Annotated in this window: 47 protein-coding genes (1 of these 47 running past the window's edge); 22 read left to right on the forward strand and 25 right to left on the reverse strand. The window is 29.6% G+C overall.

Annotated features, from left to right (window positions below):
- Positions 1-219 precede the first annotated feature (219 nt).
- Together M2325_RS07025 and M2325_RS07030 are read left to right on the forward strand one after the other, a co-directional pair.
- The gene (locus M2325_RS07025) at positions 220-393 is read left to right on the forward strand and encodes a hypothetical protein (RefSeq protein WP_209631482.1); all 174 of its coding nucleotides are present in this window, start codon (positions 220-222) and stop codon (positions 391-393) included.
- Positions 394-423: 30 nt separating this feature from the next.
- Positions 424-705: a hypothetical protein gene (locus M2325_RS07030; protein ID WP_209631483.1), complete on the forward strand. Its 282-nt coding sequence runs from the start codon at positions 424-426 to the stop codon at positions 703-705.
- A 24-nt stretch (positions 706-729) separates the two neighbouring features.
- On the opposite strand, the gene M2325_RS07035 is transcribed toward M2325_RS07030, so the two are convergent.
- The gene (locus tag M2325_RS07035) at positions 730-1419 is read right to left on the reverse strand and encodes a TfuA-like protein (RefSeq protein ID WP_209590845.1); all 690 of its coding nucleotides are present in this window, start codon (positions 1417-1419) and stop codon (positions 730-732) included.
- Between the two features lie 250 nt (positions 1420-1669).
- Here M2325_RS07035 and purM point away from each other — a divergent pair, with 250 nt between their 5' ends.
- The 3 genes from purM to pscS all read left to right on the forward strand — a co-directional run bounded on the left by purM (position 1670) and on the right by pscS (position 5876).
- Positions 1670-2725: a phosphoribosylformylglycinamidine cyclo-ligase gene (gene purM / locus M2325_RS07040; RefSeq protein WP_209590786.1), complete on the forward strand. Its 1056-nt coding sequence runs from the start codon at positions 1670-1672 to the stop codon at positions 2723-2725.
- 106 nt (positions 2726-2831) lie between these two features.
- A complete protein-coding gene (gene pheT, locus M2325_RS07045) occupies positions 2832-4550 on the forward strand; it encodes a phenylalanine--tRNA ligase subunit beta (RefSeq protein WP_259052354.1) in 1719 nt (572 codons plus the stop codon).
- 126 nt (positions 4551-4676) lie between these two features.
- On the forward strand, positions 4677-5876 hold the full coding sequence (gene pscS / locus M2325_RS07050) for an O-phospho-L-seryl-tRNA:Cys-tRNA synthase (RefSeq protein WP_209590784.1): 1200 nt from the start codon (positions 4677-4679) through the stop codon (positions 5874-5876).
- Between the two features lie 98 nt (positions 5877-5974).
- Here the strand turns inward: pscS and M2325_RS07055 are convergent, their stop codons facing one another.
- The 5 genes from M2325_RS07055 to M2325_RS07075 all read right to left on the reverse strand — a co-directional run bounded on the left by M2325_RS07055 (position 5975) and on the right by M2325_RS07075 (position 11321).
- The gene (locus M2325_RS07055) at positions 5975-7156 is read right to left on the reverse strand and encodes a geranylgeranyl reductase family protein (protein ID WP_259052504.1); all 1182 of its coding nucleotides are present in this window, start codon (positions 7154-7156) and stop codon (positions 5975-5977) included.
- Between the two features lie 376 nt (positions 7157-7532).
- Complete coding sequence (locus M2325_RS07060; protein WP_209590843.1) at positions 7533-8753, reverse strand: SufB/SufD family protein; 1221 nt, start codon at positions 8751-8753, stop codon at positions 7533-7535.
- Positions 8754-8779: 26 nt separating this feature from the next.
- The gene (locus M2325_RS07065) at positions 8780-9532 is read right to left on the reverse strand and encodes an ABC transporter ATP-binding protein (protein WP_209590783.1); all 753 of its coding nucleotides are present in this window, start codon (positions 9530-9532) and stop codon (positions 8780-8782) included.
- Between the two features lie 390 nt (positions 9533-9922).
- Entirely contained in the window at positions 9923-10498 is a 576-nt protein-coding gene (afpA, locus tag M2325_RS07070; RefSeq protein WP_209590782.1) for an archaeoflavoprotein AfpA, read from the reverse strand.
- Between the two features lie 217 nt (positions 10499-10715).
- Positions 10716-11321, reverse strand: a complete 606-nt coding sequence (locus M2325_RS07075) for a flavodoxin family protein (protein WP_259052356.1) — start codon at positions 11319-11321, stop codon at positions 10716-10718.
- A 220-nt stretch (positions 11322-11541) separates the two neighbouring features.
- Between M2325_RS07075 and M2325_RS07080 the strand changes: the two genes are divergently transcribed.
- Complete coding sequence (locus M2325_RS07080; protein WP_209590780.1) at positions 11542-12012, forward strand: deoxyuridine 5'-triphosphate nucleotidohydrolase; 471 nt, start codon at positions 11542-11544, stop codon at positions 12010-12012.
- 150 nt (positions 12013-12162) lie between these two features.
- Positions 12163-12525, forward strand: coding sequence for a hypothetical protein (locus M2325_RS07085; protein ID WP_259052358.1), 363 nt, complete (start codon positions 12163-12165; stop codon positions 12523-12525).
- 21 nt (positions 12526-12546) lie between these two features.
- Here M2325_RS07085 and M2325_RS07090 read toward each other — a convergent pair whose 3' ends face one another.
- A complete protein-coding gene (locus M2325_RS07090; RefSeq protein WP_259052360.1) occupies positions 12547-13770 on the reverse strand; it encodes an ABC transporter ATP-binding protein in 1224 nt (407 codons plus the stop codon).
- Between the two features lie 299 nt (positions 13771-14069).
- Between M2325_RS07090 and M2325_RS07095 the strand changes: the two genes are divergently transcribed.
- The 5 genes from M2325_RS07095 to M2325_RS07115 all read left to right on the forward strand — a co-directional run bounded on the left by M2325_RS07095 (position 14070) and on the right by M2325_RS07115 (position 19548).
- Positions 14070-15215, forward strand: coding sequence for a hydrogenase large subunit (locus M2325_RS07095; protein WP_209590777.1), 1146 nt, complete (start codon positions 14070-14072; stop codon positions 15213-15215).
- Positions 15216-15490: 275 nt separating this feature from the next.
- Complete coding sequence (locus tag M2325_RS07100) at positions 15491-15757, forward strand: 50S ribosomal protein L34e (RefSeq protein ID WP_209590776.1); 267 nt, start codon at positions 15491-15493, stop codon at positions 15755-15757.
- A gap of 12 nt (positions 15758-15769) precedes the next feature.
- A complete protein-coding gene (cmk, locus tag M2325_RS07105; RefSeq protein ID WP_209590775.1) occupies positions 15770-16306 on the forward strand; it encodes a (d)CMP kinase in 537 nt (178 codons plus the stop codon).
- Positions 16307-16445: 139 nt separating this feature from the next.
- A complete protein-coding gene (locus M2325_RS07110; RefSeq protein WP_209590774.1) occupies positions 16446-16679 on the forward strand; it encodes a 50S ribosomal protein L14e in 234 nt (77 codons plus the stop codon).
- Between the two features lie 643 nt (positions 16680-17322).
- Entirely contained in the window at positions 17323-19548 is a 2226-nt protein-coding gene (locus M2325_RS07115) for a methyl-accepting chemotaxis protein (RefSeq protein WP_259052362.1), read from the forward strand.
- A 34-nt stretch (positions 19549-19582) separates the two neighbouring features.
- On the opposite strand, the gene M2325_RS07120 is transcribed toward M2325_RS07115, so the two are convergent.
- Positions 19583-20527: a metallophosphoesterase gene (locus M2325_RS07120; RefSeq protein ID WP_259052365.1), complete on the reverse strand. Its 945-nt coding sequence runs from the start codon at positions 20525-20527 to the stop codon at positions 19583-19585.
- Between the two features lie 113 nt (positions 20528-20640).
- The gene (gene trxR, locus M2325_RS07125; RefSeq protein ID WP_259052367.1) at positions 20641-21600 is read right to left on the reverse strand and encodes a F420-dependent thioredoxin reductase; all 960 of its coding nucleotides are present in this window, start codon (positions 21598-21600) and stop codon (positions 20641-20643) included.
- A gap of 357 nt (positions 21601-21957) precedes the next feature.
- Between trxR and M2325_RS07130 the strand changes: the two genes are divergently transcribed.
- From M2325_RS07130 to M2325_RS07140, 3 genes are all read left to right on the forward strand, one after another.
- Positions 21958-23205: a uracil-xanthine permease family protein gene (locus tag M2325_RS07130; protein WP_209590770.1), complete on the forward strand. Its 1248-nt coding sequence runs from the start codon at positions 21958-21960 to the stop codon at positions 23203-23205.
- 231 nt (positions 23206-23436) lie between these two features.
- A complete protein-coding gene (upp, locus tag M2325_RS07135; RefSeq protein ID WP_209590769.1) occupies positions 23437-24135 on the forward strand; it encodes a uracil phosphoribosyltransferase in 699 nt (232 codons plus the stop codon).
- A gap of 1086 nt (positions 24136-25221) precedes the next feature.
- Complete coding sequence (locus M2325_RS07140) at positions 25222-28017, forward strand: ATP-dependent helicase (RefSeq protein WP_259052369.1); 2796 nt, start codon at positions 25222-25224, stop codon at positions 28015-28017.
- Positions 28018-28189: 172 nt separating this feature from the next.
- On the opposite strand, the gene M2325_RS07145 is transcribed toward M2325_RS07140, so the two are convergent.
- Both M2325_RS07145 and M2325_RS07150 read right to left on the reverse strand, forming a co-directional pair.
- The gene (locus M2325_RS07145; RefSeq protein WP_209590768.1) at positions 28190-30391 is read right to left on the reverse strand and encodes a methyl-accepting chemotaxis protein; all 2202 of its coding nucleotides are present in this window, start codon (positions 30389-30391) and stop codon (positions 28190-28192) included.
- 471 nt (positions 30392-30862) lie between these two features.
- Entirely contained in the window at positions 30863-31279 is a 417-nt protein-coding gene (locus M2325_RS07150; RefSeq protein ID WP_245314000.1) for a 4Fe-4S dicluster domain-containing protein, read from the reverse strand.
- Between the two features lie 215 nt (positions 31280-31494).
- Between M2325_RS07150 and M2325_RS07155 the strand changes: the two genes are divergently transcribed.
- Both M2325_RS07155 and M2325_RS07160 read left to right on the forward strand, forming a co-directional pair.
- Positions 31495-32448, forward strand: coding sequence for a nucleoside recognition domain-containing protein (locus M2325_RS07155; protein WP_209590767.1), 954 nt, complete (start codon positions 31495-31497; stop codon positions 32446-32448).
- Positions 32449-32554: 106 nt separating this feature from the next.
- A complete protein-coding gene (locus tag M2325_RS07160) occupies positions 32555-33499 on the forward strand; it encodes a nucleoside recognition domain-containing protein (protein WP_259052370.1) in 945 nt (314 codons plus the stop codon).
- 82 nt (positions 33500-33581) lie between these two features.
- Here the strand turns inward: M2325_RS07160 and M2325_RS07165 are convergent, their stop codons facing one another.
- Entirely contained in the window at positions 33582-35825 is a 2244-nt protein-coding gene (locus M2325_RS07165) for a transglutaminase-like domain-containing protein (RefSeq protein ID WP_259052372.1), read from the reverse strand.
- 495 nt (positions 35826-36320) lie between these two features.
- Here M2325_RS07165 and M2325_RS07170 point away from each other — a divergent pair, with 495 nt between their 5' ends.
- The gene (locus M2325_RS07170) at positions 36321-37379 is read left to right on the forward strand and encodes a hypothetical protein (protein WP_209590764.1); all 1059 of its coding nucleotides are present in this window, start codon (positions 36321-36323) and stop codon (positions 37377-37379) included.
- 148 nt (positions 37380-37527) lie between these two features.
- Here M2325_RS07170 and M2325_RS07175 read toward each other — a convergent pair whose 3' ends face one another.
- The 4 genes from M2325_RS07175 to M2325_RS07190 all read right to left on the reverse strand — a co-directional run bounded on the left by M2325_RS07175 (position 37528) and on the right by M2325_RS07190 (position 43279).
- Positions 37528-37845 carry a YbjQ family protein gene (locus M2325_RS07175; RefSeq protein WP_209590763.1) on the reverse strand — a complete coding sequence of 106 codons (318 nt, stop codon included), beginning with the start codon at positions 37843-37845 and terminating at the stop codon, positions 37528-37530.
- A 58-nt stretch (positions 37846-37903) separates the two neighbouring features.
- Entirely contained in the window at positions 37904-38044 is a 141-nt protein-coding gene (locus M2325_RS07180; protein WP_209590762.1) for a hypothetical protein, read from the reverse strand.
- A 113-nt stretch (positions 38045-38157) separates the two neighbouring features.
- Positions 38158-39126, reverse strand: coding sequence for a radical SAM protein (locus M2325_RS07185; RefSeq protein ID WP_259052379.1), 969 nt, complete (start codon positions 39124-39126; stop codon positions 38158-38160).
- A gap of 31 nt (positions 39127-39157) precedes the next feature.
- A complete protein-coding gene (locus tag M2325_RS07190) occupies positions 39158-43279 on the reverse strand; it encodes a cobaltochelatase subunit CobN (protein ID WP_259052382.1) in 4122 nt (1373 codons plus the stop codon).
- A 365-nt stretch (positions 43280-43644) separates the two neighbouring features.
- Between M2325_RS07190 and M2325_RS07195 the strand changes: the two genes are divergently transcribed.
- The 3 genes from M2325_RS07195 to M2325_RS07205 all read left to right on the forward strand — a co-directional run bounded on the left by M2325_RS07195 (position 43645) and on the right by M2325_RS07205 (position 47516).
- A complete protein-coding gene (locus M2325_RS07195) occupies positions 43645-45267 on the forward strand; it encodes a nitrogenase component 1 (RefSeq protein WP_259052384.1) in 1623 nt (540 codons plus the stop codon).
- 107 nt (positions 45268-45374) lie between these two features.
- A complete protein-coding gene (locus M2325_RS07200; RefSeq protein ID WP_259052393.1) occupies positions 45375-46580 on the forward strand; it encodes a nitrogenase component 1 in 1206 nt (401 codons plus the stop codon).
- Between the two features lie 120 nt (positions 46581-46700).
- Entirely contained in the window at positions 46701-47516 is an 816-nt protein-coding gene (locus tag M2325_RS07205; protein WP_209631494.1) for an adenosylcobinamide amidohydrolase, read from the forward strand.
- An 85-nt stretch (positions 47517-47601) separates the two neighbouring features.
- Here the strand turns inward: M2325_RS07205 and M2325_RS07210 are convergent, their stop codons facing one another.
- Both M2325_RS07210 and M2325_RS07215 read right to left on the reverse strand, forming a co-directional pair.
- Positions 47602-48696 carry a FecCD family ABC transporter permease gene (locus M2325_RS07210; RefSeq protein ID WP_209590756.1) on the reverse strand — a complete coding sequence of 365 codons (1095 nt, stop codon included), beginning with the start codon at positions 48694-48696 and terminating at the stop codon, positions 47602-47604.
- 26 nt (positions 48697-48722) lie between these two features.
- A complete protein-coding gene (locus tag M2325_RS07215; protein ID WP_209590755.1) occupies positions 48723-49766 on the reverse strand; it encodes a FecCD family ABC transporter permease in 1044 nt (347 codons plus the stop codon).
- Between the two features lie 364 nt (positions 49767-50130).
- Here M2325_RS07215 and M2325_RS07220 point away from each other — a divergent pair, with 364 nt between their 5' ends.
- Positions 50131-51501, forward strand: coding sequence for an ABC transporter substrate-binding protein (locus M2325_RS07220; protein WP_310572598.1), 1371 nt, complete (start codon positions 50131-50133; stop codon positions 51499-51501).
- A 212-nt stretch (positions 51502-51713) separates the two neighbouring features.
- On the opposite strand, the gene M2325_RS07225 is transcribed toward M2325_RS07220, so the two are convergent.
- The 7 genes from M2325_RS07225 to M2325_RS07255 form a co-directional block, all read right to left on the reverse strand.
- On the reverse strand, positions 51714-52481 hold the full coding sequence (locus M2325_RS07225; protein WP_259052395.1) for a sugar phosphate isomerase/epimerase family protein: 768 nt from the start codon (positions 52479-52481) through the stop codon (positions 51714-51716).
- A gap of 70 nt (positions 52482-52551) precedes the next feature.
- Positions 52552-53517, reverse strand: coding sequence for a VWA domain-containing protein (locus M2325_RS07230; protein WP_310572599.1), 966 nt, complete (start codon positions 53515-53517; stop codon positions 52552-52554).
- A gap of 71 nt (positions 53518-53588) precedes the next feature.
- A complete protein-coding gene (locus M2325_RS07235) occupies positions 53589-54680 on the reverse strand; it encodes a magnesium chelatase ATPase subunit I (protein ID WP_209631496.1) in 1092 nt (363 codons plus the stop codon).
- A 281-nt stretch (positions 54681-54961) separates the two neighbouring features.
- On the reverse strand, positions 54962-55294 hold the full coding sequence (locus M2325_RS07240) for a NifB/NifX family molybdenum-iron cluster-binding protein (RefSeq protein WP_209590752.1): 333 nt from the start codon (positions 55292-55294) through the stop codon (positions 54962-54964).
- Between the two features lie 143 nt (positions 55295-55437).
- Positions 55438-55773, reverse strand: coding sequence for a hypothetical protein (locus tag M2325_RS07245; RefSeq protein WP_259052397.1), 336 nt, complete (start codon positions 55771-55773; stop codon positions 55438-55440).
- Positions 55774-56008: 235 nt separating this feature from the next.
- The gene (locus M2325_RS07250; RefSeq protein WP_259052400.1) at positions 56009-56902 is read right to left on the reverse strand and encodes an ATP-binding protein; all 894 of its coding nucleotides are present in this window, start codon (positions 56900-56902) and stop codon (positions 56009-56011) included.
- A protein-coding gene (locus tag M2325_RS07255; RefSeq protein ID WP_209590749.1) for a nucleotide-binding protein crosses the window boundary here: on the reverse strand, positions 56899-57671 show its 3' portion. The gene runs 121 nt beyond the window's last position; 773 of the gene's 894 nt are visible here — the last part of the coding sequence; the start codon falls outside the window, past its right edge; it ends in the stop codon at positions 56899-56901. The genes M2325_RS07250 and M2325_RS07255 overlap by 4 nt, the downstream gene beginning before the upstream one ends.

The raw sequence follows: 57671 nt of genomic DNA on the forward strand, positions 1-57671 counted from the left end.
AGATTAGGAACTGAAGCTGCTTTAAAATATTTTGAAACTCTTACTGAGTTACCTGACGAACCTATAACTGTAGAATGGGTTGACGGAGGATTTAAGGTAATTGAGTAAACTCAATTACTACTTTTTTATATTATTTTATATGTATTTTTATCAGATTTTGCAATAGCTATATAAATTAAGAATTCATATAGATAATTATAATTTATGATGTGAATAGTTATGTTAAAAAGGAAAAAATACTATGGAAATGACCCTATAAAAAAACTTATGAACGACCCTGAAAAAGCGGAAAAATACTATAAAATAGCATTTTTGCTAAACATTTGGATGTGGTTTTCAATCTTCTTAGGTTCATTGATATTTATATACTGGGCATATACATCACTATCCTAGGAATCCAAAATTATAAAAGAGTTGGTTTAAATGAATGAATATGTAATATACTTTACATTGTTTACTTTAGTTATAGGAGCATTCTCCTCTTTAAAGTTATGCTTTCATAAAAATACTTCAAACGTTTTAATTGGCGAAGGATTATTAGCTATTATCGTAGCTACATTTTTAATTGTTATCAATGAAATATATTACATAGGTTTTGCACAGTCTGTGGCATTGTTCTTGCTAATATGTGGGCCAGTTGGTACATTGGCATTCTCTAAAACTATGATAAAGGGTAATTCTAAAGTACCTATAAAAGAAAATTAATTTTTAAATATTATTTTTATTAGTTTATTTTTTAAAATTTGAAATATCATTAATCATGTGATTTAACATCTCAAATCCGTCAATCATTTTCATATCTTTTTGAGATTTTATATAATTCATCAAGTTTTCCGTTGTTTCCCAGGATATTTGCGATTTCTCAAATACGGTTTCATAGGTTCTAAGGGGATAATAGAGTTCCTTTGCACTTTTAATTAATATATCATGCTCTTCCCGGTTTATAACATCATCTGATAGTGCATTTGCCATAAATTCCCTAAAGCTAACCATTGAAAAAGTTACTTGTATAATTTCAAATCCATTTTGACTTTTTACATTATCAAATGTAACTGCAACTTCATCATCATCACATAGTGTTCCTGACTTGTAGAGGTTATAAACTTTTCCTACTCCGACCATTCCAAAACCGTCTAATTCGGAAGCTCTTAAAGCACCCATAGAGCCTGCACCATAGACTTTAATGCCTTTCCGTATAATATGTAATATTTCCCTGTGTCCTACCGCAGTATTCTGTAAAAAACAGCCATCTATTATGCCAATTATATCATAATTAAGCATTTCGGGCTTTTGTAAATCCCCTCTTTTTATAGGGTCGTATATATGTAAATCTACGTTTTTAAGCTTTTTATGACTTTCAAATAAATTTTTAATCTCATTTTCTTTTAGAGTTAGTTTAGAAAATATTGCTACTTTCAAATTTTCCATAAAATCACTATTATTTTGTTTTATTTTATTTTTTATACTTTTATATCATTATACAATATATATTTATTTATGTGCATATTGCAATTTCGTTTAAATTTAAATAAATTATAAATACTATGTTTAAATAGATAATAGATAAATCTATTAGTAAATAATATAAAAAGATTAAATAGACCAATATTATTATAAAATTAATATGTATATATATGTATATTTATATTTGAATACCTGAGGTGTAATTTTGGTTACTTACAAAGACGCAGGCGTAGATATTTACGGCGAAGACAAAATAATAAAAGCATTAGTTTCACAAATCAACTTTAAAAGAACGGACGCAATAAAACCAGCTGATTTAGATGGTCACTATGCGGGAGCTATCGAATTTGGCGATTATTACTTAGTACTCTGCACTGACGGAGTAGGTAGTAAAATGGTAGTCGCAGAGATGGCTAATAAGTTTGATACTGTTCCTATAGACATGATTGCCATGAATGTTAACGATGCTATTTGCATTGGTGCTGAACCGGTCGCATTAGTCGATTATATGGCAGTTGAAACAATCACCGAAGATATAGCAAAGCAAATCGGTAAAGGATTAAATGAAGGATTGGAACAATCCAATATAAACTTAATCGGTGGAGAAACTGCTTCATTACCAAGTATGATAAACGGTGTTGACCTTGCAGGAACCGTTTTAGCAGTTGTTAAAAAGGACGAGATAGTTACGGGTAAGGAAGCTAAAAAAGGCGATGTAATCGTTGGTTTAAGAAGTAGCGGAGTTCACAGTAACGGTTTATCACTTGCAAGAAAAGTATTCTTTGATATTGCAAATTTGGACGTTAACTCAAAATTAAAACACGGAAAAACAGTTGCTGAAGAATTGCTCACACCTACAAAAATATATGTAAAACCAGTTATGGATATGATTAAATCCGATATAAACGTTAAAGGTCTTGCACATATTACCGGTGGCGGATTTAGAAAGATTAAAAGGCTAAATAAGAATGTTACATACGTAATAAATGATTTACCGGAACCATTACCGGTATTTAAAGAAATACAAGAGCTCGGAAACGTTGATACGCATGAAATGTTTAAAACATTCAACATGGGGATAGGTTTCTGTGTAGTAGTTGCAAAAGAAGATGCTGAAAAAGTAATCGAAATGGCAAATCAATACTTGATACCTGCTCAAATTATCGGTAAAATAGACGATGAATATACCTTAGAGAATGGTGAAACTGTTAAGGATACAGTTATTGTCAAATACGGAAAAGACGAATTTATAATGGAATAAGTAAGATAAAAATAAAATAAAGAAATAAAAAATAAAAATAAATTAAGAATAAATTAAGAATAAATTAAGAATAAATTAAAGAAAACTAAAAATTTGGTGAATAAAAATGCCTACAATCAATGTTGATAAAAAGGATTTAGAATATTTGGCAAATTTATCACTTTCTGATAAATTAATCGAAGATAAATTCCCTATGATGGGTGTTGAAGTTGAAGAAATTTTCGAAGAAGATAAACGAGAGATGGTTCAATTTTCAATTAACCCGAATAGACCAGACTATTTAAGTATAGAAGGTCTTGCGAGAGGTTTTAGGGGCTTTATGGGTATTCAAACAGGTTTATCCAAATACGATATACATGATAGTGATATAGAAGTAATCGTTAAAAGCAACAAAGAAAGACCATACATAGCTTTTGCACTCGTTAAAAACGTAATTGTGGATGATTTAATATTAGAAAGTATCATCAACCTTCAAGAAAAGTTACACTGGGCAATCGGTAGAGATAGGAAAAAATTGGCTATTGGTGTTCATGATTATGATAAAATCGAAGCTCCATTTACTTATGATGAAGTAGAAGGCGATGCAGTTAAATTTGTACCTTTGGCAATGGCAGAAGCTGGCGAAATGACTCCTGTTGAAATAATCGAAAAACACGAAAAAGGTCAAAAATACGCACACCTTATAAAAAGCAAATACCCTTTAATCACTGATAAAAACGGTGATGTGTTGTCAATGCCTCCGATAATTAACGGAGAATTAACCAAAGTTACAACAAACACGAAAAATCTCTTAATTGATATTACAGGAACTGAAAAGGGAGCTGTTGAAAATACCTTGAATATTGTAGCAACTGCCCTTGCTGAAAGAAGGGGAACCATTTACAGCGTAAAAGTAATTTATGAGGAAGATGGAAAGGTTGTCGATACAAAAACATACCCTAATTTAGAACCAATACAAATGGAAATCGATTTAGAGTTCATTAATAAAAAATTAGGTTTAGAGTTAAATTTTGGTCAAGTTATTTCAGCTTTGAGAAAAGCAGGTTTAGACGCTGAATTAATAAACAAAGACGGTAATAACTTACTTAAAGTTTACATTCCAGCATACAGAAACGATATGTTGGGAAAAGTGGATATCGTCGAAGAAATAGCTATTAATTATGGTTATGAAAAATTTAACGGTGCTAAAATAAACGTACATACAATTGGACAAAAAAACGAATTGGAAGTTAAATCCACAGAAATCAAAAATACGATGATTGGATTAGGATTCCAAGAAGTTATGAACTTAACACTTACAAATAAAGGTATTTTATTCGATAAAATGAATTTAGAAGTAGGTACCGTTGAAGAAGGTTGTAAAGAGTATATTGAGGTTTTAAAACCGGCTTCAATAGAGCATAACGTTATTAGAACTTCAATTATTCCTCAATTATTGGAAACACTTAAAATAAACAAGCACAATGAATTACCTCAAAAAATCTTTGAAATTGGAGATTGTGTAATCATTGATGAAGAAGCAGACGAGACTGAAAAATGCTTCGATACTAAATGTAAAGACATTAGAAAAGTGGCTGGTGCAATAATTCAACCAAATGGTAACTTTAACGAAATTAGAAGTGCAATAGACGCACTTTTAAGAGAGCAGTTTGAAAATTATGCAATTGAAAATTATGTTCACCCATCATTTATTAAGGGTAGATGTGCCAAAATTTTAATAAATGGAGAATACAAGGGGTTATTTGGGGAAATTAATCCGCAAGTTATTGTTAATTTCGAATTAGAACATCCAATAACTGCTTTTGAAATTGAAATTGACAATTAATTACTATTTTAATTGTTAATCAAATACCTAATTTTATTATTTTTTAAGTAAAAAAACTACTTTTTATAATTTATAACTAGTTACCTTATGTGTATCATTTTAAAATCAAATTTAACGGGGTTTAAAATGGAAAATACTGAAAAAACTATGATTGGAACTGAAATAAATACTGATAAGTACAAAAACATTAAAAGACATCTCGAAAGGGAAATGATTAACTTAAATCCGATTCAAAGAGGCGGAATTCTACCAACCGAGTCTAAAAAGGTCATTTATGAATATTGGGATGGATATAGTGTTTGTGACTACTGTGCTGGTAGATTAGACCAGGTTGAAACGCCACCTATCCACGAATATTTAGACGATGCCTCAAAATTCTTCGGTGCCGACATTACTAGACCTACACACGGGGCAAGAGAAAGTAAGTACGTTATAATGAATTCAGTATGTAATCGGGGCGATTACGTAATTATGGACGGTAACGCACACTATACATCTTTTGTAGCTGCTGAACGTGCAAAATTAAACATTGATATTGCACCGGTGGAAGATTACCCCACTTACAGAGTAAATCCTGAAAAATACAAGGAAAGAATCGAAATATTGGAAGATGAGGGTAAACCTATTGGTTTACTATTACTTACGCACGTTGATGGTAATTATGGGAACGTAGCAGACGCTAAAAAGGTTGGGAAGATTGCAAAAGATAAAGGGTACCCATTCTTATTGAATTGTGCCTATTCTGCAGGTAGAATGCCAGTAAATGCAGAAGACTTAAACGCTGATTTCTTGGCCATTTCAGGGCATAAAAGTATGTCTGGCTCTGGACCTTGTGGTTTATTATCAATAAGCAATAAAAATGAAGAATACAGTAAACAAATCCTAAAAACGTCTAAAAAAAATATCGTAAAAGAGCTCGAAATGCTAGGTTGCACAAGCAGGGGTATTCCCATATTAACGCTTATGACGAGCTTTGCACACGTTATAGAGAGAGTTAACAACTGGGACAAAGAAGTTAAACGTGCAAGATGGATTATTGATGAATTAGAGACCTTTGGGTTTAAACAAATCGGTGAAAAACCTAAAAATCATGATTTAATTAAATTTGAAACTCCTATTCTTGATAAAATTGCTGAACACGACAAGAGGAAAGGTTATTTCTTCTACGAAGAACTTAAAAGAAGAGGTATCGGTGGTATAAGAAGAGGGGCTACTAAAGAGTTTAAAATGAGTACCTTTGGCTTAACTGACGAGCAAACAAAATATGTCGTTGATAGCTTCAAAGAAATTATCGAAAACGGAAAAAAAGAAAATAAATTAAATTAAAAATTATTTTATTTTTATATTTTATTTTATATTTTATTTTATATTTTATTTTATATTTTATTTTATATTTTATTTTATATTTTATTTTATATTTTATTTTATATTTTTTTACCAAATAAGGAAGCTTCTACGATTTTTTTTAATATTATCGATGGTTCATCCATTTTACCATTTGCATTTATGTAGTCCACTAAATTTTTATCATTTACATATTTTAAAATTCGACCAATATTTTTATTATTCAATTTATTCATTAAATAACTCATTTTTAGACCGTAATTTATTTCTTTTCCGATTTCTGATTTCCAAAGGTCATCATAAACTTTTAAATAGCCCAAATCGGCATTAGGGTTGGTATTATAATTATTAATGGTTTTTGCACATAATTTTGCACATTTTGCACCAAAGTAAAGACCGCCTCCACTAAGTGGTTTTACCTGATTAACTGCATCGCCAACTAGCATTACGTTTTTTAAAACGCTTTTACTACTGTATCCTATTGGTATGGCACCTATGCTATATTCTACAGGTGTGGCACCTTTTAATATCTCTTTTGCATTCTCATTCGTGTTTATAAAGTTATTTAGTTTATGTAACGCATTTGAAGTGTCGCACATACCTACACGTACTCGGTCTTTTCCAGTTGGTATTATCCAAGTGAAAAAGTTTTTACTATATCTTTTATCGTAAAAAACATTTACAAAGTCACTATCAATATTAGACACGTTTGTGTATTCTATTTGAGCACCAGTTACTATTTGACGTTTTTTGTGCATATTTAAGGATTTACCAATTCCTGATTTTACACCATCGGCTCCTACAATTATTTCTGGCGAAAATAGGTATTTTTCATCTTTTAAATTGTTTTTGATTTCGATATTGTACTTAGAATTGGCATCTAAATTGGCATTCAAAATTTTTCCATGCGATTTTAGCATTAAAGTTATATTATTATTTTTTAAAGCCCTTTTTGCAATGTCTTTGTCCATCTCTTTCCTTTCATAGACCATTGCCCTAGTTTGCCCATCATCGCCAACGGTTACCTTATGATTTTCACAAAAAATATTTGCACCATTAACTTTATTGATTACACCGTTAGGATTTCCAAGTTCTTTTGAACATTGTTTACTTAATAATCCCGCACATTGTAAGGGCACGCCAATTGATTGATGTTCTTCTATAACAAGCACATTTAAATCTTTTTTAATATTTTCTGCAGTTAAAAAACCAGCAGGTCCACCACCAACGATAATAACGTCATATTTTTGACTATTTTCCATGTTGTAGTTACTTATATCTTCATTCTTATCTTCGGCTGTATCTTCATTTTCGAATTTACTTTTTTCAGGGTTATAATCTAAATTTGACATTTTTTCAATCCTTATTGTATTTGTATTGTATTTCATATGTTAATTACGTTTACAATATTTATTTTAATAATTATTATTCTAAACTATAAATGATTTGCTAAACTTTTAAATTTTAAAATCTAATCATCTATCTTAAAATTCATCGATTATCCTGTGAATAAAAAATTAAAGCTAAAATCAATATCGACGTTAGTGTATTAAAATAATTATCAATACTTAATTAAAAAATTAAAATTAAAATTAAAAATTAAAAAAGTTATATATTTAGAAATTATTTAAATGTTATTTACATTGCATTTTCAAGTGTCATGTCCATCATATTCTTAACACTTTTGGCGAGTTCTTCTGGTAAGCCTGTAATGTCCACGCTAAGGAACCCTTTAATAATTAAAGAAGTCGCTTCATCCTCTGTAAGCCCTCTTGACATTAAATAAATAAGTTGGTCCTCTGCAATCTTACCTACTGCTGCTTCGTGAGATAAATCCAAATCGGTTTCAGTAGCCTCCAATTCAGGAACTGCTAATATTCTACCTTCTTTTGAAAGGATTAAACCCCTACATTCAAGGTGACCTTTAACTTCTTTTTCAGCACCTACAAGGTGACCTCTTGAAACAATTTCTGATTCATCAACTGCGATAACTCTTGAAATCATGTCCGCACTAGAACCTTTTCCGTTAAGAACTACTCTTGAGCCCATATCGTACTTAGATTTACCACTACCATATACGATTGTTTGGAAAGTTGCTTTACTGTTGTCTCCTTCACAATAAGCTGTTGGATAGCTTTGTATGGATTTAACAGGCATTGTAGTAACGTAATTGTTAATGAATACGGCGTCTTCTTCTAGTTTTACACCAGTTCTAGGTCTAACGTGTACGTTTTCGCCCCAATTGTGTATCATAGTATAAGTTAATTTACCGCCTTTTTTAATGTAAAATTCTGAAACACCTAAGTGGAGACCAGATTTTACGTGAGGAGATGTTGTACATCCTGTTATCACGTTTAATTCAGCTCCTTCCTCTACAATAATGATATTGTGGACATTTTGCGAAACATCTTCCTTACCAATTAAAAGGCAAGTTTGTAAAGGTATAGTTTCTTTTACGCCTTTTGGTGCGTAGATGAAATAACCTTCTGATAATTCATTCTCTACTCTTGCAGCGTATTTATCCTTAATATCTACTACATTCCAATAGTATTCGCTTAATTCATGCTTTTTAAATGCTTCAGTAATAGGCATTATTTCGATATTTTTGTACATTTTTGAGTATATCGGTTCGTTGTTAACTTGAACGTATGAACCAGATGTACTTTTTTCATTTATATCGATTCCTACTTTTGAAAGTGCTATCTTTTCATCTTCATCGATTTCTTTCAATGATTCAACTTCCCTATTTGTAGGAGCAGGTGTTGGATAATCATTGAAATCTATATCTTCCCCAAATGGTGCGGGAACGTCTTTAAACTTCTCTGCTTTGACTTTAGCTTCTTTTATTTTTTGATTCATTTTTTCGCTAAATTCTGGACTTGGATTCATTTTCCCACCACGCATTTTTTATTTCTTGAGCAAGCTACGCATCTTTCGTAACCATTTTTAATAATTTCAGGAAGTATCTCATTAGGTGAGCCAGAGCAAGCAATTACTCCGTCATATAAAACGTGTGCTTTGTCCACATCCATAAAGTTTAAGATGTAACCCAAGTGTGTAATAATTAATCCTGATTTTTTACGTTCACTTGGTTTTTTATCTTTATCGAGTAAGTGGTTTATAATTCCGCCCAATAATTCAACGTTTTCAACGTCTACACCACTATCTGGTTCATCAAACATGATTAATTCAGGGTTTTGGGCATATATTTGTAATAATTCAGACCTTTTAACCTCACCGCCAGAAAAACCAACGTTTACATCCCTATCATAGAAATGTTTAATATTTAGCTTTTCTGCCATTTCGTTTATTTTGTTCATTTCCTTGGTGGTTATTGACTCAAGCAATGTATTTAATTTTACACCGGATAAAGAAGGCGGTGATTGGTAGGAAATACCTATTCCAAGTTTCGCTCTTTCATACATTGGCATATCTGTTATATCGTGACCTTTAAAGTAAATATTACCACGTACAACTTCGTATTTTGGGTTTCCTAATATGGTATTTAAAAGTGTGGATTTACCCGCACCGTTAGGGCCAAATAAAACGTGACTTTCGCCCTTATCGATATATAAATGAATATCTTTTAAAATTACCTTATCCCCAGTTTTAACCGATAAATCTTCAATTTGTAGCATATAAACACCTTTTTATATTCGGTATTATTGATTTATTTATAAATAGGCTTTATCTATAAAATTTGATAAAATATATAACTTAATAAAATATATAATTTGATAAAATCCATAACTCTTAATATTTTTTTTGTATTTATTTATCTTATCTATTTTATTAATTATAGACCTATATGAATTTGAGTAGTGGCTTTAAATTAACAACATATGCATATATGAGTATGTAATTAAAAAATAATGGCTAATAGTATATATTAGTTTATATTTGATTTTATTCAAATATATAATATAGGTAAATAAATATACTCAAATGAATTTATTACTTTTATTATTATTTTTATTATTCTTTTTATTATTATTTTTATTATTTTTACTATTCACTATTCGATATTTTTATTCGCCATTATCTTTATTTTCTAATTTTTCAAATAAATCCTTTAAAGCAGGCTTTATTTCACTTACAGAATCTAAAACGTCTATTTCTTCCATCTGTCTTATTGTTGCTACATTTTTATAGTCTACATCCCTAAGGTGTAATTTTATTGTTCTACCGTCAGGTATGATTGTATCTATTTCCCCCAGCCTATTATCCGGAGGGTACATAAGTATAGGGACTCTTGCCTTTGCCCCTTGAGCAACTGAATTCGTTATTAAAGTGTCTGCAATACCGTAGGCTATTTTTGCAGTTGAATTTGCAGTTACAGGAGCCACTAAAAACGCATCATATTTTCCAGTTTGCAATTTACCTGGTAAAAATGGAGCATTTGCATTTGCCTCAGGTAGTACTTTTTCAAAGTTTTCTTTTAATAAATCAAGTAAATTATAGAGGCTTAATACCATTCTTGCATTTTGAGAGTAATACACGTGTACCTCAAGACTAGGGTATTCCTCCTTTAACTCAACCATCGTCTTCACAATATCTTCTATCTTATCGCCACAACCGGTTATTCCCCATGCAATTCTAACCATCATATCACTTTTTTAATAATATATTAATCTTAAAAAATTTTTATTTATAATTATGCAATATTCTTATTTTATATTTTATATGGTATATGATATACTATAAATTAATTTATATTTGGTTTTAGTATGTTATTATTCTATTATTCTATTATTCTATTATTCTATTATTCTATTATTCTATTATCCTATTATTCTATTATTCTATTATTTTATCAATTTACTACTTTTTACTCAATTCATTATAGAATTTATTTAACGTTCTTTTTAAAACTCTCGCACCTTCAGTATCATTCTCGACGCCTTCACGCCCTAAATCACGTGACCAAAATGTAGCCCCTAAATTAGAGCCAAAAGAACCGCCACTAACGGGTAAAGCACCATTTAAGATGTAAAAATCATGAATGGTTTTTAAAGCCACTTCCTGACCTCCATTTCTATCCCCTCCTACTGAAATACCCATTCCGTACTTATCACGTATTGCATGAAGTTCCATTGCAAATAAAGCTCTGCATCTGTCCATTACTGTTTTTAACTGTCCTGATACATTCCCATTATAGCAAGGGGTACCCATAATTATACCGTCTGCCCATTGTAACGCTTCATAAACTTCCTGCATACTGTCTTTGTGAACGCAACCCTGTTTTTTTCTTATACAATGGTCGCAATGTATACAGAAATTTAATTCCTTTCTTGCTACGGTTATATATTTAGTTTCACATTCTATTCCGTTAGTTTTACACTTGTCAGACAAATAGGTTAAAGCATGTTGTACTGCAAAATCAGTCCCTTCTAATCTTGGGCTTCCACTAATACCTAAAATTTTCAAGAAATCACCTGGCTATAGATAAACAGATATATTAACTTTAATTGTATTTTTAATTATTATATACTATTCTGTAATTTGATTAATAAATAGTTTAATAAAAAATTATAATGTATTAAATACATATAAATAGTATATAAAAAAATAAAAAGAATAATAAAAAGAATAATAAAAAGAATAATAATACTAATAAATTAATAAACATTAAAAGAAGGGAATTATCATGATAATGGGCGCAAACATCTCTAAAGAGTTTTTTGAAAATTTAGACGAAAAACAAGTTCAACAATGCGGTATAGATTTAAAAGTAGGCACTATTTCTAAATTAAACGGTACTGGTTGTATAGATTATTCAAATAACGATAGAGTATTACCAGAATACGTTGAAATTTTCGATTCTGAAAAAGATGAATACATAGATTTAGAACCAGGTGTTTATATTGTTAAAGTAGCAGATAAAATGAGCATACCTGAAGATATGGCGGGCTTTGCATATCCTAGAAGTACATTAATTCGAATGGGTGCAACACTCTACACCGCAGTTCACGACCCAGGATATATCGGATATCCTGCCTATGCTTTGCACGTAATCAATCCATTAAGGATTAAAAAGTATGCAAGAATTGCACAGGTCGTATTTGTTGCTACAAAAGATTCAAACGGAACTTACGAAGGAATTTATAAAAATAAATAATTCTTTTAATTTTATTTTTTAGTTTTTTTAGTTTTTTTACCATTTTAATTGATAAATTTATATTCTATTAAAATAGATAATTTATTATGACATTATCTAATTATAAAATATAAAAAAAGGGGATTTAATATCAATTAAAGGGGTTTTTCTATGGGATTGGCGAATACTACAAAAATACTAATAATAGGGGTAATTGTATGGCTATTCTATAAGCCACTTGGTTATTTAATCATTATATCGTTAATTTTAAATGGGTTATATTGTGCTCTCAAAAGCAAAAATCTAAGAAAGATAGACAAAGCAATTTATTTTTTAATGGCAATATTTGTAATCGGCGTAACTATCCCTACGGGTTTTTTACCGGATAATTACAACGGAGAACAGTTTATACGAGATAATTGGATGTTATATGCCATTGCTGTTGGTATTACAGTATTATTAATTGTTTTGTACTCATATAGGATGAAAAAATACTATATTGAGGTAGATTTCCAAAAAAAGGCACTTAAATAATAAAATAATAAGATTAAATTGTTATAAATTTTGTAACGAATCTATCGAACCGTCAAATTTTATAATTTTAATATCTTGCGATTTTGCAAATTCAACTAATTCATTATTTTTTTGATTAATTTCCCCGACTGGGAAATTAGAATATACAAACATATCACAATTTAACAACTGTTTTTTGGCATTTTCAAACGTTTCACCAGAGATATTTGAAAATGATTTTTCAGAAATTATATTTACTTCCATTGTCTTAGATATCGCATAATCAATATCATTTTCGTGTAAAATACCTACTGTAATATCATAACCGTTTTTCTTAAAGTATCTCAAAGCTTTTGCGCCTGTTCCACCACCACAAGTTATAAAAACTTTTTTAGGTAGCAATACATCATTTGTATCAAATTCTGAACCAGTTTTGTTTAACCCTAAATCCGAATTTACTTCCGAATTTACTTCCAAATTTATTTCTGAAGTTAATTCCTGATTATAATTATTTTTTAATTCGAAATAACCAATTTGTTCATTATAATTTGCCTCAGTTAATCCATAGAGATAATTTACAGTTTCAGTGGTCATTATATCCTCTGGGAAACCGTAAGCAAGTATTTTATTATCTTTAACGAGTGCCATTTTGTCGGCAATTCTTAAGGCAAGTTCTATGTCGTGTAAAGTAACTATAATAGCTATATTCTTTTTGGATAACTTTCTAAGTAGTAAAGTAAGTTCTATTTTGTGATTAGCGTCTAAAAAACTCGTAGGCTCGTCAAGTATCAATATTTCCGGCTCCTGTGCAAGAGCTCTTGCAATCATTATTTTTTGACGCTCCCCGTCACTCATCTCGAAAAAGTTCTTTTCAAGTAATTTGGTTGCATTCACAAGTTTTGCACTGTGCATTATTATTTCTTTGTCTTTTTTGCTTAATCTACCCAATAAACCCGTGTATGGGTGTCTACCGATAGAAATTACATCGTAACCAGTCATATTTGCCGGATTAATCCTGTCTGTTAAAACTACCGCCATTTCTTTTGCAAGTTGCGAAGGCTTTAAGTTGTGGATTTTTGAACTGTTTATATATACTGCTCCTTTTTTTGGCGTCAAGTAGGTTGCAATTGTTTTTAAAAGTGTAGATTTTCCCGCCCCGTTAGGTCCTATAATACACAATATTTCATTTTTATGTACGTTTAAATTTACATCCGTTAGTACTTCCGAATTAGCATATCCTACAGTTAAATTTTCCGTTTTTAACATTATATAACCTTTAAATTATTTTTTCTTTTTTAGAGTGTAGTTTTTAATTTTCAATAATAGAGGTACTATTAAATATAATATTACTACTTATTAAAGTTATCTTAATTTTTTTAAAGTTATCTTAAGTATGTAATATGGACGATATATTCAAATAAATAAATTTACAATTATTATTTATATTAATAGAAACATCATATTTGTTAAATTTTAATGATTAATAATGTAGAATAATAATGTAGAATAATGTTAAAATTAAAATCAACTAGAAATATTTAAAAATTAAGGAATCGTGAAGTCATATGTATGAAGGAGAAATAGCAATTGGACCAGTACACTCTACAATGTTAGAACCGCACAGATTAAGACTTTTTATAGATGATGAGATTGTAAAAGACGCAGAATTATCAATAGGCGTTAACCATAGAGGAATCGAAAGATTAATGGAAGGTTTACCTGTAGAAAAAGCTTGTATATTAACCGAGAAAATATGTGGTATCTGCTCACATATCCATCTTTGGAGTTCTGTAAGATTAACAGAAATTGCAAGTAAAATATACGTGCCTGAGAGAGCACAACACATTAGAGTTATTGTTGAAGAATTAGAGAGATTACACTCACATAATTTATTATTTGGTCACGCTTTTGAAATATTGGGGCATGAAACAATGTCAATGCGATGTTTCATGACAAGAGAGCCTATTATGCAGATATTCTTTGAGATATCTGGAAGTAGGGTTCACTATTCTTGCCCGCTAATCGGTGGAATTAGACCTCGTTGTAATATAACCGAAGAACAGAGCAAAAGGATACTTTTAAAATTAGATGAGTACGAAGAAAATATAACTGCTATTATTGATAGAGTTTTAAAAGACCCACTCTTAATTTCAAGAATGAAAGGTGTGGGCATACTTGACAGAAAAACTGCGGCTAAATTTCACGCTGTAGGTCCAACTGCAAGAGGTAGTAATATAAAATCTGATATGCGTAAAATGGGTTGGGTTCCAGAGTATGACGCTTACGAATTTGACGAAATACTATTTGACGATTGTGACGTATTATCTAGAATTGCAGTTCGTGGATTTGAAATTCTCGAAAGTGTTAAAATAATAAGGCAAGCTTTAGAATTATTAAACGATAAAAGCTTAAGTCCTGAAATTTACAACTCCGACTATGAAGTAAAAGAGTTTAAACCGATTGAATGCTACACTGAAGCTCAAAGAGGTCAACAATACTATTCATATGGTGTTGATAAAGATGGTAGAGTAAGACATGCACGTATCAGAACCCCTACTGCTACAAACTTAGGTGCCATGGAAGAAATAGTTAAAGGATACCACGTAAGCGATGCAGAACTTATTATTGCAAGTTGTGACCCTTGTTTCACTTGTACGGACAGATTATCCATATTAAAAGAAGACTATAATACTTACTCTAAAAAAATTTAAATATATTTTTTTAATTTATTCTTAATTATTTAAGATAGCATATTTATAATTAATTCTTATTTTATTCGTAGTTTATCATTTTATAAATTATTCTTATCTTTTTTATATCATCAATGTGTGGAAACCTTTTTATATTGGAAATATATAACTAATGAGTTATAGGTACAACTATTGTAACATATAATAATGATTACATTACCCTGTGTACCGATAGGATGAATATCCCACTAAATAGAACATAAGAAGAAACATAAGAAACAAGTGGAGGTAATAATATGCCTGCCCCAAGATATAAATCTGGCTCAATGAAAAAAACCTGTGTAAGAGTAACTAAAGGAAATACTGCTCATTACAGAAGAAAAAAACAAGGTACAGCTAAATGCGCTGCTTGCGGTGCTGTTTTAAACGGTGTACCTAAAGGCAGAATTGCAGAAATCTCAAAATTAGCAAAAACCGAAAAAAGACCTGAAAGAGTATATGGTGGACATTTATGTGCAGCATGTGTTAAAAAAATCATGGTCGAAAAAGCAAGAAACTTTTAATTAGGTGCTATGATGATTATAACCATTGGAGGATTACCTGGAACTGGAACAACCACAATCGCCAAATTAATTTCTGAAAAATATAACTTAGACCACGTATGTGCAGGTTTTATCTTCAGAGATATGGCCAAGGAAAATAATATGTCTTTGAAAGATTTCAGCGAATATGCTGAAGCTAATGATAAGGTAGATTATGAAATTGACCGTAGGCAGATTGAATGTGCTAAAAAGGGTAGTATAGTCCTCGAAGGAAGATTAGCAGGTTGGATGCTTGAAAAGAATAATATTAAAGCAGATTTAAGCATCTGGTTAAAAGCAGACCCAATGGTTAGATGCAAAAGAATTAGCTTGCGAGAAAATGAAGGCATCGAAAAAGCGATGGAAGAGATGATTCTTAGAGAAAACTCTGAGAAAAAACGATATAATGAAATATACGACATAAATATTGATGATTTATCAATCTATGATATAATTATCGAATCATCCAAATGGGATATTAACGGGGTATTTAAACTCATTGATTTTGCAATAGGTAATAAAATTCAATAATTTTAGTTAGTTAATCTAATTAATTTAATTACTTTAATTTTATTATCGTTCGGAATGAAGTTAAATACTTCCCTATTTCAAGAATGAAGTGCGTAACGGCGACGTTCACATTAACAAAAAATAAGGCGAGGTAATACTTATGTCAGCTATAGAAGTAGGTAGAATTTGTATTAAAACATTAGGTAGAGAAGCAGGTAACACATGTGTTATCGTGGAAGTATTAGATGCAAACTTTGCAGTAATTGACGGAAACGTTAAAAGAAGAAGATGCAACTTAAAACACGTTGAACCTACCGAAAAAACCGTTGAGTTAGAAAAAGGAGCATCAACAGAAGAAGTTAAATTAGCTTTAGATGCTGCAGGTTTATTATAATTACATATCTTCACTAAATTAATTTAAATTAGTTTATTTAAATTAATTTAAGTAGTTAAGTATTAATTTAATAATATTTTGAATTAATACTTTTAGCTACATATTTTGATTATTTTGAATATTATTTTGATTATTTTAAGTTTGAATTTTAATTTTAATCCAGGTTATTTTATTTTATGTATTTATATATTAACGATTAAAAATCTCTATTTTTCAATTAAATTCTCAACAAATATTACTAGTATGTTAAAACTTTACTATATTAATAATATTCTAATTAATTATATAATATAGTTTAAATTATTAAACGTTTAAATCCCCAATATATAAAATTAACTATTTAGTTTCAATAATAATATAATTATATTAAAATGCTAATAACTAGTTTTGTTCCCCTTGTGGGGTATAATATCTAAAATATAAGTAATATTCGATTAATATATCCTATAAATTATCACATTAAGAAATATAATATATGTATAAAAATATTTAAAAGGTCAACTATTGAATTTTGGAGATATTTAATTCAAAAACTCCTTAAAAATAACTATGACAATATAATAAAATATTGTAAAATATTGTAAAATATTGTAAAAATTACAGAAAACCCCGCATTAAAAATCTAACAATATTGAGGGCGATAATGAAAAAAATAAACAGTATAGTGAAAAAATTAAGTCATAAAATGCTAATTATGTCTATGATATCTATCCTAATACCAATGGTAATATTGAGTACCTTTTCTATAAATGGACTAGATAATTTGGCCTCTAAGAGCCTAGATAAATCTGCAGAATTGTCTTTGAATTCCGGGAGTTTATCTCTAGATGATAAAATGAAATCCTATGATAAATTTTCAGAATATACATCAAGTACCAAAGGATTAAAAAAGGAAATAATGACACAAAATATATCTAGCCTTAAATCTAGAATTAAATTTACTAATAGCATGCAAGATGTAGAGTTAATGGCCATTACAGATGAAAATGGAACCATAATGGCATCTACGGCACATGATAACGATTTTAAAATTAACAATATAATATCTAAATTTTCCAAGTCCCCTAAAACTACAGCATTTGAGGCAGTACCTGGAAATATTGCTGAAAAAATAAGCAATTATAAGGTACGAAATACGAATGATGCTTTAGCCATAGTTTCAGTTGCACCAATATATTATAATATGGAAGCTTTAAGTACGACTGACAAAAACGGAAAAATAATAGGCTATTTTGTAATTATGGATGTTTTAAACAACGATGCAACCTATCTTTCAGAACTTCAGGAAGAAACAGGAAGTAGTGCAACTTTAACGTTATATGACTCAAGAGTATCCACTACTGCAGATAATAAAGATTTGATTGGTAAAAAAATTAATTCTGAAGCTTATAATTCATTAAAAACACAAGATAGATACTATGAAAATTTAGTAATTGATGGTAACTACTATTATTGTGGATATAAAGCTTTAAGAGACATAGATGGTAATTTAGTAGGTACTTTAGGAATTGGGGCACATACTGAAGAAATATTGTCTGTTTTGGATGAAACTAGAAGTCAAATTATAACCGTTATAGCTATAACTTTATTATTAGCGTTAATTATGTCATTATATGCCGGTAGACTTATTACAAAACCATTAAATACGTTAAAAGACGTTGCTGAAAAATTTGGAGCAGGAAACTTTTCAGCCCGTGCCAATATTAAAACAGGTGACGAATTAGAAGATTTAAGCAATTCATTCAACCTTATGGCTGAGAATATTCAATCTATGGGAAAATTAATGGAAGCGGATAAAGAAAAATTGGCAGAAACAATAATGGACGTTTCAAAAGTTATGAAAAAACTTTCAGAGGGCGATTTTACAGTTCATGCTGACGAAAGCAAAGACATTAATGGCTTGCAAAAGTCAATTAACTTAGCAATAGAAAATATTGGCGAACTAATCAAAGACTTAAGAAAAGATATTGAAGTATTAGATAGTGAAATAGAATCAATCGAAAGTCAATTGACAAATGCTGAGGAAAGTGCTGAACAATTAACTGATGCAGCCTCACAAGTAGCTAATGCAGCATCTGACCAATCTGTGAAATTACAAAATTCTACTAATCAACTCATGGAAACTTTTGAAGGCACTAAATTAGTCAATGATACAATAGAGAATATGGTTAAAATTGCTGGGTCAATAAAAGGAAATTCAAATGAAGGGACGCATAAAGTTGAAAATGCTACCGGAACTATGAATAATATTGCTAATGTTATTGATAACCTTAGTAAATCTATTGGCGAGCTAGGAACTGAAAGTAAGAAAATTAACGAAGTAACTACGTTAATCAAAGATGTTGCAGACCAGACCGGTTTATTAGCACTTAATGCAAGTATCGAAGCAGCTCGTGCAGGGGAAGCAGGAAAAGGCTTTGCAGTTGTAGCAAGTGAAATTAAAGACCTTGCCGAAGAAATTAAAAAGTCTGTGGAAGATATTAATAAAACCATCAAAGGTATTAATTGTAAAATCGATGAAACAATTGAACTTGGAAATACTGGAAAATCACAAGTTAAAAAAGGAGTTTTAGCAATTGCTGAAGTTAATTCAGCCTTTGAAGGTATACAAAATGGTGTAGCTAATTCAGGTTCAAGAATGGATAATATCTATAAAGGGTCACAGAATGCTGCCACTAATGTAAATTTAGCTTTAAAGAATTCACAAGAAGTTGCGGCTATTGCAGAAGAATTTGCAGCTACCGCTGAAGAAGTAACAGCTTCTACAGAAGAGTTAAATAGTATTATTGAAGAAATAAGAAACGCATCCAAAGAATTAACGAAAATTTCAGGTAATGTTTCTAAAAAAACTAATGAATTTAAAGCATAATTAAAAATAGTAGTATATTTAATAAATTATAAAATTACTGTAAATAATCCTCAATTTCCTTTAAATTGGGGAAATACATAATTTCTTTTTCTTTTATTATTGGATAAATTTTCTCTTTAAAACTTTCAGATTTAAGTTCTTTTAAATATGGCGATAAAAAATTGCCAAATAATTCATTTATTTTTACTCCTGAAGGTATATTTGAAAATGAAGGCAATACTAAAATATTTTTTAAATTATGATTTTTATTATCTTTATTATCTTTATTATCTTTATTATATTTATTATTTTCAAAAAATTTATTATAATCTGCAATATGTAAATAACTAGGGAATCTATGATTATTTAATTCTAAAACTGGATGTTCGTGTCCCATAATCATTAAATTTATGTCTGACTTGAAATTTAAATTTTCTTGGTTTAGTATTTTATGACCATGGTAATAAAGTAAGCCATCTACTTTGTAATATTCATATATTTCATACAAATCATTATCTTCAAGCTTCGGATATTTTTGGTAAATCCCGTCGCCTTTATCTTTGATTTTTTTCTTCAATTCTGCATTTTTCTCATTTATTTCGTCATTAAACCGATTTAAACATTCATTAAGTACATAATCAATCATTATATCGTGATTTCCCCTAACCAATATTAATTTTGTATCTTTATATTCATTATGGATTAATTTCAATATTTCATACATTACATCGTAAGTCTTATAAGGTATTTTATTAAAATGATGTAAAATATCTCCAACCATTATAAATTTTTTAGGTTGATATTTATCCAATAAATAAACAATTCTATTAATTATAACGGTTTTTTCATGCAATGGAAATAATACACCCTTTCTTTTAAATTGTTCTTCTAATCCGATGTGCAAATCAGAAACTGCCACAGTTTTATTTCTAGAATCTATCAAAGCGTTCCTATCAAAATTTAAATCTAAATCTCTGTAAAAATTGGCTATTTCCTGCATTTTATCAAATCTCTTATAATTGCTATTAGTAAAATTAGAATTGGGTAAAAATTTATTTTAAGGTATAATAAATTTATTTAAAGTATCATTTAATGTATTAATAATTTATAAAATTATTCAAATTTTTGTAAGTATTTTGAAGCACTTGAAAAGGCGTAAACTCCTTCACCTACTGCTTTAGAAACTTGCAAAACTCCTCCCGTTATATCTCCACAAGCATATATTCCAGCTACGTTTGTTTCACAGTTTTTATTCGTTACCACAAATCCTTTTTTTAGCTCTATATCGCTATCGTTTAAAAATTCACTGTTTGGCGTGTAACCAAGCATTATAAATGCCCCATCTCCATTTATAATTTGTTTTTGATTATCATCGAGCATTTCAACTTCTATACCTTCAAATTTAACATCCCCTTTAAATTCCAAAGGTTTTGCGTTGTATATTATCTCTAAATTCTCAATTTTTTCAAGTCTGTCCATAATAATTTTTTCTACGACTTTTATTTCTGATTTATCCGTTACTATCGTAATCTTTTTGGCAATATCTTTTAAATTATACGCTGCCATAGCTGCAGGCGTATTCCTGCCAATTACCAAAACATGCCTGTCTTTAAAGAAGAAAGCATCGCACATAACACAGTAACCAACACCTTTACCCACGTAATCATCTTCATTTATACCTAAAGACTTGTATTTGCTACCTGAAGCAATTATAACAGTTTTTGCTACATAATCTTCATTATTGGTTACTACTTTATGGTATGATACCTTATTATTTCCATTTTCATCGTGCATGGTAACTGCGTTAGGTACTACGCTAATCACCTCTTCATGGACAATCGGTAGATTTAAGCTGTTTGCGTGCTCTGCAAAATTATTGGCTAGCTCAAAGCCTTTTATTTGAGAGTAACCCAGGTAATTTTCAACTATGCCTGCTTCAGCTATTTTACCGCCCGCATTTTCTTTCTCAATACATATTGCATTAACTCCGCCACGCATTGCATATATACCTGCTACGAGTCCCGCAGGACCTCCGCCGATAATTACCATGTCTTTAAGATTTTCAATTTCCATAATATCCCTTTTTTAATATTATTTTTAATATCTTTTAATATTATTTTTAATATTATTTTTAATATTTTTTAAGTTATTATTTACTTATGATTTAGTTCATACTTACTTTTTGATATTCATTTATATAGTAATTCTTAATATTTAATTCTCAATTTATTATTTATCGTTCTACATTTTTATAGATTATTTTATGAATTTTACTTCGGAATTTTAATTTTTAAAATAATCATAATTTTATATACGTTTACTAATAAATTATATATAGGAAAAAACAGTACACTATTGAGGATAGATAATTTAAAGTCCTATCGTATATTATTACATAATTGTTTAACACGTATATATTGGAGGGAAAATATGAAAAAAATTGCATTGGGTTTCCAGCACGTTTTAGCGATGTTTGGAGCTACTGTTACAGTACCCTTGGTAGTAGGTAGTGCTATTGGGTTACCACTCGAACAAATAGCGGTATTAATTCAGGCCGTTCTTTTAACGATGGGTATCGCTACTATATTACAAACTACAATTGGTTCAAAGTTTCCTATTGTTCAAGGTTCAAGTTTTGCTTTTATTCCTGCTTTAATCTATATTGGCAGTAGCGTTGGATTGGCAGCTGTTGAAGGTGCTTTAATCGTTGGAGGTATCCTCGAAGCGATAACTGGTGCTTTTGGTTTAATCGGAAAATTAAAAAAATTATTTACTCCTGTTGTTACTGGCGTTACCATCATGTTGGTTGGTTTTAGTTTGGCTAGTACAGCTATGAAATACACGTTCAACTTTTTTGGAGACCCTACTGGTGCTTCCATACCATACGCTGCTTTTGTTGCATTGTTAACCTTTTTTACAACTGTTATAATCACATTAAAGTCAAAAGGAACCTTAAAAACTATGCCTGTTGTTATTGGGGCAACTGTTGGTTACCTTGCAAGTATCGCTTTAGGACTTGTAGATTTCACATTGGTTGCAAGTTTACCATTTTTCAGCCTACCACAACTTATGCCATGGGGTATGCCAGTATTTAACGCTGATGCGATAATCATCATATTATTTGCATTCCTCGTAAGTATTATTGAGAGCGTAGGGGATTATCACGCCATATCAACAATATCTGAAGAACCTATCGATAACAAGAAAATAAACAAAGGTATTACCTCAGAAGGTTTATCTTGTACAATTGCAGGTTTACTCGGTGGTTGTGGTACAACAAGTTATTCTGAAAACATAGGACTTGTGGCACTTACAAAAGTTTCAAGCGTTCAGGTTGTGCAAATTGGTGCGATAATCTTGATGTTATTCTCATTAATTCCTAAATTCACCGGTATATTGGCATCTATACCAGGACCAGTTTTAGGTGGTCTTACAATTGCTTTATATGGTATGATTGGTTTAACAGGTCTTAAATTAATCAAAGATAAGGTAGAATTAAACGATAAAAATACTTTGGTTCTTGCGAGTGCTTTAATCGTTGGTTTAGGCTCTCCTCAATTACCAGCGGAGTTTTTAGCACACTTCCCTAAAATAATAGCAAGTATATTGGAATCAGGAATGGCAATGGGTGCAATAACTGCTATAGTACTTGACCAATTGTTTAAAATTAAAAATTAATATTTTTTATCCATTAATTTTTAAAATAAGGATTATTATCGAATGTTAATTGATAAATTTAAGTATATGTCATCAAAACATTAAAATAGTATATATTCCAAATAAAAATATAATTACAAATATAATGCTTTTAATATTTAGAATTACTATTAGAATTAGTATTAGAATTTAATATTTAAAGTCAAATTTGAAATATTATTTTAACATGTCAAAAATTAACGAGGCGATATCATGAAAAAAGATACAAGATGGGAAGGAGTATACTCATTTGAAGACTCACCTTTTTTAATTGAAACACTTTCAGATTTAAGAGAGCAAGATACCGACAACATTGCATTTAGAAAAGGTCTTGTAAGACTTGGTAGGTACATGGGCTACGAATTAACAAAAACAATGGATTTCGAAGAAGTAGAAATCGAAACACCCCTTGAAGCTACAATTGGTTTAAAAGGAAAAGACAGGAAAAACGTATTAATCATTACAGTTTTAAGAGTTGCTATTCCATTAATGGAAGGTTTAATTAAAACATTGGAATCCGCAAGAGTAGGTATTGTTTCAGCTTCAAGAGGACCAGCTCCAGACTTTGACATTAAAATGGACTATATAAAAGTACCTAAATTAAAAGAAGAAGATACTTTGATTATCTGCGACCCTATGATTGCTACAGGTTCAACTTTAATCAGTGTTATGAGAGAACTAAAAAGCTGTGGTATGCCAAAAAGAGTTGTCGTTGTTGGTGTAATTGGTGCCCCTGAAGGTATCGACGCAATTAAAAAAGAATTCCCTGAAACAGAAATATACGTTACCAAAATGGACAGGGAATTAAACAAAAAAGGTTATATATTACCAGGTCTTGGAGATGCAGGAGACAGAGCATTTGGAGAACCGGTAAAAGTTTCCTTATTACCACAAATGCACAATCTTGAATAATTAAAAATAAAATATTAGATACATTATAATGTAAATATGGCACTGCTAAATTTTGCATGCTAAATTTATCCTATTTTACTTTTTTTAAGAATAATTTATATTATATGACAACATTTTTTATTTATTGTATTAATTAATTATTACCTTTTGAATTTTATATTAAAATCGTTTAATTTTGCTAAAAACCATTATTTTTGTTTTTAAACTTTTTTTAAGAATAATTTGACATTTATTTGGTTAAAAGATTATTTTAATATATCAGTTTATTTAACTACAGTCTATTAACCCGAATCTATATATAGAAATTATAATATATACATAATAGGATTTTATAACCCATATGCGGGTAATAAAGTCTAAACAGTTTAACTTAAGAAGTATAGAACTCTAAAATAGCTAAATAATATAGGTATAACAATATATGACATATACAATATAATTTTAAATATAATATACGTGCGATAGTACACTATGATAAATATATATGGACTTTATGGTTTTCAAACGTCAGTCTCGCGTTAATCATTTAAGTATTAAAATATATGACTTTTATAATTGTATAATCTAATATATTACATTTAATTATAATTTAAAGATACAAGAGTTTAATTAATAATTTATCCTCAAAATTTAGGATAATGCCGATAGTTTACTTAATAATATAGTATTATTCTATTATTCTATATTCTATATTCTATATTCTATTATTTAATGTAATATAAATAACATGAAATACTATTCAATCACATTTATTCAATCATCTATTTTTTAATTTTTTAATTTTTTAATCCAGTGCTTTTTTACTAATTCCACTTTCTTTTTATATGACGACGATATTCGAACTAAATTTATCGAAAAACTATTTATATGATACTAATTATATGTATAGTACCATATAACTATCATATTAATATAAAATTAAAAATAAAAATAAAAGCAAAATTGGTGAAATTGAGGGTATGTACTAATCGTTAATACGAGGTATGTATACTATTAACGCTAAAAATTTAATATATCTTAGTAATATACTCATTTTTAGATATATATCGCCACATAATTAATTTTAAAATTTAATGGAGGACAATTATGAATATCATCTCAAAAACAAACGACCAAAATACAAATTCAAAAACCTTGGAGCAAGAAATAAGGGAAGAAATAAGCGATAAAAAGGAACAAAATTTAGTTTCAAAAAGTATATCCTACAGCACTGGAAAATATGCTTTTGATATAGATTCTGACGAAAAAATACTCGATTTATTCCAAGATGGGGTTAAAGATTGGTGGGTGCAAAAATTCGAAAAATACAAAGAATTTAACGAAGGTTATTTCACGCCCCCTCAACGTCAAGCAATTCCTCGTATTCATTATGGGAGAAATACCCTTATTTGTAGCCCTACGGGTAGTGGTAAGACCCTAAGTAGTTTTATGAGTATCATAAACGAGCTTTTCAGAATTGAAAAAGAAGAAGGACTCGAAAATAGCGTATATTGTATATATATAAGTCCTTTGAAGAGTTTGGCAAATGATATTCACGTAAACCTTGAAGAGCCACTGGTAGAAATTAAAGAAATATTAAAGGAAAAATACGGAAAAGAAGATATTGGGGATATAAGGCACGCTATAAGGCATGGGGATACTACAAGTTACCAAAAAAGTAAAATGTTAAAGCAAACACCCCATATTTTAAATACAACTCCAGAAAGTTTAGCAATTATTTTAAACTCACCTAAGTTTAAAGAAAAATTAAGGACTGTTAGATGGGTTGTTATTGACGAAATACACTCCCTTGCAGACAATAAAAGAGGGGTACACCTTAGTTTAAGTCTTGAAAGACTAAGAGAACTTACAAATAACGAATTCGTAAGAATTGGTTGTAGTGCTACAGTTGAGCCACTTGACGAAGTTGCAAATTATTTGGGAGGTTATTATGATACAGAAACCCCTAGACCTGTTGAAATTGTAGATACAAGATTTGTACGTAGTTACGATATGGAATTAATTTGTCCAGTCCCAGATTTAATTATGAGCACGCCAGAGGAAATTTCAAAGAAATTATATGGTGAATTACATAAATTAATACAAGAACATGAAAATACACTTATATTTACAAATACTAGGGGCGGAGCAGAACGTATATTATACAATTTACGTAGGAAATTCCCGGAATATACCGAAGAAAATAGTGGCAGTCACCACGGTAGTTTATCCAGGGATAAAAGGTTAGAAATAGAATCTAAGCTTAAAAAAGGCGAATTAAAAGTAGTAACCACGAGTAGTAGTCTCGAACTTGGTATTGATATGCCATACGTGGACTTGGTTATTCAGATAGGTAGCCCAAAAAGTGTTAAAGTACTACTTCAACGTATTGGTAGGGCAGGTCACGGTATTGAGAGGATTGCTAAAGGTAGATTGATAGCTTTAGATAGGGATGAACTTGTAGAATGTACTGTCATGCTGAAAAAAGCAAGAGAAGGATTTATAGATAAGGTTCAGATACCTAAGAAGCCTTTAGATGTACTTGTTCAGCAAATATATGGAATTGCCATTAATGGGATAATTGAATTAGAACAAGTTAAAAATATTGTACAGAGAAGTTATAACTACCATATGATGACCGAAGAAGACTTTAAAATAGTTTTAAACTACATGACTGCTAGTTATGCAGGAATGGAGGATAGAAACATATATTCTAAAATTTGGTATGATGAAGAAACCAAAAAAATTGGAAAATCTGGTAAAACTGCAAGAATGATATATTACATGAATATTGGTACTATTCCAGATGATTTTAGCTGTGATGTTTATGTGAGAGCCAATAAAGATTGGATTGGTAAATTAGACGAACAATACCTTGATAGACTTGAAAAAGGTGACGTTTTCGCCTTAGGTGGGGAACATTTGAAGTTTGTATATCGTAGAGGTAGTAAAGTATACGTTGATAAAACGTCTGAAAAACCAAATATTCCTAACTGGTACTCTGAAAGACTTCCACTTAGCTATGATTTAGGTAAAAACGTTTTAGAGTTTAAAAAGACTGCAATAGAGAAATATGGCAACGGTATATTGAAAGAATGGCTTTCTGAATTACCTATTGACAATAACAGTGTAGAGAGCCTATATGGATTATTTGGTCAACAAATTCAATATAAAGGTAATGATAGTATTAGCTTACCAAATAAGCTTGTTATAGAAGAGTATAACGGCGAAGGATACGACGGTTACAAGAAAGATAAAAAAGGAAAAACTGAAAATAAGTATCTTTACATTCACAGTAATTATGGAAGAAAATTCAACGATGGATTCAGTAGAGCCATAGCTTATAAAATTAGTGAGCATTTCGGCGTTGGTGTGCTAGTTAGCGTTTCAGATACTGGTTTTTCATTGGAAATACCTAAGAAAAAACGTATTGAAATAGTTCAAATTATCAAAGAGCTAACTCCAAATAACGTATACGACATTTTAAAGCTTGCTCTTGAAAATACAAATCTTATGAAGAGAATTTTTAGAATAAACGCTACAAGAAGCTTAATGATACTTAGAAACTACGCTGGACGTAAAAAATCCGCTAAAAGACAGCAAGTCAGTGCTGATTTGTTGATACATTACGCTAAAAAGTTAGACAGATTTGCACCTCTAGAAGAGACTTACCGTGAAATTATCGAAGATAGTTTGGAAGTTGAGCATTTGCAAGAAATTTTGGGCAAGATACAATCTGGACATATTAAATTAGAACATATTGAAGTATCAGTGCCAACTCCTATGAGTTTTGGGCTTGCTACACTTACAGCGAGTGATGCCGTACTTGCAGAGGATAAAAATAACTTATTAAAATTATTCCACGCTCAAGTAATGTATAAAATTTCAAAAAAGGGCAAATAATGTGACAAATTAAAGTTGATTAAATTTAATACATTATTGCTTAACAAAATAAACTAAAATAAACTAAAAATCTTTACTCTTTTTAATATCTTTTAAAAAATTAAAAATAACATTGTTATTTATTGTAATATAATACTATTTAAAAATAATAATTTAAGATAAATAATTTTATTTATTCAATCTTAAATCTTCCTGCAGATTGCTCAACTCTTTCAGCAACTTGTACAACTTGTTTTGAGATAGCTTCGATTTCTGAAATAACTCTATCCAGCTCTTCTGTAGAAGCTGTTACTTCTTCAGCAGTAGCTGTGAATTCTTCTGAAATAGATGCGATATCTTGTGCATTTCTAAGTGCATCATCCGTACTGGTACTTGCTTTTTTAGAATCTTCTTTTATAGTATTAATAGCAATCGTTGCTTTGTTAACGCTTTCTTTAATTTTCATGAACGCGTCATTAACTTCATCTATTGCTATAACTCCTTTATCTACTTCTTCGCGTCCTGTAGTTCCTAATTTAATTGTCGTTGTTACTTTACTATTCATTCCGTCAATTGTTACATCAATATCTTCTACAGATTTCTTAATTTCTTCAGCTAAGGATTTAATTTCGCTTGCTACAACTGCAAAGCCTTTTCCTGCTTCTCCTGCACGAGCTGCCTCAATACTAGCATTAAGTGCTAATAAACCAGTCTGGTCTGCAATATCTTTAATTAATGTAGTTACTTCGTTAATTTTCTTATTTTCTTCGCCAAGCTCTTCGATTGATTTACCTAGGTTATCGATTACGTTTGTAATCTTTTGCATAGTTACAACTGCGTTTTCTACCTTTTGAACACCGATTTGTGAATTGTCTTCGATTTCGTTGTTCAACTGTACAGTATCTTCCGCATTAGTGTATAAGTCTTTTGTTAACCGATTGGTTATCTCTAACTGGTCAGTAGCGTCTTGTAATTTAATTGATTGGTCTGATGAAGCGGTTGCTACCTGTGAAGCTGCTTCGCTAACTTGTTCTGATGTTTCTTTCGCATCTTCAAGCTCTTTTCTAATGTTATGTACTTCATTATCTAAGATACTAAGTTGCTCTTTAAGTTCAGAAATTAAATCACCGGTGCTAATTACTCCGGAGTTTATAGCATATTCTAAACTATTTTCGTCATCTGAATTTTTCATTCTAGCGGTTAAGTCACCTTCTGCGACTCTATGCATTACACTGCTAACTTCGTCTAGTAATTCAGCCAATTTAACTTTATCTAGGTCTAAAGTCCTATTCAATTCTACTACTTTAACAGCCATTTCGTTAAATGAATCACCCAATTCTTGTAATTCATCACCTGTTGATACTGTTGACCTAGCTTCTGGATTACCGCCTGCAAATTCATGCACAGTATCCAGTAATGAAATCAATGGTTTAACAATGAATCTATTTGTTAGTAAAGCGATAATTAGTACTAAAACTATGCTCAACATACAAACTACAAGCATTGTGAATTGTATATCAGATAATATACTAGCCATCGTATCTGCAGGCATTCCTGTATAACATGCACCGATAATTTGACCCCTAGCATTTCTAATTGGAATTAATGAATCATAGAACGTAATACCTGCCACATCTTCCTTATATGAGCTTGTATCTCCATTTATCATTTTTTCATAAGCTTCAGGACCTACAGTTTTACCAATTAGTGATTGAGTACTGTCTTTACCTAACGCAACCCATTTGTCACCCAATATAAGTTCCGGTAACTCATGAGTATTTTGTTGAATTTTATCTAACATGTATCTATCTTTATTTAACATGTCAATACCTACGATGTATCCTACAACTTTACCATTATCACTTAATGGTACTGCAGAAACTGAGCAAAGAACTCCATCAACACCTGAAACTATAGAATCAGGGTCAATTTTGTTCGCTGTGGATATGCTCATTTTTTCGTATGACGCATATTTGTTGGAACTTATAGTAGTACTCAATAGTTCCTTTAAATTCATATCTTCAGTTTTACCTTGTGAAGAAGACAATACATTCATATCGACGTCACAAAATGCCACATAATCAATATAATCTAATTTAGATTTATAGTCCTTTGATTTAGCATATAATTCATTATAATCTTTTTCTTCAATGGCTTTTACTAAAGGTCCTGAATTTATGGGGGTAATTGCAGACCTTATGTTTGTTAAATGCTCATCGAACATATTTTGAATAGCCAAAACATCTTGATTAACGTCATATATCATATTGTGATCTAATTTTTCGGAAACTACTTGATTGGTGATTATGCCCAAGGTAGCAAGGGGGATTAAAGATGCTGCCAAAATCACAATAAATAGCTTCATATTCATTTTTTTTAACTTTGGGATTTTCATAATTATCTCCTAATTTAGCCATATATATCGAATAGCCATGCTTTAATTTTAAAAATTGTTAATTCAAAATAATTCAATTTCAAAATAATTAAATTGTCGAATTAATGCCCTTGTATATTAAACCCTAATTTTGATAAGTATATTTGATTTTATAAATATTGTTGATGTTAAATCGTCACATTAATAATAAGTCTGTAAAACTATAAATAATTATTGAAATAACCCCAATTTTGATAGTTATTTAATAAAATAGGATTGTTACGACTAAATATAAAAAAAATATTGCCTTATGCCATTTGGCAATATGATATAAAATTAATAATGATAGTATTTAGAGAATAAAAGGAATTTAAGGGATTAATATATAAAATAGGATTTAAAAAAGATGATTAAGGGAATTAATGTGAGTTACATGGTATTTCCAGGGTATTTATCTTAATTATTCTATATATATTATTTATTTTAATTTTATTAGATATCTATCGTTTTTTTAATTTTTTTAGGGAAACTAATGGCTCCAAAATTACAAGCATGGGAAACACAACCCGTGCAATTTATAACACAACTATATGGATATTCGACAATAACCGTATCGTTTTTAAGTGTATATACCCCCTTAGGGCAGAAATTTATACACTCTTTGCAATTTATACACTTTTTATAATCTATTTGAGGATACCAATTAATATCTTCCCGCTTTAAATTATCATATTCAGGATATTGAATTTCCTTGATTGCTTCATAAAAATTTTGATAAGTTGATATATGGTAAGCCCTTAAATTTTTATAGCTTTCGACATATGCTTCTTTTAATTCATTTAAATCCAATTTTTCTGCAATTTTCTTAATTTCCATGTTTAAAATCATTGATTGCTTTATTTTTTTCAAAAGTTCTTTTTCGTTATTTTGAGCTTTATTTTGATTTCGATTTTTAATCTCGATAATAGTATCACCAAAATTATTGATATATGTATAGTATTATTGTAGGATACTTAAAGTTATATTTATATATATTCAAGTTATATTTATGTTTGCATTTTTGACCTAAAGTGACTAAAATACTCCAATAACTTACTAATTAAAAATTAATTAACGGTGTTACAATGTTTGAATTTAATATACTGGATTTATATGAATCCTTAATTAGTTCTATACGGTATACAATTAGTATATCAATAGTAGTTCTTTCTTCAATGTTTATAATGAATTATTTAATAAATACCGGCGTTATGAAAAAATTAAGTGATTTTTTATACCCTATAACCAAAAATTTAAAGATGAATCAACTTTCACTTTATTCGATAATAACTTGTTTTTTTAGCCCCACTGTAGGATATTCAATACTTGCAGAGGGTTTAAAAGATAATAAGTTAACAGAAAAAGAATTAATAGGTTCTTCACTTGCTAATTCATTCCCGTCTATCTTTTCACATATATTTACATTTTTTATACCTGTGGCCATACCAATATTGGGTTTTACAGGCGTTCTTTACATTGTATTACGTTCGGGAGTAGCTTTAATTAAAACAGTGATTGGACTAGTTTATTTAAGCTTAGTTTCTCAATCAGTTGATTTTAATCCGAAAAAAAATGAAAAAAATAAAATAAAAGATAATTTAAAAAAATCGTGGAATAGCACGGTTAGATTTTCAAAAAGAATGCTCCCGGTAATGTTTGTTACAATGTTTATTGTTATATATTTCTCAAAATTGGGATTATTCGAATACTTAAAATTGTTAATTAACCCATTTACATCAGTTTTAAATCTTGATTCAAATGTTGGGCTTATCATATTGACCGACCTTGTAAATGTACAAGCTGCAATGATTATGGGGGGTGGATTCCTATCTGGTGGCATATTAAACCCCCGTGAAGTTTTAATAGGTTTAATGTTTGCAAATGTGCTTTCACTATCAACTAGATATGCAAAACATTCGTTACCTATGCACATTTCAATATTTGGGGCTAAATTAGGTACCAAAGTTGTAATGATAAATGCTGTCGTGACTTTTATCCTAGATATTATAATAATAGCGGGACTGTTATTGTGGCAATAAGATTTAAAAATTAAAATAATATCTAAAATAATATCTAAAATAGTTCTTAACATCCATAATTTAAACTATAATCCTAAATTTATTAAAAATTATCAAGGGGTATTTTATGGAATATCTTGAAATTTTTTATTCGTCTGCATACAGTTCCTTACGATATACGTTGGGAATATCTGTTACGATTATAATAACTGTATTTATTATGAATTATTTAATTAACGCAGGTTTAATGAAAAAAATAAGCGAATATTTAAGCCCATTTACTAAAAAACTTAATATAAACGAGATAGTTACATATTCAATGCTCGTATGTTTTTTCGACCCTACGGTGGGCTATAGCTTATTAGCAGACGGTTTAAAAGACAAAAAAATAAATGAAAAAGAAGCCATAGGTGCTTCTTTGGCTAATTCTTTTCCCTCAAACGCATCAGAAATATTAACCTATTACGTTGCAGTAGTGGTTCCACTATTAGGTATTGTAGGTATTTACTATACAATTATAAGGTTGTTTATAGCGTTATTTAAAACTTTAGTAGGCATATTATATTTAAAAAAAGTTTCAAAACCACGTGCGGATATTTTTAAATTTAAAAAAATCGATAGAAAAAAGAATATTAAAACTTCTTTTGAAAAAACAACCGCACTTGTAAAGCGTATTGTACCAGTTATGTTTATTACGATGTTTATTGTTATGGTAATTTCTGAAATGGGATATTTAGATAATTATAACATTGTTATGGAACCATTTACTCAGATTATGGGCATAAGTCCCAGTGTGGGTATATTAGTAATTACTAACTTGGCCAATTTTTCAGCATCCTTGGTGCTTGCATCGGAATTTCTACAAAATGGCGTATTAACTGGTAAAGAAATTTTAATAGGGTTGCTTTTCGCAAATGTAGTAAGTTTTTCAACTAAATATGCTAGATATTCCCTACCTTTTAATATTTCGATATTTGGAACTAAATTAGGTACTAAAATAGTTATTATAAATTCAATATTTGCATTCTTGGGTGATTTGTTTGGAATATTGTTTTTATTATTTTTATTTTAAATTTTGAATAAAATAAAATATAAGAATAAAATATAAGAATAAAATATAAGAATAAAATAAAAAATAGTTAAGTAATTAGAAATTAATACCCTAAGTATATTTTAAGGACATACGGGTATTTGTATTTATTTTCGTCGCTATTTTTTTCAAAAACGGCATATACTGCCTTAGAATTTGGATAATTTAATATTTCATTCTCTATATATGCTACGTAGCTACATCGTAATTCGGGACATATATCGCCAAAGTAATATTTTTTGGATTCAACTTTTGAATAATTGGCCAATTCCATTTTTGTAACGTTATATTCATAATTTGGCAAGTTTTCATCAACTTTAATGTTTGTTTGTCTTAAATCATTGTTTAAATCAAATGTAGCCACATTTTCAGTACCTGAAGGCATGTATTCATTAGCCAACATTTCTTCTACAGCATCTAATTCTAAGAGTTTTGTAGATTCTTCTTCGAGAATTACGCGATAAACTTCAATATATTCAATTTTTTGGAAATTATCAATATGATTTTCAAAATTAGTAAGTGAAGAGTTTGTATCCATTGTATAATACGTATTATTGAATTCCATAACTGCGAAAGAGTATTTAATATCTTTTTGCGTTACAATCAATATATAAGTCGGTATACCATTACTGGATAAATAAGCAGAATTAAATATCGTATAATCCAGATGGTTACCTTCCCGAGCTTTATAGAATTCCAATGGAGTTTTTGGCACGTAGTCCGAATTAGGTGCAGGAGTGTATTTAAAATTTTTACGTTCATAATTGAGTAAATTTGTAGCAGTTATCAAATCATTACTAGATTTTAAATCGTTCAATTTATCAATACCTTTTAATTCATTTACATACCTAGGTTGCAAATATGAGTAGATGTAGTCATATTCTTCGTATTTTTCATTTGTATTATAATCCAAATAGGTTCCATATGGTGCTATTTCACTATTAACTATCTTATTATTGAATGTATCCATATCTGTGGGTATTATATGGTTATCCATAGAATTAATTGTATTTAAAGATACCATGGCTAAAATTAATAATATAACTCCAAAAAATAAAATTTGATTGAAATTAAGCAACTTCGAAAGTTCAAATTTATTATATATTTTATTTTTTGGAATTGTATTTTCATATTCTTTTTGAGTATTTTTGATATTAAAAAAGTATTTTTCAGTAATTGATGGATTTTTTGAAGAATTTCTGGTTTTTTTATTCTTTTTTTTAATTTGATTTTGTTTTTTATAATCCCTGTCCAAATTAATATTATCATTAGTTGTATTACTACTATTTTTAATATTATTCGTAGTTTTAGTAACACTCGTTTTATTACCTGTATCGTTTTCATCGCCTGTACTTAATATGGCCACATTTTGGTAAATTAATTCTTCATTGTTATATGTTCTAATAAGATTATTCTTTAAACCATTGTTAATTTTCTCTCGCTCAAAATTTATTTTCTCAATTAGTTTTTTATAATATGGGACGTCAATATAGACCAAATAATCCTTATTGCCCAACAATTTATCAATATTTTTTAAGGCATTCTCGTAATCTTTGAAATAAATTCCATATTTAATATCTTTTTGTAGGTATTCGACGTCTTTAAGAAGAAAACTTTTATTTTCCTGCTCTAATTTTTTAACGGATATATCTTCAATTAATTTTGCGTATTCATTAGATTTGGTAATTTTAAATAGTTTTTTTGCATATTGAAGTGCCATACTATATTTGTGAGTTTCCAATAAATTTTGCATTCTCTGAGAATAAATTTCGCACTTATAAAAATTTTTAAATTCCGGTAAACTATCCTCAAACTCTGAAATGTAGTAAGTGAGATAATCATCTAAATCAACAAAATTGTCATATTCTTTTTGATTATTTAGATTTGATTTTCCTATACAAGTATCACACTCTTCGCATTTAATATTATTACAACTACATTCTTGTTTCAAATTTTCCTCAGAATAGGTTATATCCATTACATTTTGAATTTTTTTACGACAAAGTCCGTAATCTTTAGTAGCATACGCAATAACTGCAAAATAAATATTTACCAAAATGTCATTTGGACACATTTCCGATATTTTAGCTAATACAGAGCTAGCTTCGTCATAATTTTCAAATTTTATCAATATTTTGGTTTTTTCTTTCAATACGCAAATATTATCCGGGTCCTCTTTTAACATCCTATTAATACTTTCTAAATTATTTTCATTATTTTCATTATTTAAGTTATCTAAATTAATTGGATTGTTAAGTGTATTGGACTTATTTACGGTTTTTTTCTCTTTTAATTTATTTTTAAGCATTAAGAAATTTTCACTGGGTATTTTCGATATATTAGGTATAGTATGTACATATTGTCGATTACTTTGATTTACTTGTCTAATAATACCACCCCCACTTAATTAATTATCTATACATTGAAATATATATAACTACGGATAATTAGGATTAAATAAAGATATATTATTGAGAATATTAAAAAAAATGGACAAATTATTAATGTATTGTAAATTAATCAATATATATTACTTTTTAAAGCTAATGTAAGCATATAACATTACCAATTTAGTATTAAATAAATACTATTGTGTCGATTAACCTACAATTATTTAAAAATACTTTAATTATATATACCTTAAAAAAAATAACATTAATTAGAATAGTATCTATCACATAAATATATCTATCAATCAATTTAACTATTTTCAAAAAACGATATTATGTAGACGTACAGGTAATTATCCAAATATTCAATTATGAATAATTTTAAAATCATAAATTAAACGAGGGGGTAATTTATGAAAAAATGTCTAATAAATGTTGTGATTTTTGCAATGATTTTTTCATTGATACCACTTGCTACGGCCACGGATTATGAGTTGTTTGCAGGTAATGGAATGTATGATGCAGGTACTGTCACAGTATCAAATGATAATACTTGGGTATATGTTACAATAGCCACTAGCCCGGGTTGGTGTCTAAATGAAAGTCATGTTCAGATAGTGGGAGTAGAACCTACCTTACCAAGTGATATGTATGAGAAACAGAAAGACGTTCCCGATGATGGTTGGTATCCATACATAACATTCACCGGAAATCCAATACCTGGACAATTCGAATACCATAACTATCAGGAAGGAGTTAAAATTCATTATTATCAGATACCTATTTCCGAAATTCCTGACTACAACAGTAGTGTGCCTGTAACGGTTGCAGTTCACGCTGTAGTTTGCGAATGTGCACTTGACTATGAATGTGTAACAGTTTACGATTCATGGGCAGTTGATTACGAAGACTACAAACCAGGTGAAAAAGGAAGTAACCCAGTAAGTAGATATAATCCTGATTTCTGCTTAGGAGAAAGAGATTCTGATGGCGGATTAGATAAATTTACTAGTTTAGGGCGTGGGGGCTCTATTGTAATAATATTTAATAACTCAGTTTGTGACGGTCCAGGGCCTGATTTAGAATTTTACGAAATCACAAATGGTCACAACCCAAGTTGGGAAGAAAGAGTTAGATTAGAATTATACTATGACGGAGAATGGCATAATTCAACAAGTTTCGTAAATAATGAAGGCGACGCAATAGGTAGCCGTACATTTAGAAATAGCGTAGAATTAAACTTGCCTTACGGTCAATGTGCTGAAAAAGTAAAAGTAATCGACCAATCTACCGGAAGTAGTGGAAGTTACTTATTTGATTACGATATTGACGCAGTAAGAGCAAATTACGAATGTGTACCAATCTACGGAGACCCACACCATTGCGAAACCGGATGGGGAGAAGGTCAACAATTCTACGGTAGAAACTGGGCAATGTTCTTTAACTACTCTATTGAACCATTAGGACCTTAAATTAAACTAAAAAATAAAAAATAACTAAAAAAATAGTATAAATTAAATAAGGTATAATATAGTATAATATAGTATGATATAAACAATAAAATATATAAAAAAATAAAATATATAAAAAATAACTAAAAAAAATAAATAAATCTTTTTTCTATTTTTTCAATTTTACTGCAGTTCCATAACATAAGAGTTCTGAAACTCCTTGCATAACTTGTGAGGTTTCAAACCTTACGCAAACAACAGCATCTGCACCCATTCTTTGAGCATCTTCTATCATTCTATCCATCGCTTGTTCACGGGAACCTGCTATCATTTCTGTATATTCTGGTATTTCCCCACCAACTATATTTCTAAATCCTGCCATTATATCTTTGCCGATATTTTTGGCTCTTGCAGTATTCCCTTTTGCGATTCCCAATGTTTCTTCAATTTTATGGTCTACAAATTTATTTTGAGTTGTTACTAACATAATTCACCTGAATAGTACTTTTAAAATTTTAAATAATATTTTTTATATTATTATTCCATTATTTTCTAATTTTATCGTATTTGGAATCATCTTTATTCTTATATCTATCCCAAATGACTTTTCCCAATAATATAATCGCAATAAAAATTGCAAATATGTAGAAGCCTATGATTATATTTGTAAACTCATCACCGGTCATATTATCACTATTTCTTTTTACATGCCTAGTATCATTTATGTTTTAAAACATATAAATATCTACGTATATTATTCGAATATATACGAATAGATACACATATTATAAAATATTGATTAATCGTTATTTTTAAGGTAATTTCTTGCAAAACAACCTTTTGATTTAAATTTAGGGAGTTTAAAATTCTTAGAATTCAAATCTTTTATGTTATTTATATTTCCAATATACATATTTTTAATTCCTTCAAGAGTAGGGCAAGAATAAATATCCCCGCATTCATTTATATACAATAAATCACCGGAATTTAAATAACAGTAATTTTCAAAACTATTAGCTGAATTATTCAGTTTCGCTTTCTTTTTCCTATTTAGATTTTTTATGGAAATTGGATAATTTTTAGAACCTAATTTATCAATTAATTTAATAAAATCATTATAATCAGGTTCAAAAACGTCATTGTCTTTAAATTTATCCTTATTCTTTAGTTTCAAAAAATCAAAACTTATACTATGGACTCCCATACTTATTAAATAAATTATTAATTCTTCAATTATTGCTTCATCTAAATTATTTGATGTAATTACAGAAGTAACCCCGAAATGTACATTATTAGCTTTGAATATTGCCATATTTTTTAAAATATCAATTTTGCAAGGTTTATTATTTGCATATATCCTAAATTCATTATTTAAATCATCTAAACTAATACCTAAACCGATTTTATTGGTTTTTATGAACTTTATTATTTCAGAATTGATAATGGTACCGTTAGTTTGAATTGCAAAGTTTATGTTGTACTTACAATTTTTATTGGTTGAATTATACTCAGAATTACAGTAATTAACAACTTTTTTAAGGAGTTCAAAATTTAAAAGAGGCTCTCCCCCCGTAAATTGTATTTTTAAATCTTTATCGATAGTCAATAAATAATCTATTGCTTTTTTGGCAGTTTCAAAATTCATATTATCCGTGTTATCCAAATTATCAATTTCAAAACTTTCAGAATCTTCATTTGATAAATTCGCGTAACAATATTTACAGCGTAAATTACAATTTTTGGTTACTTTTAAGATTAAATACTTCATAATTTTCCTTCAATATTATACGATTATAAAATTACATATTCTCTTCTAAATCTCCATCGATTTCTAGATATCTTTGTCTCAATTTTTCAAGGGTTTCTTCAGAAGCATTCCACATATTTCGTGCATCTGCCTCAAATAAACGTTCAATGATATTTAACTCAGCATAGGGGTTGTTCTCTTCGAAAAACTCCTGCATTTCTTTATCAAATACATAAGTTTTAGCAATAGTTTCATACATCCAATCATCCGCAATATTAGACGTAGCGTCCCATGCAAATGTATTATCTATCATTTTGGACATATCTCCGGCTCCTTTATAGCCATGTCTTTTCATTCCTTTAATCCATTTTGGATTCATAATTTTTGTTCTAAATATCTGCTTGCATTCTTCTTTTAAGTGCTTAGTTTCTAATTTATTCGGATTTGAAGAGTCACCAATGTAGCTTTTAGGCTGTTTACCAGAATAATGCGTAACTGCTGCAATTAAACCACCGTGATAACTGTTAAAGTCGTCACCTTCAAGAATATCGCCTTCTTGATTATCTTCATTTTTCACGGTAGCCTGTATTCTTGAAAGTTGTCGTATAAACTCGTCTTTAGCAACTACGCCGTAGAAATCTCTTCCATAAGCATTGCAGCCCCATTCAACGTAAACTTTGCCCATATCTTCGACGGTTTCCCAGTTTTGTTCGGTTATTAATTCAGCAATTCCTGCACCATAAGTGCCCGCCCTATCTCCAAAAATCCTGTATAGGCTTGTTTTTTCAGCTTCAACTTCAGACATTCCGCTATTTATTTTTTCGGTCATTTCTTCCTTGTAGTGCTTTTTGATAAAGTTCATTTCATCTGGTTCGTCAAGTTTTGCAACAACTCTAATTGCGTCGTCAATTAAATAAATAATTTGAGGGAATGTATCCCTTAACAAACCACTTATTCTTAGTGTTACGTCAATTCTTGGTCTTTTAAGCTCTTCTAATGGTATAACTTCAGTACCTATTACTTTTTTATTCTTCCAAACTGGTTTAACACCCAAAAGATGCAATATCTCTGCGATATCATCTCCTTTGGTTCTCATAGTTGGTGAACTCCAAACCACTACCCCTAAGTATTCCGGGTAATCTCCTTCTTCTGCAACGTATTTATCAATTAATTGATTTGCAAGCTTAATTCCCAAATCATTTGCCGAAGTAGTGGGTATTTCTTCAGGATTGCAAGAATAAAAGTTTCTTCCGGTAGGTATACACCTTGTATCTCTTGTGGGGGCTCCTGCAATTCTTGGGGGTATATATTCACCTGCAATTCCTCTCACAGTGTTTATTAACTCATCATCTACTTTCATAAGATTCTCGTGTATATCAGATATCGTTGCCAATACTTCTTTTAAATCTTTTGTAAGTGAAATATTGTACAGTACGTCTTCTTTGCCCATAATTTCTATATTTTCCATATTTTCCAAATTATTCGCATTTTCTGGATTTTTACAGAAATCATATAATTCATTTATCTTATTTTTATCGAAATCTAATTTTTCATATTCAAATAATAAATTACTTCCAATTTCATAGACTTTATCAATTATAAAGTGATTTTTACCTTTATCTTCGTTTAATTCATTCCAATTGTAACCCATGCAACCTGAAAGAATTTCTAAATACTGATATTGCCAACGAGTTATCATAAATAACATATTATTTAATTTGTTATCATATAATGGAACACCCATAATATGTAAACCGTCGTTAATTTGCCTTGTTTTTAAATCTTCCAAATAATTATGTATTTTTGTTAAAAAATCATCAAATTCTTCTTTACACATACTATTTAAATAATTTATATAGCATTCATCGGTTGAATTTGATTCTTCTTCCGTATTTGTAGTTCTTTCGCTATTTTTTCTACCTGTCGTTCCAATATCCTCAAAACTTTTAGAGTCCATTAAATCTTCGTCAAGTTTTAACTCCCTTATCTTTTCAATGATTTCTTGTTTTAAGAATTTCTTTTTATCGGTCATTATTTTATCCATATCAATAATATCGCCTTTATTATTGATATCCACGTCGGCTACGTCATTTATTTTATTTTTATTTTCCGTACCATCTAATTCATAATATTCGTCAATACTTCTTTCAAGAGTCATTAAATCGTCATAAATTTCGGAAATAGTCATAGGCGGTATTAAATGCGTAATTATAGTAGCGTAACCCCTTCTTTTAGCCTGAGTTCCTTCTCCAGGGTTATTTACAATATATGGGTATATATTCGGTAGTTCAGAGCATACATCCGGATAACAGTCTTCAGAAAGTCCCAAACCCTTGCCTGGTAGCCATTCGAGAGTACCGTGTTTACCAATGTGCATGACTGCATCGGCCTTAAATACGTTTTTAATCCATTTATAATACGCTAAATAATGATGAGGCGGTACTATATCCACTGAATGGTATAATGCTTCCTTATTATCGCTGTAACCTCTTTGAGGCTGTACTGAAATAAATACATTGCCTTCCAAAATTCCGGGAATGATTAAATTACCATCAAAATTCATAACCTCTCCGGGTATGTCACCCCAATCCCGAACAAGTTCTTTTTTGACTTTATCGGATAAAGTGTCGTACCATTCCTTATAATCTTCCCGATTAATTTTTCCAACTGCGTTTTTAATCTTGTCTTCAGTCATATATCTTAAATCATTAGTCGCAAAATTTAACATTTGTTTTATAAGTTCGGTTCCGTTTTCGTATTCAGTATTAACTTCATAACCCGCGTTTTTCATAGTTTTTAAAATATTTAAAACACTTTCCGGACTATCTAAACCGTGAGCGCATGCTATTTTGTCATTTCTTGGTGGATAGTTATGGAATACTATTGCAATTTTTTTATCAGAACTTGGTTTTTTATTGAGAACTGAATAATTAAGGGTCATATCGACTAATTTTTCCGCCCTATCTTTTATAGGAATATATTTTTTTATTTCGGTATTTAATTCGTTATATCCAAGCCTTTCAGAACTAGAAATCGGGAAATGTATGATACAACCATCAAATTCTGGCATTGCAACCCCGATAACTAAATCCATAGGGCTCATTCCCGCTATTGACTCGTGCCATTGTTTAAAATCATTTAATAGTACATTTGCTTGTATTATCGGTACATTTAAATTGGTTAAAAATTCGGCTTCTCCTTCAATTAAATCAGTTCTTGTCCCCATTGAAAGCGTAAACATACTGGTGTTTAATAGGGCATCAATTATGGTTTCCCCAAATTTCTCAACTTTATTGGCGTAGAAATACTTTTCAAAGGTTTTTCTTATGCCAATACAGCCTAAATCATTTTCTAAGCTAGCATAGAAAACGGGGATAGGAATAGCGCCCTTTTCAAATAAATTATTACATATAAATTCAATATGTTGTCTATTATTTGAGATATAAAAGTTTCTGTAAAAAATTACGCCTATTTTAGGTTTACTTCGTATTTCTTCTTCAGAATAATTGTATTTTTCTTTTAAATATTTTAAATAATCCTCTGTTTCTTCAAAATACTTATTATCCCAGGTTATACCTTGCCAAGGTACAGCTTTAGGTTTTTCAAAATCCAAGGTTAAAATTGGATTTTTTAGTCGATTAGTCGATTGGTTAGTCTGTTGTTTTGATTGTGCACTTGAAACTTTTCCAAAGTTTTGCGAAAGATAGATTATTAAATTTTTATAGTTTTCTATTCCATCTAACCCTAAATATTTGGTTACTTCAAGTTTTACATCATTTGGAACAGTTACTGCTTCATCAAGTTCAGGATGTGACTCCCCTATGGTAGGTAATGGTAAAAATGGTACATTATAATTTTTTAAATGCTCTTTAAAATCTTCAAATTGTGGAAATGAATCTTTACCGCCCATTAATTTAGTAAATACAATGTTAGCATTCTTCGAAAATTCCTTAAATTCAAGGTATTTTTCTTCATCACTTTTATAAGGGTAAATTTTAAATCCCAAATAATCACTTAAATTGACATTATTTTTATTATTACTATTATTTTTATTATTTTCATTATTTTCGTCAGAATTACATTTATTTATCAAATCATTTTTAATTTGATTTAAAGCTTCTACAAAAATAGCGTCATCGCTGTCTGTAGTTGATACAAAGCCTATTTTTATCATAAATTCACCAAAGCAATTTTTATACTATTTTTATAAGATTTTATAAGATTTTATGGAGTATACGAATATACTTTAAATAATACATTTATGGGTTATAAATATATCTTAAATACTATTAAAAATATCTTTAATAATTTTAACAGATTTAATGTTTTAATACAATATATAGTTTTTTAAAATTATAACTCGAATGTAAAATATTATATATTATAGGGGATAATCTACAAAGTGTCAATTAATAAACTAAACTTTCAAATATATAAAATAAAATTTAATAACTCAAACATAACTCAAACAATTGTAGATAAAAAATAAAATTATTATAAATCCATTGTTAAATTAATTAATTTACTATAGGGTATATTATGAAAAAAGATAATTTAAACGACGAAACTACAAAAAATAGAATCAAAAAAGATATTTTAAGCTATACACTTAGAGACCATCTTTTTAATGGTATTAGGCAGCATTCAAACTGGCAATATCACAAATATGGGATAAACTGCAAACTTTCGGGTGCCTTGAATACTGCCGTAGAACTTGAAAATTCGAAGGTAATAGTTCACGGATGCTCACATTGTGCTTTTAATCAGCGTTTGTCGCCTAGAACAATGTATGACCCAGCTTACGACGTCGAATGTACAAATATGACTGAAAAAGATGTAATTTATGGCGGGGAAGAAAAATTAAGAGCCAAAATAATCGAAGTTTATGAAAAATACCATCCAAAAATAATAACTGTTTTACCATCTTGTATACCAGGTTTAATAATGGATGACATAACAGGAGTTATTGCGACATTAAACGATGAAGATATATTAAAAGATTGTAAATTAGTGTATGTATCTTCTGAAGGCTTTTCGCACCGTGCAAAGAACGCCTTCGAACGAGTTATGAAAGATTATACAAAAGCATGGAAAAATCCAAAAGATGTGCCAAATTATGAAATAAGAGGCTGTGGAAAACAAGAAGCGCTATATTCATTTTTTAAACAGCTTTATACGTTAAAAGAGTATAATAACGATAAAAATAACGATAAATTTGATAGCTCTAAAGTTGTTAATATAGAATCTATAGGTTTACAAGGCTTTGTAAATAAATTAGAAGTTGAAAATATTTCTAAAATTTTGAAAAGAGCGTCAATTGATGTAAATTTAATACCTGCAAACCTAGAACATTGTAAAAATGCAAGTAGTGCAGATTTAAACGTCGTTATGGGTAATATACGATGGGCAGAACGTATGAAACAGGAATTTGGAATAAAATACGTTAAAAAATGGTTCTACCACTATGGAATTGAAGGGACGGAGCAATTTTTTAACGAAATTTTTGAAGAAATAGGTTTGGAAGAAGAAGAGTTAATCAACGCAAAACAAATTGTTAAAGAAGAAAAAGAAAAAGCAGTTGATAAATTAAAAGATTACTCTGAATTCTTAGGTAAATATAAATATGCAGTATATACTTCCGGATTCTTTACAACCCCCTATATTTTAAAGATATACTTAGAAGATTATGGTTTACCGATTAAATACGTATTATTAGACACTAAATCACTTAAAAATTTAAATATATCTGATGAAACAATTGACGAAACTGTTGAAAGTATTCAAAAATTGTTTGATGAATGGAATTACGATATAAAAATCGTATTAAATCCAGAAATAGAAGAATTGAACGACGTTGCTGAAAATGTGGATTATATATTGGGAGATAGACATTTACCCTATATTGAAAATATACCAATAATTAACTTACACCTTGTTTCGTCATTCCTTTATCGTTCAAGTTTTGATTTATTAACGGAGTTTTCAAAATATATGGTTCGTAAAATTAAAATTAAACAAAACTCTAAATACCAAGTTGACAATTCAAAATTGATAATTTCCAATTTTGATTATGATAAAGTTCATTATCCACTTTTAGATGAAGAAGTGCCCCGTAATTCTATGAAGATATGGAGGGAAATTTGGGCAATAAAATCAGAGTAAATTTACAAAGTAATAGTTTAATGTTAAATTATTTATTATTTTAAAATAATATTGAATTATTTTAAAATAGTTTCTAAATTTATAATAACTTGATAATATGTGATAGTATGGACGCAGGTAAATATTTTGGAACTTTTAGGGCGTGTTATGGTATTAAAAATGCTATAATATTAAATCACGCCCCTGTAGGCTGTAATTGGGGCACTATGATATATGGAACTTCCCAGAATCTAAATGATTTGAGAATGTCCTCTAGCATAATGCACGAACAAGAAATCGTTTTTGGCGGGGAAAATACTTTAAAAGAGACCTTAATTTCAATGGATACCAATTATGATACAGTTAAAAACCCCTTATTGGTATTACTAGTAGGAGATATTCCTTCTATAATCGGAGATGATGTATCGGGAATTGTAGACGATGTAGAGATTGAAAAAGATTATGTCATAATAAATGCGGAAGCTTTTAAAGGTGATGCTGAAAAAGGGTATGAAGACGGACTTTTAAGGTTATATTCCTTAATTTCGAAGAATTTTGATAAAAAAACCAATGTTGAAAAAGATACGAATATCAATTCTATAAATTTAATTGGTGTTTCTATCGATGATTACAAAATTGAAGCTGATTTAAAAGAAATTAAACGAATTTTAAAAGAATTTAACATCGATATCAATTGTGTAATTTCAAATTGCACCTATTCAGAATTTTTAAATACCCCTAATGCAGATTTAAACGTCGTTATGGGTCAAGGCTTTGAATTTGCCAAAATTATGCAAAAAGAACACAATATAGATTATGTTTCGGTAAATTATCCGTATGGGATTGAGGGGACTAAAAAATTTGTAAAATCAATAATTTCTAAATTGGAAAATAACATATATAAAGATGAAGAAGCTTTTGAATTAAAATACAATAGTCTTGTAGATTACGAACCGTACAAAAGGGCTTCAGTATATATGAATGGTCTTTATTCAGTGCCTGTATCAATCATAGGTGATTTTAAAGCTGAATCAATGGCAGAATTTTTAAGTCAAGAATTGGGTATGGATATTGAAGTAGTAGCCCATTTTGGTGAAGATTATAAAACAGACGTTTTATCCTCTTATACTACAATGATTTTCGGTAGTAGCTTTGAAAAAGGGCTCTCTAACGACTTAGACATACCCCTTATAAGATATACGTACCCCGTATTCGACAATGTATCACTATCAGACAATATACCTTACGCAGGTATAAACGGAGCATTATGTCTCGTAGAAGATATTTTAAACTCTGCTTTAAGTAGATGTGGTAAATTTAAATATAATATTTAACTAAAATTTAACTAAAATTTTAAAAATTTAAAGTTAAATATAATCCCTTTACTACTTAAATCCATTTAAAATTTAAATATAATATTATAAATAAACAGTATGACATTTAAAGGTGTAATCATGCATTATCAAAACATAACTGATGACAGCGTAAAAATCGAAGAATTATTTAAAAAAGACGATTGGGTGGCTAAAAGGTTTAAACACACTGTTGAAATTAAAGACGAAAGTGAAATAACGAAAACATTGGTTGTAGAATTTGCAAACCCTAGAAAAGTTCTTTCAACGACCGATGGAATGGTTACTGTGGATTACGTAGGTAATAACTCAATCCCGGTACCATTCTGGGATAAAGTGCATTCTTACAAAGATTATAGGAAACAAATATTTGAAAAAATTGAAATATCTAAAGAAGAGATAGCACTTTTAGCAACGGGAGCAAATATGGATAATTTATCCATACATTATGAAGAATTTGATGAATTCTATGTCGTTGCCCTATCTACGGCTGGAGCTTTAGGTAATGCTATAAGATTAGGGGACGAAAAAGCAGATTATATCGAAAAAGATTTTGAAACATATTGTATAAGTGAAGACGGTACCATTACTAAAAAAGAAAAAGTTGGTACTGTAAATATAATCGTGATTACAAACGCAGATTTGACCGAAGGAGCTATGGCAAAAGCTATTATTTCAATTACGGAAGCTAAAACTAATGTATTCTTAGATTTAGGTGTGCCTAGTACAAAACACCCTGAATTACAATCAACCGGTACAGGTACCGATAGCGTAATTGTAGTTGGTGGAAATGGTCCAAAAGTTGGATATACTGGAGGGCATACCAAAATCGGTGAAATGATAGCAAAATGTGTAAAAAGAAGTGTAAGGGAAGCTATGATACTTCAAGATGAATTAAATTATGATTTTGAAGAATAATTAAATTATAATTCTTCTTTTTTTATATTTTATTTTTATTATATATTTTATTTTATATTTTATTTTTATTATTTTTATTATATATTTATTGAATTATTATTTTTTTCTCCCCTTTAATAATCAGGTATAATACTACAATACCCCCTATAATATCCAATACGGCACCTATTGGTAATATAGTCAAAGAATTGGTATTTGTAAGCATTGCTATAGGTACATAATACTTTAAAGATATCAAGTAGCACACTAACATCAAAATTGCACCAACCAACATACTAGCAGGTAATAAATACCGATTATCCGATGTTTTTATAATTGGTCTTGCTAAATAAGGTCCAGAAATGCCCACAAAAGCCATTAGCCCAACTAAAGGAATTATTAGCCCAACTACAAACGAAGTAGTTAATAAAATTTTAACCCTAATTTGCTTGATATTTGCTCCAAAGCTTTTTGCGTAGTTTTCACCAAATAATAACGCATTAAGTGGCTTTACAAGATAGATTGCCAATATTATAAACACTATTATTGCAAAAGTCATCGGATATAAACTATCTAATGTTAATTTGGATACTTCACCCATTGAAAACCCATAATATTGTTTAACAGAGTCTACAGGAGCGTTGCTGATTAAATAAGAAGTTAAACCGGAAAACATGTAACTTGCAAGTAACGATATTACAATTATACTATTTGATTCACTCGACTTATGGGCTATTGCTATTAAAATTAGGGTAGAAAGTAAACCGCCAATCCAACCCGCTATTAGTGTTTCGTAGCCTACAAAAGCCTTAAAAAATTCCGAAAATGAATTTACGAAAAGTACCAATGAAACCATTAGCAAAACTCCGCTTGATATTCCAGTGGTATATGGGGAAGCTAGTAAGTTTCTAAACAATACTTGCAACATTAACCCACTACCTGCTAATGCCATACCTACCAATATGGCACCAAATACTTTGGGAAACCTTATTTCTTTTACAATTACATCTTTGTAGACCTCACCGGTCGTTTGATGGATTATTGCCTGAGTAATATCGCCCACAGATACGGATTCCGCATTTCCCCCGTAATAAATAGATATTATAAACAATACGATACAGATTATTACTAAAAATAACAATACCAGATATTTATAAGATTTTTTCCCATATAATTTTTTTAAATTATTTTCTTCATCCATTTTTGTCACCAATTTATATTGCAGTCCTACATTGTGAAATTTTTAGATTTTGTATACATATATATTGCAATAGGGGCGCCCATAATCGATAATGGGCACAGTAGTGGCAAAGCATTTGCATTTGCCGATAAAAAAACACCCGGGCGTGTTAAAATATCAGCAATTATTAAAAATATTGGACCCAACAGGATGGATAAAGGAATTAATTCGTTATGCTTCGCTGATTTATTAATCATTCTAGCTATTATTGGACAAAACATACCTATAAATGCAATAGGTCCCGTAAAAGCTACTACTGTAGCGGTTAATATGGATGATATTAATAATAACTTTCTTTTAAATGTTTTAAGATTTATTCCAATACTAGTTGCGTAATTATCGCCCAAAACATTTGCGTCCATATCTTTGGAGAGTGCCAATATTGAAAATATCATAAAAGGTATTATTAAAAGTGCCATAACACCTATTTGGTGCCAATATAGGTTATTAACGGCTCCCATGCCCCAACTAATAATTCCGTGTAGTTTTTCACCATCTCCGCCTAAGATATCACCCGTATATATTAAAATAGTCGTAAATCCAGACGCTAAAGCACTTACCATTATTCCAGATATTAAAAGGGTTGAAACTTGCCTTGTTATTTTAGCAATGGCTGTAACTAATGACATTACCACTAGTGTGCCCAGATAGGCGAATAAAACCATACTAAAAGAAGATGTGCCCAATGTAGAGGTTAAAGACAACGTTAAAATTCCATACATCACAACACCTAATGTTGCACCACTAGAAGCTCCCATTAGATAAGGGTCTGCTAACGGGTTTCTAAAATAACTCTGCATTAGTATTCCAGCTAATGAAATGCCCATACCTGCTAATAAAGCACCTGCTGTCCTAGTAGCTCTCATTTTGACAAGTAATAAATCAATAGTCCTAGTTCCAGTAGTGCCATTTAAAAGGTAGTTCAAGATGTCTGAAATAGAGATGGGTAGTGTACCAAGCATAAGACTTAACAAAACAACAAAAAACAATATGAAACTAAGTAAAATACATAATTTTGTAAATTTTTTCAATTTTTCACCGAAATATATCTCCATTGTAGGTATTATAAACATTAAATTTGTATTAATTTGTATTAATTTGTACAATACTGCGCTACTAGTTATTACAATAAAGTTTAAACTATTAAAGTTTAATTTAATAATAATTATAGTTGTTGATATTTATTACTTTTGAAACTCGACTATATTTTAATTCTAAAAACATAAATTTATATATTTAAAAAATAAATAAAGTTTTGTTTAAATATATTAAAAATAACTATAATAGTATAATACGATAATTGGTATACTCGTATAAATACCTATTGAACTAAACAATACGCCAAAATAATGAAAATAAAAATTAAAAGCTGATATTATTGGATTAAATTAAAAGGTGATTAGTTTGAATATAAATTTAAAAGCTAAAATTGGGCTTTTAATGTTATTCGTGCTTATGGTAATTCCTTCTACTTTTGCTAGTGGCAATTACGATTACAGGCTCGGAGACGTTAACCAAGATGGTAAAATATCTGTTTCAGACGTTGTTTATTTGTTTAATAACAGAAACTTAGACATAGAAGATGCGGATGTTAACGCAGATAATAAAATATCTGTTTCAGACGTTGTTTATTTGTTTAACTATTATGACGATATGAGTAATTCAATAACTCATTCATTAAACATGAATTTAAAATATTACGATGCTAGTGGCTACGAAGTAAATCCATACAATGGAGAAAGCTACGAATACAAAATATTAACCGATTCAACCGGTAAAAAGATATTATTAAAGCATACTGACCAAGTTGACCCTACGGGTGACAACTGGGGCTCAAAATACGATATAAGCGTTGACATACCATTAACCAAGGTATTAGTAATGAGTTCAACACAGATAGCTTTAATGAATCCTTTAAATAACGATGGAAGCGTTTTCAACTCAATCAAGGGTATAAGCTACGGTGGAGGGTACACTTGGTACTACCCAGAAATTGAATCCGGGCTTACTAGTGGTACTATAGTAGATTTGGGTTCTTCAGGTGCACCTACAGAAGATAAGATAGTTGCCTTAAGTGACTCACAATTATCATTTGTATATCCTGACCCTTGGAGTAATAACGCATTTTCAACAGCTTGTGATAAAGCGGGTGTTTTACCTGTTTCAGACGCAGAATACCTTGAACAAACATTCTTGGGTAGATGCGAATGGGTAAAAATGTTCGCGGCATTCTACGATAAAGAAAATTTAGCTTCAAAATACTTTAACGAGGAAGAGAAAAAAGCATTGAACGTTAAAAGAATTACACAAACCGCAGATACTACACCTTTAGTAGCTTGGGGTAGCTCATCATCCTGGGGTACATACGTTCCTAAATCACAAAGTTATATCGTAAAAGGTCTTGTACAAGACTGTAACACACAATATACATTCTTAGACCAAACTGGCACTGGTAGTGCAAGTATCGAATACGAAACATTCTTTGATAGAAATAAAAATGCGGATATTTGGGTGATTTCGTCATCACTTGGTTATATAGGTGACTTTAAAACACAATATACAGGATATGCAGAATACAAATCATATCAAAACGGTAAGATATTCTGTTTCTCAGATGACTTCTATCAAACTGGTTTAGAAAAAACTTCAAAAGTTCTTGAAGATATGGCAATAATTACACATCCAGAGCTTTATCCTGGTAAAACAACTAAATACTTATTACACTTTGACCCTGAAGCAGGTACTGCAACACCTTACACGGCATAAGTGACTTTAAATTGAATAAAATAGATGAATAATTCATATATTATATTAATATGGGTAATTAATATAAAAATATAATAAAAATATAATAAAATATTTTTCTCTTTTTCTTTTTAAATTTTTAAAACAATATTAAACTAACAACGTCATCGATGATAATATCAATAAAAAGATAATAAAAAGATAATAAAAAGATAATAAAAAAAGATAATGTATTATTCAAGTAACTTTTTTAATTCAAAAATACTTTTATCAATTTCTTCAATGTTATTTAGTCGTCTACTTTGAACTTCAATCATTTTTATACAATTTAATTTCTTTAAAGCTTTTTTATAATTTTCAAAAGGTATTTTGCCATCCCCTATATTTAAATGTTCATCAAAATCCCCGTTATTGTCGTGAATATGAACGTGTTTTATACGATTAAATATTTTCTCGTCACTATGTAAGAATTCGTCTATGTTATCATTCAAATAAGAGTGCCCTATATCAAAAGTTATGCCAACATCTCCAAAACTATCGATAACATCTGAATCAGGTGTCTTAAAAAGCATCATTTCATAGTTTGGCATATTTTCAATTGTAAGTTGTACGGAATGTTCGCTTTGCAACTTATTCATATCTTCAATAGTTTTTAAGAATGATTCAACCGCTCTGGGTCGCATACTGTCAAAAACGTTATAACCAGGATGCAAAACAATAACTCTTGCATTTGTCTTGTCTGCTACTTTTATGAGATGCTCAATTATATCAACGTTAACTTTCCTTAATTTCTCATATTTGGAAGCTAAATTCATATCTTCGAGCGGACAATGGATTGTATATTCTAAATTATAAGATAGAGGAAGTTCAGGGTTTTTAAAAACCCCTATATCGCTATCGCTAACTAATTCTACGTAATTAACCCTTTTTTCAAGAAATTCCAAAGCTTCATCTAGTGTATACTTGGTCTCGTGAAATAAACTTGAAGATACGCCTATCATAATTGCCCCCCCTTAAAATTACTCAATTATTATTATTATTATTATTATTATTATGAATTATTTAATGAATTTAACGTACTAAAGTGTCTAAAATATCATTATCTGTTAAATTTTCGATATTATAGTACTCTATCCCGTATTTTTTAGCAATTTTCTCCCCAATACCAATTTTTACAAAAGATTTTTTCTCGGTATCGATAAATATTAAATTAATACTTCTTTCAAGTAATTTTTCAACGATTTCACAAATTTCCAAGAAATAATTTTTGTTTATATTTACATTAGGCTTAAAATCACTAATCATTACTAAAATGGGTATCATATTTGGATTTTTACGCATTTCTATTTCAAAAGTTTCGTAAGCTTTTGTAAAAGCGTCGTAAAGTGGGGTTCTACCGCCTGTTTTTAACCCAATAAGGTTAGCCTCTGCAAGTTCTACCGAGCTGGTAAATGGAACTACAAGTTCGGCTTTATCTTTTCTAAATGCAACCATAGAAACTTTATCCCTATTTTGATAGGCATCCATCAATAAAGATACAATAGCACCTTTTGAAGCCTCCATACGTTTCAAAACTCCCATTGACCCACTTGCATCGACTCCAAACATTATATGTGTCGAAATATTTTTTTTCTTAACCTTATATTTCATATCTTCTGATTCGATGTACAGTGAAAGATTTTTAGCACTATTTTCTCGTCTAAATTTTTGATATGGTGCTGAAGCTTTTATTGTAGCATCAAAAGCTATATCGTTATTCGAATTAGATTTATATTTTACATAGCTACCTTTAGAACTGTAGCTACTAACTCTTTTACCGCTAGAATACCGTTCTATTCTATCATTTAATTTTATATCCAGTATTTTTGGATTAATTTTGCCTGAAGCTCCAAATTGTTCCTCAAAAATATTATTTGAAGTATTCTGATTATTGGAATTTTCATTATTGTTATTATCTTCGTTTTCTTCATCTTCAGTTTCTGAATTTTCATCCATATTTTGATTTTGAGGAATTTCAAAACTATTATTTTCTTCCAAATTATCATTATTGGTATCATTATTTTCGTTTTCTTCTTCGTTTTCTTCGTTTTCTTGAATTTCAGGCTCATCTAGTTTTTTGAATCTTCTTCACTATTATTTTCGTTGTTTTCGTTTTCATCTTGATTTTTATCTTCATTATCTTCGTTTTCAAAATCATCGAAAAATTGCTCTAATTTTTCATTATTTAATGTAGGCGGGTCAAATGGTTTTCTTCTCATCCTGTGTGGTAATGCAAGCTCGCAAGCCTCTTTTATATCATCTATTATAACATAATCACGCTGGTTTAGTGCTGCAATCGTTTTTGCAGTCCTTGCAACTGTAATATCCGCCCTATTTGTAGGGATATTCATTTCAATACATATCTGGGAGATAAATTCAAGCAAATCATTTTCAATTTTAACGGTTGGTAAAATTTTCCTAGCATTACCTATTTGCTCTCTTAAAAGGTTTTGTTCTTTTGAATATTCTTCTAAAATTATTTTGGGGTTTAAATTAAACTCTTCAACCTTTTTAATCACATTTACTCTTTTTTTAACGTCCATTAAGCCATCAACATTAACCATTAATCCGAATCTATCCAATATCTGGGGTCGTAATTCCCCTTCTTCTGGGTTCATAGTACCTACTAATATAAATTTAGACGGGTGTCTTATATTTATACCCTCTCTTTCAATAGTATTCCAACCCATAGCTGCTGCGTCAAGTAATATATCTACTATGTGGTCATCTAAAAGGTTTACTTCATCCAAATATAATATATTCCTGTTTGCGTCTGCCAAAATACCTTTATCCAATGATTTGATACCTTCTTTTATTGCTTTCTCTATATCAATTGTACCAATTACTCTGTCTTCAGTACTGCCTATGGGCAACGTAACAACTTTCATTTCCTTAAATGTCGTCTTATAAGGCTTATTTTTTGATAAACACTCATCGCACATGTTACCATTTGGGTCACAACTAAATATACAACCGTCCATGACTTCCATTTTAGGTAATATATCAGTTAAAGACCTAACGGTTGTTGATTTTGCAGTTCCTTTTTCACCTCTTATCAAAACGCCACCTATTGAGGGGTTTATAGCATTTAAAAGTAGCGCTTTTTTCATCTCTTCTTGTCCTTCTATTGCAGTGAATGGGAAATGGAAATTTTTTGCCATTTGATTCTCCTCCATGCTGTTGGTAAACTTTTTAGTATTAAAATTAGGGTAAATACCGTAAATACGGTAATTATTGTAAATTATTTTAAATAGTAATTATATGACCTATTATATAAATTTAACATAAGTTTAATAAAAATAAAATTTACTTTAATATGACATACAAAAATACGATGGGTTAAAAAATAAAATAAGCAATAAAAATAAAAATAAAATTAGAAAATAGGAAATGATGTATAAAAAAACTAATATAGGAGGTTATAATTATAACTAGTAACTAATTACTGGATTTTTTGTAAATTACCGTTTAAAAATTCTTTTAAACTGTTTTCTACATCCAAATCGTTTGCTCTATACAAACTTGTTTTTCCATCTAAAGCAGTTAAACTTCTTTGACCCATGTTTATAAATAAAATAGCGTCAGGATTTTCTACCATTAATGATTGTACAGTACTACCGTGTCCTGAATGACTACCGTCACCACAAGGGACATTTTCTAACTTTTTAGAGTTTACTACTTCGTTATTTTCGTTAATTTCATATATCATAAAGTATTCTGATTTTCCAAAGTGTTCTGAAACTTTTTCGTTTATAATAGGGATTGCTAATTTCATTTTTTCACCGATTTTTAATTTAAATAAATAATATGTAGTAATTAAATATGATTAAGAATAATTAAATAGTAATTAGTAAGTAATAACTAATAATTAGTAATTATTAAGTAAATAATTACTTTAAAGTAGAGAAATTCAAAAAATTAAAATCTTCTTCCGAAACCTCTACCCATACCAGCTCCCCTGCCCGGTTTATTAAAACCTTGACCTGCTCCACATCTTCTTCCAAAACTGCGGTTACCCATTGCATTATTGAAATTTCGACCGTAAAATCCTCTTGCGTCGATTATTTCGCTATCGTCCATAATTTCGTTGCTTTCTACGTTTTCAGTATTTTCCGTAGTTTTAGTAGCAAATTTTTCCTTAATTTCATCAATGGTCATACCCATCGCAAGTAATCTTCTAACACCCAATCCTCTCTCTGAAGATTCAATGCCTAATTTGTCACATATGCAGTTTCTATGCAATCTAAAGTCCATATTTTCACCAATGCTGCTCAATTTTATAATGTATTTAGTAAATAAATCTAATATTTATTTTACACATATGTGTGAAATATAATATATTTCTCATTACATATAAGTTTTACCATATTATCTCAAAATTCAAAAAAAATAAATTTAAGAGATTTTAAAATATTTAAAGGATTTTAAAATAATTACACTTAATTAATTTAAAATAATTAAGTTACTTTAAATTTTTATTTATTATTAGTTAGTGGATTTTTGATATTAACTCATTCCACGCTTTGGTTATCGCAAGCCCTGCATCGCTTTTTTTATAAGCTACGATAGGTGTTTCATTTTGTATTGATTCGCTTACCAATTTATCAAAGGGTATTTTTCCAATAACTACTATATCAGTTTTAGAATCCATAATTTTAATATATTGCTCTATTTCAGTTGTTTTTTCTTCATTTAAGTCATATTTATTAATAATTACATAACAAGGCATATCAAAAAATTTAATCAATTCCAAAACCCTTTTTAAATCATTTAAACCTGATTGCGTAGGTTCAGTTACAACAATGGCATAATCACAGCCCGTTAATGAAGCAATAACCACACAGCCGATTCCCGGCGAACCATCGATTAGTAGGTAGGGGAAATTGGAATCTATATTGTAACTTTCTGCCATTTGTCTAACTTCCGTTACAACTTTACCTGCACCATCTGCACCTATTTTTAAATTAGCATATGATAAATATCCATTTTCAATTTTAGAGCCATTGATGTGTCCTGTTAATTCGTCATTTAAAGATATTGCATTTACGGGGCAAATGTAATCACAAAATCCGCAACCTTCACAATCCAACTCGTTAATAAAAACTAAATCATCTTTTATAGTTATTGCATTAAACCTACACTTTTCGTAGCATAATTTACAGTTGGTACAAATATTGTAATCTATGGTAGCTAGTTTTGAGCCGTAATATTCTTTTTGTTCAATTAATTCATTCTTAAACATTAAATGAAGATTGGGAGCTTCTACATCACAATCTGCAATATTTAATTTGTTATATTTGTTAGCCATAAGTCTTGCAAAAGATGAAGAAATTGTTGTTTTGCCAGTTCCTCCTTTTCCACTTAGAACTACTATTTTCTTCATAAATTTAACCTCCTTTTGAGGTTTGAGAAAATTATATCCATGTTTTTAGTAAATAAATTTGATTCTTTGTGATTGGTAATTTCTACTAAAAGATTTCCTTTTGAATAATTTTTGGCAATTTCTTTTGAAAAAGGAATTTTCCCAATAATCTCAATATCTTTAGTTTTGCAGTAATCTTCGATTATAGTATCGTATTCGTTAGATTTATTTATTATTACGCCGTAGGGTATTTTTAAATAGTCTAAAACGCTTACTGCTATATCTAAATCGTGTAATCCGAATTTTGTAGGCTCAGTGATTAAAAGTGAAAAATCCGAATCTTTTACTGTGTTTAAAACGTTGCAAGAGCTACCTGGAGGTGCATCTAATATATTTATAACATTTGAATTTGAATTTGAATTACTATTTAAATCCATGATTTTTTTCATCCTTTTAATTATTGGAACTCCTGTAGGCTCTTGTATATTTAAAAAACCACTGGTGGATTTTAGATTAGCTTTTTTCGAGTAACCCATTTTAATTTCGCCAATAGGTCTCGAAACTTCACTAATTGCATTTACAGGGCATACTTCATAACAAAGTCCACAATCATGACATAATTTCTCAAAAACCATTACTTTGTTTTTGGTAACTGCTAAAGCGTTAAAATTGCAGTATTTTGCACAATCTCCACATTTTGTACATAAATTTTCATCCACTTCAGGCATTTTTGAGGTTACAGTTTCGTTTTTTTCAATCTCAGGATTTAGGAATATAAAACCGTTGGGCT

The organism is Methanococcus voltae PS (assembly GCF_024807035.1).
GTDB classification, from domain to species: Archaea; AGJL01; Methanococci; order Methanococcales; family Methanococcaceae; genus Methanococcus; species Methanococcus voltae.

Coding starts and splice junctions, on each gene's coding strand:
- M2325_RS07025 (WP_209631482.1), top strand. CDS start 220: ATGTTAAAAAGGAAAAAATACTATGGAAATGACCCTATAAAAAAACTT.
- M2325_RS07030 (WP_209631483.1), top strand. CDS start 424: ATGAATGAATATGTAATATACTTTACATTGTTTACTTTAGTTATAGGA.
- pheT (WP_259052354.1), top strand. CDS start 2,832: ATGCCTACAATCAATGTTGATAAAAAGGATTTAGAATATTTGGCAAAT.
- pscS (WP_209590784.1), top strand. CDS start 4,677: ATGGAAAATACTGAAAAAACTATGATTGGAACTGAAATAAATACTGAT.
- M2325_RS07055 (WP_259052504.1), bottom strand. CDS start 7,156: ATGGAAAATAGTCAAAAATATGACGTTATTATCGTTGGTGGTGGACCT.
- M2325_RS07060 (WP_209590843.1), bottom strand. CDS start 8,753: ATGAATCAAAAAATAAAAGAAGCTAAAGTCAAAGCAGAGAAGTTTAAA.
- M2325_RS07065 (WP_209590783.1), bottom strand. CDS start 9,532: ATGCTACAAATTGAAGATTTATCGGTTAAAACTGGGGATAAGGTAATT.
- afpA (WP_209590782.1), bottom strand. CDS start 10,498: ATGGTTAGAATTGCATGGGGAATAACCGGTTGTGGCGATAAGATAGAA.
- M2325_RS07080 (WP_209590780.1), top strand. CDS start 11,542: ATGATAATGGGCGCAAACATCTCTAAAGAGTTTTTTGAAAATTTAGAC.
- M2325_RS07085 (WP_259052358.1), top strand. CDS start 12,163: ATGGGATTGGCGAATACTACAAAAATACTAATAATAGGGGTAATTGTA.
- M2325_RS07090 (WP_259052360.1), bottom strand. CDS start 13,770: ATGTTAAAAACGGAAAATTTAACTGTAGGATATGCTAATTCGGAAGTA.
- M2325_RS07095 (WP_209590777.1), top strand. CDS start 14,070: ATGTATGAAGGAGAAATAGCAATTGGACCAGTACACTCTACAATGTTA.
- M2325_RS07100 (WP_209590776.1), top strand. CDS start 15,491: ATGCCTGCCCCAAGATATAAATCTGGCTCAATGAAAAAAACCTGTGTA.
- cmk (WP_209590775.1), top strand. CDS start 15,770: ATGATTATAACCATTGGAGGATTACCTGGAACTGGAACAACCACAATC.
- M2325_RS07110 (WP_209590774.1), top strand. CDS start 16,446: ATGTCAGCTATAGAAGTAGGTAGAATTTGTATTAAAACATTAGGTAGA.
- M2325_RS07115 (WP_259052362.1), top strand. CDS start 17,323: ATGAAAAAAATAAACAGTATAGTGAAAAAATTAAGTCATAAAATGCTA.
- M2325_RS07120 (WP_259052365.1), bottom strand. CDS start 20,527: ATGCAGGAAATAGCCAATTTTTACAGAGATTTAGATTTAAATTTTGAT.
- trxR (WP_259052367.1), bottom strand. CDS start 21,600: ATGGAAATTGAAAATCTTAAAGACATGGTAATTATCGGCGGAGGTCCT.
- M2325_RS07130 (WP_209590770.1), top strand. CDS start 21,958: ATGAAAAAAATTGCATTGGGTTTCCAGCACGTTTTAGCGATGTTTGGA.
- upp (WP_209590769.1), top strand. CDS start 23,437: ATGAAAAAAGATACAAGATGGGAAGGAGTATACTCATTTGAAGACTCA.
- M2325_RS07140 (WP_259052369.1), top strand. CDS start 25,222: ATGAATATCATCTCAAAAACAAACGACCAAAATACAAATTCAAAAACC.
- M2325_RS07145 (WP_209590768.1), bottom strand. CDS start 30,391: ATGAAAATCCCAAAGTTAAAAAAAATGAATATGAAGCTATTTATTGTG.
- M2325_RS07155 (WP_209590767.1), top strand. CDS start 31,495: ATGTTTGAATTTAATATACTGGATTTATATGAATCCTTAATTAGTTCT.
- M2325_RS07160 (WP_259052370.1), top strand. CDS start 32,555: ATGGAATATCTTGAAATTTTTTATTCGTCTGCATACAGTTCCTTACGA.
- M2325_RS07165 (WP_259052372.1), bottom strand. CDS start 35,825: ATGCTTAAAAATAAATTAAAAGAGAAAAAAACCGTAAATAAGTCCAAT.
- M2325_RS07170 (WP_209590764.1), top strand. CDS start 36,321: ATGAAAAAATGTCTAATAAATGTTGTGATTTTTGCAATGATTTTTTCA.
- M2325_RS07175 (WP_209590763.1), bottom strand. CDS start 37,845: ATGTTAGTAACAACTCAAAATAAATTTGTAGACCATAAAATTGAAGAA.
- M2325_RS07180 (WP_209590762.1), bottom strand. CDS start 38,044: ATGACCGGTGATGAGTTTACAAATATAATCATAGGCTTCTACATATTT.
- M2325_RS07185 (WP_259052379.1), bottom strand. CDS start 39,126: ATGAAGTATTTAATCTTAAAAGTAACCAAAAATTGTAATTTACGCTGT.
- M2325_RS07190 (WP_259052382.1), bottom strand. CDS start 43,279: ATGATAAAAATAGGCTTTGTATCAACTACAGACAGCGATGACGCTATT.
- M2325_RS07195 (WP_259052384.1), top strand. CDS start 43,645: ATGAAAAAAGATAATTTAAACGACGAAACTACAAAAAATAGAATCAAA.
- M2325_RS07200 (WP_259052393.1), top strand. CDS start 45,375: ATGGACGCAGGTAAATATTTTGGAACTTTTAGGGCGTGTTATGGTATT.
- M2325_RS07205 (WP_209631494.1), top strand. CDS start 46,701: ATGCATTATCAAAACATAACTGATGACAGCGTAAAAATCGAAGAATTA.
- M2325_RS07210 (WP_209590756.1), bottom strand. CDS start 48,696: ATGGATGAAGAAAATAATTTAAAAAAATTATATGGGAAAAAATCTTAT.
- M2325_RS07225 (WP_259052395.1), bottom strand. CDS start 52,481: ATGATAGGCGTATCTTCAAGTTTATTTCACGAGACCAAGTATACACTA.
- M2325_RS07235 (WP_209631496.1), bottom strand. CDS start 54,680: ATGGCAAAAAATTTCCATTTCCCATTCACTGCAATAGAAGGACAAGAA.
- M2325_RS07240 (WP_209590752.1), bottom strand. CDS start 55,294: ATGAAATTAGCAATCCCTATTATAAACGAAAAAGTTTCAGAACACTTT.
- M2325_RS07245 (WP_259052397.1), bottom strand. CDS start 55,773: ATGGACTTTAGATTGCATAGAAACTGCATATGTGACAAATTAGGCATT.
- M2325_RS07250 (WP_259052400.1), bottom strand. CDS start 56,902: ATGAAGAAAATAGTAGTTCTAAGTGGAAAAGGAGGAACTGGCAAAACA.